At 65.7% G+C, this 55592-nt stretch carries 55 protein-coding genes and 1 pseudogene (1 of these 56 running past the window's edge); 34 read left to right on the top strand and 22 right to left on the bottom strand.

Features of this window, described 5'->3' with window-relative positions:
- Positions 1–382: the start of a response regulator gene (locus GTO19_RS14415; protein WP_291021705.1), read on the bottom strand. Its footprint begins 2117 nt before the window's first position; 382 of the gene's 2499 nt are visible here — the first part of the coding sequence; the start codon lies at positions 380–382; its stop codon lies off the left edge, out of view.
- Positions 383–431: 49 nt separating this feature from the next.
- Positions 432–1049 (bottom strand): hypothetical protein, encoded by a 618-nt coding sequence (locus GTO19_RS14410; protein WP_291021704.1) that lies wholly within the window; start codon positions 1047–1049, stop codon positions 432–434.
- Between the two features lie 166 nt (positions 1050–1215).
- Here GTO19_RS14410 and GTO19_RS14405 point away from each other — a divergent pair, with 166 nt between their 5' ends.
- On the top strand, positions 1216–3738 hold the full coding sequence (locus tag GTO19_RS14405) for a penicillin acylase family protein (RefSeq protein ID WP_291021703.1): 2523 nt from the start codon (positions 1216–1218) through the stop codon (positions 3736–3738).
- 12 nt (positions 3739–3750) lie between these two features.
- Here the strand turns inward: GTO19_RS14405 and GTO19_RS14400 are convergent, their stop codons facing one another.
- From GTO19_RS14400 to GTO19_RS14380, 5 genes are read right to left on the bottom strand one after another with little or no spacing between them, the layout of a single operon-like run.
- Positions 3751–4548 carry an ABC transporter ATP-binding protein gene (locus tag GTO19_RS14400; protein WP_291021702.1) on the bottom strand — a complete coding sequence of 266 codons (798 nt, stop codon included), beginning with the start codon at positions 4546–4548 and terminating at the stop codon, positions 3751–3753.
- A gap of 14 nt (positions 4549–4562) precedes the next feature.
- Positions 4563–5699, bottom strand: a complete 1137-nt coding sequence (locus GTO19_RS14395; RefSeq protein ID WP_291021701.1) for a succinylglutamate desuccinylase/aspartoacylase family protein — start codon at positions 5697–5699, stop codon at positions 4563–4565.
- A gap of 28 nt (positions 5700–5727) precedes the next feature.
- Positions 5728–6441 carry an ABC transporter permease subunit gene (locus tag GTO19_RS14390; RefSeq protein ID WP_291021700.1) on the bottom strand — a complete coding sequence of 238 codons (714 nt, stop codon included), beginning with the start codon at positions 6439–6441 and terminating at the stop codon, positions 5728–5730.
- 19 nt (positions 6442–6460) lie between these two features.
- Positions 6461–7144 (bottom strand): ABC transporter permease, encoded by a 684-nt coding sequence (locus GTO19_RS14385; protein WP_291021699.1) that lies wholly within the window; start codon positions 7142–7144, stop codon positions 6461–6463.
- A 12-nt stretch (positions 7145–7156) separates the two neighbouring features.
- Entirely contained in the window at positions 7157–8005 is an 849-nt protein-coding gene (locus tag GTO19_RS14380; RefSeq protein ID WP_291021698.1) for an ABC transporter substrate-binding protein, read from the bottom strand.
- 207 nt (positions 8006–8212) lie between these two features.
- Here GTO19_RS14380 and GTO19_RS14375 point away from each other — a divergent pair, with 207 nt between their 5' ends.
- Together GTO19_RS14375 and GTO19_RS14370 are read left to right on the top strand one after the other, a co-directional pair.
- Positions 8213–9166, top strand: coding sequence for an MBL fold metallo-hydrolase (locus tag GTO19_RS14375; RefSeq protein ID WP_291021738.1), 954 nt, complete (start codon positions 8213–8215; stop codon positions 9164–9166).
- Between the two features lie 45 nt (positions 9167–9211).
- A complete protein-coding gene (locus GTO19_RS14370; RefSeq protein WP_291021697.1) occupies positions 9212–9775 on the top strand; it encodes an NADPH-dependent FMN reductase in 564 nt (187 codons plus the stop codon).
- Positions 9776–9779: 4 nt separating this feature from the next.
- On the opposite strand, the gene GTO19_RS14365 is transcribed toward GTO19_RS14370, so the two are convergent.
- Together GTO19_RS14365 and GTO19_RS14360 are read right to left on the bottom strand one after the other, a co-directional pair.
- Entirely contained in the window at positions 9780–11963 is a 2184-nt protein-coding gene (locus tag GTO19_RS14365) for a cation-translocating P-type ATPase (RefSeq protein ID WP_291021696.1), read from the bottom strand.
- A gap of 232 nt (positions 11964–12195) precedes the next feature.
- Positions 12196–13011: a hypothetical protein gene (locus GTO19_RS14360; protein ID WP_291031203.1), complete on the bottom strand. Its 816-nt coding sequence runs from the start codon at positions 13009–13011 to the stop codon at positions 12196–12198.
- Positions 13012–13612: 601 nt separating this feature from the next.
- Between GTO19_RS14360 and GTO19_RS14355 the strand changes: the two genes are divergently transcribed.
- Genes GTO19_RS14355 through GTO19_RS14340 form a run of 4 tightly spaced genes read left to right on the top strand, consistent with a single transcriptional unit; the run spans position 13613 to position 18801 of the window.
- Positions 13613–14356, top strand: a complete 744-nt coding sequence (locus GTO19_RS14355; protein WP_291021694.1) for a hypothetical protein — start codon at positions 13613–13615, stop codon at positions 14354–14356.
- Positions 14353–16434 (top strand): hypothetical protein, encoded by a 2082-nt coding sequence (locus GTO19_RS14350; RefSeq protein WP_291021693.1) that lies wholly within the window; start codon positions 14353–14355, stop codon positions 16432–16434. The genes GTO19_RS14355 and GTO19_RS14350 overlap by 4 nt, the downstream gene beginning before the upstream one ends.
- The gene (locus GTO19_RS14345; protein WP_291021692.1) at positions 16431–17372 is read left to right on the top strand and encodes a hypothetical protein; all 942 of its coding nucleotides are present in this window, start codon (positions 16431–16433) and stop codon (positions 17370–17372) included. Before GTO19_RS14350 ends, GTO19_RS14345 begins: the two co-directional genes overlap by 4 nt.
- A gap of 7 nt (positions 17373–17379) precedes the next feature.
- Positions 17380–18801 (top strand): hypothetical protein, encoded by a 1422-nt coding sequence (locus tag GTO19_RS14340; RefSeq protein WP_291021691.1) that lies wholly within the window; start codon positions 17380–17382, stop codon positions 18799–18801.
- 127 nt (positions 18802–18928) lie between these two features.
- On the opposite strand, the gene GTO19_RS14335 is transcribed toward GTO19_RS14340, so the two are convergent.
- Positions 18929–19249 carry a hypothetical protein gene (locus GTO19_RS14335; RefSeq protein WP_291021690.1) on the bottom strand — a complete coding sequence of 107 codons (321 nt, stop codon included), beginning with the start codon at positions 19247–19249 and terminating at the stop codon, positions 18929–18931.
- A gap of 241 nt (positions 19250–19490) precedes the next feature.
- On the opposite strand from GTO19_RS14335, the gene GTO19_RS14330 reads away from it, so the two are divergent.
- A complete protein-coding gene (locus tag GTO19_RS14330) occupies positions 19491–20996 on the top strand; it encodes a restriction endonuclease (protein WP_291021689.1) in 1506 nt (501 codons plus the stop codon).
- Positions 20997–21281: 285 nt separating this feature from the next.
- Here GTO19_RS14330 and GTO19_RS14325 read toward each other — a convergent pair whose 3' ends face one another.
- The gene (locus tag GTO19_RS14325; protein WP_291021688.1) at positions 21282–21497 is read right to left on the bottom strand and encodes a hypothetical protein; all 216 of its coding nucleotides are present in this window, start codon (positions 21495–21497) and stop codon (positions 21282–21284) included.
- A gap of 575 nt (positions 21498–22072) precedes the next feature.
- Between GTO19_RS14325 and GTO19_RS14320 the strand changes: the two genes are divergently transcribed.
- The 9 genes from GTO19_RS14320 (at position 22073) to arsH (ending at position 30188) form a co-directional block, all read left to right on the top strand.
- Positions 22073–23119, top strand: a complete 1047-nt coding sequence (locus GTO19_RS14320) for an ArsJ-associated glyceraldehyde-3-phosphate dehydrogenase (RefSeq protein ID WP_291021687.1) — start codon at positions 22073–22075, stop codon at positions 23117–23119.
- A 13-nt stretch (positions 23120–23132) separates the two neighbouring features.
- Positions 23133–24398, top strand: coding sequence for an organoarsenical effux MFS transporter ArsJ (gene arsJ / locus GTO19_RS14315; RefSeq protein WP_291021686.1), 1266 nt, complete (start codon positions 23133–23135; stop codon positions 24396–24398).
- Positions 24399–24408: 10 nt separating this feature from the next.
- Complete coding sequence (locus tag GTO19_RS14310; protein ID WP_291021685.1) at positions 24409–24741, top strand: helix-turn-helix transcriptional regulator; 333 nt, start codon at positions 24409–24411, stop codon at positions 24739–24741.
- Between the two features lie 10 nt (positions 24742–24751).
- Positions 24752–25270 (top strand): arsenate reductase ArsC, encoded by a 519-nt coding sequence (locus GTO19_RS14305; RefSeq protein WP_291021684.1) that lies wholly within the window; start codon positions 24752–24754, stop codon positions 25268–25270.
- Entirely contained in the window at positions 25270–26304 is a 1035-nt protein-coding gene (arsB, locus tag GTO19_RS14300; protein WP_291021683.1) for an ACR3 family arsenite efflux transporter, read from the top strand. Before GTO19_RS14305 ends, arsB begins: the two co-directional genes overlap by 1 nt.
- Before the next feature lie 60 nt (positions 26305–26364).
- Entirely contained in the window at positions 26365–26691 is a 327-nt protein-coding gene (locus GTO19_RS14295) for a helix-turn-helix transcriptional regulator (protein ID WP_291021682.1), read from the top strand.
- A 62-nt stretch (positions 26692–26753) separates the two neighbouring features.
- Positions 26754–28223, top strand: coding sequence for an FAD-dependent oxidoreductase (locus GTO19_RS14290; RefSeq protein WP_363302967.1), 1470 nt, complete (start codon positions 26754–26756; stop codon positions 28221–28223).
- Positions 28216–29430 carry an MFS transporter gene (locus GTO19_RS14285; RefSeq protein WP_291021681.1) on the top strand — a complete coding sequence of 405 codons (1215 nt, stop codon included), beginning with the start codon at positions 28216–28218 and terminating at the stop codon, positions 29428–29430. Before GTO19_RS14290 ends, GTO19_RS14285 begins: the two co-directional genes overlap by 8 nt.
- Before the next feature lie 20 nt (positions 29431–29450).
- Positions 29451–30188: an arsenical resistance protein ArsH gene (gene arsH, locus GTO19_RS14280; protein WP_291021680.1), complete on the top strand. Its 738-nt coding sequence runs from the start codon at positions 29451–29453 to the stop codon at positions 30186–30188.
- A 36-nt stretch (positions 30189–30224) separates the two neighbouring features.
- Here the strand turns inward: arsH and GTO19_RS14275 are convergent, their stop codons facing one another.
- Genes GTO19_RS14275 through GTO19_RS14265 form a run of 3 tightly spaced genes read right to left on the bottom strand, consistent with a single transcriptional unit; the run spans position 30225 to position 33978 of the window.
- Positions 30225–31565 (bottom strand): sigma-54 dependent transcriptional regulator, encoded by a 1341-nt coding sequence (locus GTO19_RS14275; RefSeq protein ID WP_291021679.1) that lies wholly within the window; start codon positions 31563–31565, stop codon positions 30225–30227.
- Entirely contained in the window at positions 31555–33102 is a 1548-nt protein-coding gene (locus GTO19_RS14270) for a sensor histidine kinase (protein ID WP_291021678.1), read from the bottom strand. The genes GTO19_RS14275 and GTO19_RS14270 overlap by 11 nt, the downstream gene beginning before the upstream one ends.
- Before the next feature lie 3 nt (positions 33103–33105).
- The gene (locus GTO19_RS14265; RefSeq protein WP_291026664.1) at positions 33106–33978 is read right to left on the bottom strand and encodes a PhnD/SsuA/transferrin family substrate-binding protein; all 873 of its coding nucleotides are present in this window, start codon (positions 33976–33978) and stop codon (positions 33106–33108) included.
- 195 nt (positions 33979–34173) lie between these two features.
- Here GTO19_RS14265 and GTO19_RS14260 point away from each other — a divergent pair, with 195 nt between their 5' ends.
- Genes GTO19_RS14260 through GTO19_RS14235 form a run of 6 tightly spaced genes read left to right on the top strand, consistent with a single transcriptional unit; the run spans position 34174 to position 41252 of the window.
- Complete coding sequence (locus GTO19_RS14260) at positions 34174–35400, top strand: 4Fe-4S dicluster domain-containing protein (RefSeq protein WP_291021676.1); 1227 nt, start codon at positions 34174–34176, stop codon at positions 35398–35400.
- Positions 35401–35425: 25 nt separating this feature from the next.
- Positions 35426–37909 carry a molybdopterin-dependent oxidoreductase gene (locus tag GTO19_RS14255; protein ID WP_291021675.1) on the top strand — a complete coding sequence of 828 codons (2484 nt, stop codon included), beginning with the start codon at positions 35426–35428 and terminating at the stop codon, positions 37907–37909.
- Positions 37910–37939: 30 nt separating this feature from the next.
- On the top strand, positions 37940–38698 hold the full coding sequence (locus GTO19_RS14250) for a 4Fe-4S dicluster domain-containing protein (RefSeq protein WP_291021674.1): 759 nt from the start codon (positions 37940–37942) through the stop codon (positions 38696–38698).
- Positions 38699–38715: 17 nt separating this feature from the next.
- A complete protein-coding gene (nrfD, locus tag GTO19_RS14245) occupies positions 38716–39870 on the top strand; it encodes an NrfD/PsrC family molybdoenzyme membrane anchor subunit (RefSeq protein ID WP_291021673.1) in 1155 nt (384 codons plus the stop codon).
- A complete protein-coding gene (locus GTO19_RS14240) occupies positions 39867–40523 on the top strand; it encodes a molecular chaperone (RefSeq protein ID WP_291021672.1) in 657 nt (218 codons plus the stop codon). Before nrfD ends, GTO19_RS14240 begins: the two co-directional genes overlap by 4 nt.
- Positions 40524–40553: 30 nt before the next feature.
- On the top strand, positions 40554–41252 hold the full coding sequence (locus GTO19_RS14235) for a nitroreductase (protein ID WP_291021671.1): 699 nt from the start codon (positions 40554–40556) through the stop codon (positions 41250–41252).
- Here the strand turns inward: GTO19_RS14235 and GTO19_RS14230 are convergent.
- The 3 genes from GTO19_RS14230 to GTO19_RS14220 all read right to left on the bottom strand — a co-directional run bounded on the left by GTO19_RS14230 (position 41249) and on the right by GTO19_RS14220 (position 43198).
- Positions 41249–41953 carry a transmembrane anchor protein gene (locus GTO19_RS14230; RefSeq protein WP_291021670.1) on the bottom strand — a complete coding sequence of 235 codons (705 nt, stop codon included), beginning with the start codon at positions 41951–41953 and terminating at the stop codon, positions 41249–41251. The genes GTO19_RS14235 and GTO19_RS14230 overlap by 4 nt on opposite strands.
- A gap of 20 nt (positions 41954–41973) precedes the next feature.
- Positions 41974–42720 carry a HupE/UreJ family protein gene (locus GTO19_RS14225; protein WP_291021669.1) on the bottom strand — a complete coding sequence of 249 codons (747 nt, stop codon included), beginning with the start codon at positions 42718–42720 and terminating at the stop codon, positions 41974–41976.
- Between the two features lie 85 nt (positions 42721–42805).
- Positions 42806–43198 (bottom strand): hypothetical protein, encoded by a 393-nt coding sequence (locus tag GTO19_RS14220; RefSeq protein ID WP_291021668.1) that lies wholly within the window; start codon positions 43196–43198, stop codon positions 42806–42808.
- 60 nt (positions 43199–43258) lie between these two features.
- Between GTO19_RS14220 and GTO19_RS14215 the strand changes: the two genes are divergently transcribed.
- Both GTO19_RS14215 and GTO19_RS14210 read left to right on the top strand, forming a co-directional pair.
- Complete coding sequence (locus GTO19_RS14215) at positions 43259–43543, top strand: metal-sensing transcriptional repressor (protein ID WP_287493010.1); 285 nt, start codon at positions 43259–43261, stop codon at positions 43541–43543.
- Between the two features lie 21 nt (positions 43544–43564).
- The gene (locus tag GTO19_RS14210) at positions 43565–44887 is read left to right on the top strand and encodes an MFS transporter (RefSeq protein WP_291021667.1); all 1323 of its coding nucleotides are present in this window, start codon (positions 43565–43567) and stop codon (positions 44885–44887) included.
- A 29-nt stretch (positions 44888–44916) separates the two neighbouring features.
- On the opposite strand, the gene GTO19_RS14205 is transcribed toward GTO19_RS14210, so the two are convergent.
- From GTO19_RS14205 to GTO19_RS14190, 4 genes are read right to left on the bottom strand one after another with little or no spacing between them, the layout of a single operon-like run.
- Positions 44917–45264, bottom strand: a complete 348-nt coding sequence (locus GTO19_RS14205) for a copper-binding protein (RefSeq protein WP_291021666.1) — start codon at positions 45262–45264, stop codon at positions 44917–44919.
- A gap of 43 nt (positions 45265–45307) precedes the next feature.
- A complete protein-coding gene (locus GTO19_RS14200; protein WP_291021665.1) occupies positions 45308–45799 on the bottom strand; it encodes a cupredoxin family protein in 492 nt (163 codons plus the stop codon).
- Positions 45800–45848: 49 nt separating this feature from the next.
- Positions 45849–47228, bottom strand: coding sequence for a copper oxidase (locus GTO19_RS14195; protein ID WP_291021664.1), 1380 nt, complete (start codon positions 47226–47228; stop codon positions 45849–45851).
- 21 nt (positions 47229–47249) lie between these two features.
- Positions 47250–48359 carry a hypothetical protein gene (locus GTO19_RS14190; RefSeq protein ID WP_291021663.1) on the bottom strand — a complete coding sequence of 370 codons (1110 nt, stop codon included), beginning with the start codon at positions 48357–48359 and terminating at the stop codon, positions 47250–47252.
- 139 nt (positions 48360–48498) lie between these two features.
- Between GTO19_RS14190 and GTO19_RS14185 the strand changes: the two genes are divergently transcribed.
- Positions 48499–49179 (top strand): heavy metal response regulator transcription factor, encoded by a 681-nt coding sequence (locus tag GTO19_RS14185; RefSeq protein WP_287493018.1) that lies wholly within the window; start codon positions 48499–48501, stop codon positions 49177–49179.
- 15 nt (positions 49180–49194) lie between these two features.
- Positions 49195–50550, top strand: coding sequence for a heavy metal sensor histidine kinase (locus GTO19_RS14180; protein WP_291021662.1), 1356 nt, complete (start codon positions 49195–49197; stop codon positions 50548–50550).
- A 22-nt stretch (positions 50551–50572) separates the two neighbouring features.
- Here the strand turns inward: GTO19_RS14180 and GTO19_RS14175 are convergent, their stop codons facing one another.
- Positions 50573–50857 (bottom strand): CopK family periplasmic copper-binding protein, encoded by a 285-nt coding sequence (locus GTO19_RS14175; RefSeq protein WP_287493022.1) that lies wholly within the window; start codon positions 50855–50857, stop codon positions 50573–50575.
- Between the two features lie 194 nt (positions 50858–51051).
- Here GTO19_RS14175 and GTO19_RS14170 point away from each other — a divergent pair, with 194 nt between their 5' ends.
- The 7 genes and pseudogenes from GTO19_RS14170 to GTO19_RS14140 form a co-directional block, all read left to right on the top strand.
- On the top strand, positions 51052–51708 hold the full coding sequence (locus GTO19_RS14170; protein ID WP_291021736.1) for a cation transporter: 657 nt from the start codon (positions 51052–51054) through the stop codon (positions 51706–51708).
- Positions 51692–52069, top strand: coding sequence for a DUF3703 domain-containing protein (locus GTO19_RS14165; RefSeq protein WP_291021661.1), 378 nt, complete (start codon positions 51692–51694; stop codon positions 52067–52069). Before GTO19_RS14170 ends, GTO19_RS14165 begins: the two co-directional genes overlap by 17 nt.
- A 497-nt stretch (positions 52070–52566) precedes the next feature.
- Positions 52567–53004 (top strand): disulfide bond formation protein B, encoded by a 438-nt coding sequence (locus GTO19_RS14160; protein ID WP_291021660.1) that lies wholly within the window; start codon positions 52567–52569, stop codon positions 53002–53004.
- Positions 53001–53657: a thioredoxin domain-containing protein gene (locus GTO19_RS14155; protein ID WP_291021659.1), complete on the top strand. Its 657-nt coding sequence runs from the start codon at positions 53001–53003 to the stop codon at positions 53655–53657. Before GTO19_RS14160 ends, GTO19_RS14155 begins: the two co-directional genes overlap by 4 nt.
- A gap of 89 nt (positions 53658–53746) precedes the next feature.
- Positions 53747–54310, top strand: coding sequence for an SCO family protein (locus GTO19_RS14150; RefSeq protein WP_291021735.1), 564 nt, complete (start codon positions 53747–53749; stop codon positions 54308–54310).
- A gap of 224 nt (positions 54311–54534) precedes the next feature.
- On the top strand, positions 54535–55221 hold the full coding sequence (locus tag GTO19_RS14145; protein ID WP_291021658.1) for a heavy metal response regulator transcription factor: 687 nt from the start codon (positions 54535–54537) through the stop codon (positions 55219–55221).
- Positions 55218–55592: pseudogene (locus GTO19_RS14140) on the top strand (hypothetical protein); the annotation flags it as partial. The gene GTO19_RS14145 and the pseudogene GTO19_RS14140, both read left to right, overlap by 4 nt.

Below are 55592 nucleotides of genomic sequence, written 5' to 3'. Positions count from 1 at the left end.
AGTTGCGCCAGTCGGCCAACAACATAAGCAGGAACACCGACATGAATGTGTTGCCCACTGCCGCCGGACCGCCGCCATTCTTGAGCGACGTGAAGACGAGCGTAAACGGCAGAGCGATCGTCATCGCGATGTAGCAGGCGGGCAGGTAGCAGGCTTGCAATCGCTTGGGCCAGTAGTTCCTGGCTGCAAGAAGCAGCAGCAACGATACGACTGTCATTCGAAGCATGAAGTCGTCGTATCCAGATGAAGATCGTACATAGCGCATTCCGTACATCAAGGGATATCCGATCACTCCGAAGAAGATCATGTAGCGCAGCAGCAAAGGGCTGGGCTGGTGATAAGACTTGAAGTAGGCAAAGAGCTGTTTGAACCAGGAAACCATGGGAGACACCGCCTTCTGAAGTGATTTTTGCGTCGGCGTCGTGCCAGGCTCAAGAGCAGCGCTTCAAGGCCCTATCCACGTCATCCGCCGTCCCACGTATGAGGGAGTAGACCTTGTTCGTCCCCGGCAATGGCAGGTCTTGAGCCAATGTTGCGAAACCAAATCGGCGATACAGCCGGCTCAATGCTCGCGTGCAGGTGGCCCACAACGTCTCTACATGGGCATCGGCGAATGCGTGCAGCAGAGCTTTCTGAAGGCAGTGTCGCAAGGCGTCGACGTCGGTTCGATATTGGGGCGCCATTACCAAGCGGCCGACCTCCCAGGCCCCACACGTCAACGAAAAATCATCAGATGGAAGTTGCGGCAGGAACTCTTCCGTCAGCGTCAGTCCGTAGCCCAGCGGAACGATTCGAATCGTGCCGATTCGCTGATCCATCAAATCAAACGCAACGACGATGCCGCACGCGTCTCGTTTCTTTTCGAGCTCTTGAAAGCGAGCTCCTGCAGCGGCATGCACTGACAGATCGATCTCCTCACGCAAAGACAACACGGTGGCGATGTCACCGTCACCGTGCAAGCGATGCAGCGATATCTCCTCATTGCACCGGCGCGTTCGCATGAAGACCGCGTCGAGCGGAACAGAGGGCGTGGCGATTGAAAGGTCCATGGACGGTAGCTTCTGGGCGGGATCGTCTGCCCTGCGGAGTACCAGAAGGCAACGCGCTCGCATCGGTCTGAGTCCCGCATCGCCACTTGCGTGACAAGCGTCCATCTGCGCCATACCCATCAGGGGTATATCCTCGCGGCTCGTCATAAATCCGTGAGACAAATCCATGCGCTGGATCCGCCGCCTCGCCACCCTGATCGGCCTGTTGCTCGTGCTGGCCGCCGCCCTGGGCCTGTGGTACGCCAGACAGACGATTCCGCAGACCGATGGCCAATTGCAGGTGAGCGGGCTGGCCGCGCCGGTTCAGGTCAACCGCGACGGCAGCGATGTGACGCACATCCTGGCGCAGGGTCCGCGCGACGCCTGGATGGCGCTGGGCTACGTGCACGCGCAGGAGCGCGGCTGGCAGCTCGCCTTCAACCGCGCGGTCATGCGCGGCACCTTGTCCGAGTTCCTGGGCCCGGCCACGCTGGAGACCGACAAGCTCATGCGCACCCTGGGCATCCGCCAGGTGGCGCTGCGCCAACTGGCCACGCTGCCGCCGGATGCGAAGGCCGCCGTGGAGGCGTACAGCGCGGGCGTCAACGCCTTCTTCGCCGGCAGCGAACAGGCGCTCACGCCCGAGTTTCTGGTGCTGGGCGTGGACCCCCGTGAAGAGGCAAAGCGAGGCGCCTGGTGGGACCCGGCGGACAGCGTGGGCTGGTCGATCATGATGGCGCTGGACCTGGGCGGCAACTGGGGCAACGAGTTCGCGCGCCTGTCCGCGCTGCAGGTGCTGGACACGCCCGCGCTGTGGGAACTGTTCCCGCCGTACCCGGGCGAGGCGCCCGCAGCCACGGCCGATCTGGGCCGGCTGTACCGCGAGCTGGGCGTGTTCAAGGTCAACGGCACGGGCAGCAAGCCGGGCAACGGCACCGCGACCTCGCAGGCGCCGTCCGCAGGCGAGGTCGCCGAGGTCGCCGGCTGGCGCGAGCGCATCGCGCTGGACCTGCGCGACTGGACCGCCGGTTTCGGCTTCAACGAGAACAAGGGCTCCAACAACTGGGTGGTGGCCGGTTCGCGCACGAAGACCGGCCAGCCTCTGCTGGCCAACGACCCGCACCTGGGCCTGAGCGCGCCCGCCATCTGGTACTTCGCGCGCCTGCAGGCGCCCGACGCCGGCGGGCTCAAGGGCATGGACGTGATCGGCGCCACGCTGCCGGGCACGCCCTTCGTGGTGCTGGGCCGCACAGCCGGCGTGGCCTGGGGCTTCACCAACACCGGGCCCGACGTGCAGGACCTCTACCTCGAGCAGATCAACCCCGCCAACACCGGCGAGTACCGCGTGCCCTCGGCCGACGGCGAGCCCGCATGGGCCCCGTTCACCGTGCGCGCCGAGACCATCCGCGTGAAAGGGCAGGCCGACGTGACGCACCTGGTGCGCCACACGCGCCACGGCCCGGTGCTCAGCGACGCGCAGGCGCAGCACGGCAAGGTCATCGACACCACGCGCTTCGTGCTGGCGCTGCGCTGGACCGCGCTGGACGACGAGGACAACGTGGCCGCGACGCTGGCCTCCAACCGCGCGCAGAGCGTGGAGGAACTGCTGGCCGCGTTCTCCACCTTCCGCGCGCCGATGCAGAACATCGTGATGGCCGATCGCACCGGGCGCATCGCGTACAAGGCGGCCGGCGTTGTGCCACTGCGCTCGGCGGACAACGACATCCGCGGCGTGGCGCCGGCCCCGGGCTGGGAGCCGCGCTACGACTGGACGGGCTGGCTGCCCTACGCCGACACGCCGCAGGACGATGGCGCGCGCGGCTGGATCGCCACCGCGAACCAGCGCATCCACGCGGCCGACTACCCGCACTTCATCACCCAGGACTGGGCCCCGCCGTACCGCCAGCAGCGCATCGAGACCCTGCTGGAGGCCACGCCCAAGCACGACGTGGCCAGCATGCGGTCCCTCCAGGGCGACCAGCATGCCGAGTCCACGCTGCGGCTGATGCCACACCTGTTGAAGGCGCCTTCCACGCACCCGCTCGCGGAGGCCGCGCGCGCCGCGCTGCAGGGCTTCGACGGCGTGATGCGCGCCGATTCGGCGGTGCCGCTCATCTACACGGCCTGGATCGACGAGTTCACGCGCGGCGTGATCGGCCAGCGCCTGGGCAAGGAGCGCTTCGAGTCGCTGTACGGCAAGCGCCTGTTCCGCCAGTCGGTGGAAGCTTTCCTGGAGAGCGACAACCGCGCCTGGTGCGGCGTGCAGGGCTGCGTGCACGCCTCGGGCGAGGCCTTCTCGCGCGCGCTGGACAGGCTCTCGGCCGTGCACGGATCGGACGTGTCGACCTGGCGCTGGGGCGACGCGCACCCGGCCATCTCGGCGCACCGGCCGTTCTCGAACGTGAAGCCGCTGGCGCGCTTCTTCGAGGTGCGCGAGCCCACCGGCGGGGACCCCTTCACCGTGAACGTGGGCCAGTACCACCTGGACAAAGCCGACGCCCCGTTCGCCAACCGCCACGCGGCCAGCCTGCGCGCCATCTACGACCTGGCCGACCTCGACCGCTCGGTCTTCATCTACCAGACGGGCCAGAGCGGCAACGTGTTCTCCAGCCGCTACCGCGACATGAGCGCCACGTGGCTGGCCAACGGGCACCGCACGCTGAGCCTGAGACCACCCAAGTGGGCGAGTCAGTTGGAGCTGACGCCCTGAGCCGGGCGCGGCTTATTTCAGGTTGCCCTTGAGGAACTGGGCCAGCCGCTCGCTCCTGGGGGCGGCCAGCACCTCACGCGGCACGCCCTGTTCCTCGATGCAGCCCTTGTGCAGGAAGATGAGGTGCGAAGACACCTCGCGGGCAAAGCCCATCTCGTGCGTCACGACCACCATGGTGCGGCCTTCCTCGGCCAGCAGTCGCATGACGCGCAGCACCTCGCCCACCAACTCCGGATCGAGAGCGGAGGTGGGCTCGTCGAAGAGCATCACCGCGGGCTCCACCGCCAGGGCGCGCGCAATGGCCACGCGCTGCTGCTGGCCGCCGCTCATGTGCGAGGGGTAGCGGTCTTCCACACCGGCCAGGCCCACGCGCTCCAGGTACTTGCGCGCCGTCTGCACCGCCTGATCGCGCGGCACGCCCAGCACGTGCACGGGCGCCTCGATGATGTTCTGCAGCACCGTCATGTGCGCCCACAGGTTGAAGTGCTGGAACACCATGGCCAGGCGCGTGCGCAGGCGCTGCAGTTGCTTCGCGTCGACGGCGTGCAGCTCGCCGTGCCGGTCGGCCGCGAGCTTGAGCTCCTCGCCGCCGAGCACGATGCGCCCCGCGTTGGGTTTCTCCAGCAGGTTGATGCAACGAAGCAGGGTGCTCTTGCCCGAGCCCGAGCTGCCGATCAGGCTGATCACATCGCCCGCGCGCGCCTCGAGCGAGACGCCCTTGAGCACCTCGTTCTGGCCGAAGCGCTTGTGGATGTCGTGCACGGCCAGCAGGGGCGCGGCGGCCGCGGGGGAGGGGGCGGTCGATGTCATGGGTGGCTGGTGAATCAGGCGCCGAGCAGGTGCCCGGTGCGGAACGGTGTGGCGCCGGCGATCTTGCAGAGTTCGCCACCGGCCACGACATAACGTTCGCCGATGGCGGCGTAGAGCACGCCCGCCACGCCGGCGGTGACCCGGTGCACGCGCGAGGCGCCGGGCGCGGTGGGGTCGATGATCTCGGCCACGAGCTCGCCCGCGGCGAGCGTGTCGCCCGGGCGGGCGCTGAACACCACCACGCCCGCCACGGGGCTGTGCAGCGTCTCCGAACCCGCCAGCGGCGTGGCCTGGCACGAGGGCTCGGGAATCGCGGGTGCCGGCCCGTCGATCACGCCCAGGTGTTGCAGGTAGGTCATGAGGGCTGTGGCGTCGGCCTGCGCGTGCGCGTGCGACACGTCGCCTTCGCCGCGCAGTTCCACGGTGGCGCTGGCGCAGCCCTGCGGCAGCGGGTGGGTGATGCCTTCGTCCCGCAGTCGCTCGGCCAGGCGCCACCACAGGCCGGAGAGCGATTCGTCGAAGGGCTCGCCGCCCGAGTCGCGCGCGAGCAGCACCGCGCGGCAGCCCAGCAGCCAGGCCAGCGGCGCCAGCGGCGGCCAGCAGGCCTCTTCGGCGTACAGGTGCAGCACGGCCTCCCAGTCGCAGTGCAGGTCGAGCACCACGTCGGCGTCGTGCGCCAGCAGGAAAAGCTGGCGGCGCAGGCTGTCGAGTTCGCTCGCGGGCTGCCATGCCTGGAGCCAGTCGGTGGCGGCGCGGCGCACCAGGGCCACGTTGGCGGCCGGGTCCGCGCCGAGGCGAGCGCGCACCGCGTCGAACACGGCATCCGCCAGCTTGGGGTAGTGGCGGTTGAAGTTCTGCGCGGTGCCGAATTCGAAGCGGCCCATGGCGCGGTGGTTGAGCCGCTGCGACAGGCCGATGGGGTTGGCCGCCGGCACCAGCACCACCTGCCCGCGCAGGCGGCCGGCGCGCTCGGCGGCTTCGAGCAGGGGGCGCAGGTGGTGCGCCACCAGCATGCCCGGCAGTTCCTCGGCGTGCAGGCTGGCCTGCAGATAGACCTTGGGCCGGGCGTCGGCCGCGCCGTACCGGAAAGAGACCAGGTGCTTCTGGCTGCCCAGGCTCGGGCTCAACAGGGGGTGTTCACGCCGTTCCATGGTGGACACACGATAGCTCAGTGGGGGCTCAGTGCGCGCGCGGCGCGAGGTGCGCAAGGAAGTGCCGCTCGCTCAGCTTGAACACGCCCACCAGGGTGAAGGTGATGGTGAGGTAGATGGCGGCGGCGAAGATGTAGGCCTCGAAGGGCAGGTAGAAGTCGGAGTAGATGCGGCTGGCGGCGGCCGTCACGTCCAGCATGGCCGGCACGGCGCTGGCCAGGCTGGTGCTGTGCAGCATCATCACGACCTCGTTGCTGTAGGCGGGCAGGGTGCGGCGCATGGCGCTGGGCAGCACGATGCGCCGCAGCGCCTGCCAGCGGCCCATGCCCATGGCCTGCGCGGCCTCGATCTCGCCGGCCGCCGTCTCGCGGATGGAGCCCGCCAGCATCTCGGCCGTGTAGCCCGCCGTGTTCAGGCTGAAAGCGAGCAGGGCGCAGAAGAAGGCGTCCTTGAACAGGGTCCAGGGCCACACCGCGTCCCAGCGCGCCTGGATCCATTCGAGCTGGGCCAGGCCGTAATAGATCATGTACATCTGGATCAGCAGCGGCGTGCCGCGGATCACGTAGGTGTACCCCCCGACCAGCCAGCGCAGCGGCGCCGGGCCCTGCGTGAGCGCCAGCGCGAACACCACCGCCAGCACGCCGCCGATGGCCAGGCACGACAGCAGCAGGCTCAGGGTGGTGAGCACGCCCTCGCCGTACATGGCGAGGTGGGCGGGTTGGAAGATGATGTCCCAGCGCATGGATGATGCTCGAAACGGCTCAGGCCGTGCGCTTGACGCCCAGGCTGAAGCGCCGGTTGACCCAGCGCAGCGCCCACAGCGACACCGAGGTGTAGACGAGGAACAGCGCCGCCGCGAACAGGAAGAAGGTGAAGGGCTCGCGCGTGGCCGCGCTGGCCTGCTTGGCCAGGTAGGTCATCTCGTGCAGGCCGATCAGGCTGACCAGGGCCGTGGCCTTGATGAGCACCAGCCAGTTGTTGGTGAAGCCGGGGATGGCGTAGCGCACCATCTGCGGCGCGGTGATGCGCAGGAAGGTGCGCAGCGGCCCCATGCCGAAGGCCCAGGCCGCTTCCATCTGCCCGCGCGGAATGGCCAGGATGGCACCGCGGAAGGTTTCCGTCATGTAGGCGCCGTAGATGAAGCCGATGGTGAGCACGCCGGCCGCGAAGGGGTTGATGTCCACCGTGCGGCGGCTGCCCATGGCCTCGAGCAGGTGGTTCAAACCGATGGTGCCGCCGTAGAAGACGAGCAGCATGAGCACGAGTTCGGGCACGCCGCGCACCACCGTGGTGTATGCCGTGGCCAGCCACACCAGGGGGCGGCGGCCCGAGAGCTTGGCCACCGCGCCCACCAGGCCCAACAAAATGGCCACCCCGAGGGCGGCCAGTGAGACGCCCACCGTGAGCAGGGCGCCTTGCAGGATGGACTGGTAGTAGCCGGACAAACCGCTCGCGGCTTACTTGCCGTAGACGTCGAAGTCGAAGTACTTCTTGCTGACGGTGTCGTAGACGCCGTTGGAGCGGATGGCCTTGATGGCGGCGTTCAGCTCGTCCTTGAGCGCGGTTTCGCCCTTGCGAAGCGCCACGCCCACGCCGGTGCCGTAGTACTTGGGGTCGTCCAGCACAGGGCCGACGAAGCCGTAGTCCTTGCCCTCGGGCTTGCTCAGGAAACCGCCGTTGACTTCCACCTGGTCGGCCACGGTGCCGTCGAGGCGGCCGGACTTGATGTCCAGGTAGACCTGATCCTGCGCTTCGTAGGGAACGATGTTCGCGCCGGCGGGCTTGAGTTCGGCCATGGCGTACTTCTCTTGCGTGCTGCCCTTGAGCACGCCGAGCTTCTTGCCCTTGAGCGAGGCCGGATCGGTGTAGGCGGTGCCGTTCTTCACCACGATGCGGCTGGGGGTGAAGTAGTACTTGTCCGTGAAGTCGACGACCTGCAGGCGCTCCTCGGTGATGGACATGGAGCTGATGATCGCGTCGTACTTCTTGGCCTGCAGGCCGGGGATCATGCTGTCCCAGACCTGTTCGACGAAGACGCATTGGCGCTTGATCTCCTTGCACAGGGCTTCGGCAATGTCCACGTCGAAGCCGGTGGGCTTGCCGTCGGCGGTCTTGAAGGTGAAGGGCTCGTAGGTCGGGTCGATGGCGACCTTGAGCTCGGGCAGGGCGGCCGGTGCGGGGGCGGCCGCCGGGGCAGCGGCCGGTGCCGGGGCCGGCGCGGCGGCGGGTGCCGCTTCCTCCTTCTTGCCGCAGGCCGACAGGGCCACCGCGGCGATCAGCGCGGAATACAGGACAACGTGTTTCATGAGAGATCTCGGTTGCCGCCCAACCGGCCATCCGGCTGGTGCGAAGTAGGCGGGATTGTAGGTCTGGGCTTGTGGGGCGCTGGCTCCAAAAGGGCAGGTGTTTCCCTCGGTCAGTGGCCCCCGGTCGCGGGTGCAAGAAGCAAGCCAGCGGCCGCGCCGGCATGGCCTCGCCAGCGCGCTCACCCGCTGATACATTCGGCCTTGCTTATGTTCTGTTGTTTCTCCCGCCGCACTGTCCCGGGCCTGTTGTTGGGCCTGCTCACGCTGACCCAGGCCCTGGCACAAACGCCGCTGCGCGTGCAGCCGGTGGCGCCCGACATCTGGTTCGCGCAGGGCGCGGCGGCGCTGGGCTCGCCGGCCAACCGCAACTTCATCTCCAACGCGGCCTTCGTGGTCACGCGCGAAGGGGTGGTGGTCATCGACGCGCTGGGCTCGCCGGCACTGGCCGATGAGCTGCTGGCCGAAATCGCGCGGATCACGCCGCTGCCGGTGCGCTACGTGATCGTGACGCACTACCACGCGGACCACATCTACGGCCTGCAGCGCTTCAAGGCGGCGGGCGCCACCATCGTGGCGGGGGAGCAGGGGCGCGAGTACCTGGCGTCCGACACGGCGCGGCTGCGCCTGCAAGCCAGCCGTGAAGAGCTGGCGCCCTGGATCGACGAGCACACGCGGCTGGTGCCAGCGGACCGCTGGCTGCAGGCCGACACCGTGCTCGAACTCGGTGGCGAGCGCTTTCGCCTGCAACTGGCCGGGCCGGCCCACACGCCCGAGGACCTGGTGGTGTTGCATGAGCGCACCGGCGTGCTGTTCGCGGGCGACCTGGTGTTTCGCGGGCGCATCCCCTTCGTGGGCCTGGCCGACAGCAGCGGCTGGATCCGGTCACTCGATCGCCTGCTGGCCTTGCAGCCGCGCCTGCTGGTGCCGGGCCATGGGCCGGTGTCCGATCAGTCCGTCGCGGATCTGCAGTTGACCCGCGACTACCTCGTCCACCTGCGGCAGGCCATGGGCGAAGCCGCCAGGAACCTCGAACCCTTCGAGGACGCCTACGCGCGCACCGACTGGTCGCGCTTCGAATCCCTGCCGCTGTTCGGTGCGGCCAACCGCATCAACGCCTACAACACCTACCTGCTGATGGAGCGTGAGGGCATGGGGCGCTGATCGCGGCCGGTGTAGCCTCGAGGTTCCCACCAGGAGCCTTTTCCCATGACCACCTTGCTCGGCCTGTCCGGCAGCCTGCGCGCCGGCTCTTTCAACACCTCGCTGCTGAAGGCGGCTCAAGCCGCCGCGGGCGCGGACACCAGCTTCGACGCCGCCACCGTGCACGGCGTGCCGCTGTACGACGGCGACCTGGAGCAGGCCAGCGGCACCCCGCCGGCGGTCCGCGCCTTGAAGGAGCGCATCCTCGCCGCCGATGGCCTGCTGCTGGTTTCGCCCGAATACAACAACGGCATTCCGGGCGTGTTCAAGAACACCATCGACTGGCTGTCGCGCCCCACGCCCGGCATGCCCGATGTGTTCCGCAACCGTCCGGTGGCCGTCATCGGTGCCTCGCCCGGCGGCTTCGGAACGGTGATGGGACAGGCCCACTGGCTGCCCGTGCTGCGCACCCTGGGCGCACAGCACTGGAGCGGCGGGCGCCTGATGGTCTCGCGCGCCGGTTCGGTCTTCGGCGCGGACGGCGCCTTGCAGGACGAGGCCATCGCCCGCCAACTGGCGGACTTCGTGCAGGGCTTCGCACAGTTCGTGGCCGCCGCGCGCGGCCGCTGAGGCGTCAGCGCCGCCAGCCGCGCAACAGCAGGGCGTTGCTCACCACGCTCACGCTGCTCAGCGCCATGGCCGCGCCGGCCACCATCGGGTTGAGCAGGCCGGCCGCCGCCAGCGGGATGCCGATCACGTTGTAGGCGAAGGCCCAGAACAGGTTCTGGCGGATCTTGCGGTAGGTGCGGCGCGAAATGTCGATCGCATCGGCCACCAGCGCCGGGTCGCCTCGCATCAGCGTGATGCCGGCCGCGTGCATGGCCACGTCGGTGCCGGTGGACATGGCGATGCCCACGTCGGCCGAGGCGAGGGCAGGGGCGTCGTTGATGCCGTCGCCCACCATGGCCACCGCGTGCCCGCCCTGTTTCAGGCCGCTCACCACGGCGGCCTTGTCGGCGGGCAGCACCTCGGCCTCGATGCGCTCGATGCCCAGGCGCTGGCCCACGGCCGTGGCCGCGCCCCGGTTGTCACCCGTCAGCATCACCGTGCGCACGCCCATGCCGTGCAGACGCTCGACCGCGCGCGCGGCGCTGGCCTTGGGGGTGTCGCCGAAGGCCAGCAGGCCCACCAGTCGGGGCGCCTGCGTCACGTCGGCCAGCCAGGACACGGTGCGGCCCTCGTCCTGCAGGCGCTGCGCCTGCTTGGCCAGCACCGAGGTGTCCACGCCCAGCTCCTGCATGAAGCGTGGGCTGCCCAGGCGCAGTGCATGGCCGTCGACCTCGGCCGACATGCCGCGGCCCGGCACCGCGCTCAGCCGGGTGGCGGGCAGGGGCGTCAGGCCTGCAGCCTGGGGCGACTCGAGCACGGCGCGTGCCAGCGGGTGTTCGCTGCCGGCCTGCAGCGCGAGGCTCCAGGGGATCAGATCGGCCTCGTGTTCCGCCGCGGCCAGGCTGGCCACGAGTTGTGGCCGGCCCTCGGTCAGCGTGCCGGTCTTGTCGAAAGCCACGGTGTCCACGCGGTGCGCCACCTCCAGGGCCTCGGCGTCTTTGATCAGGATGCCATGGCGCGCAGCCACGCCGGTGCCGGCCATGATGGCCGTGGGAGTGGCCAAGCCCAACGCGCAGGGGCAGGCGATCACCATCACGGCCACGGCGTTGAGGATGGCCTGTTCCCAGTCGCCCGCGAACCAGCCCCAGCCGAGCAGCGTGAGCAGCGCCAGCCCCAGCACCACCGGCACGAACACCGCGCTCACGCGGTCCACGATGCGCTGGATGGGCGCCTTCTTCGCCTGAGCCGACTCCACCAGGCGCACGATGCGCGACAGTGTGGATTCGGCGCCGACGGCCGTCGTCTGCACCTCCAGCAGCCCATCGGCGTTGACGGCACCGCCGGTCACCTTGTCGCCGCCGTGCTTGGCGACCGGCAGGCTCTCGCCCGTGATGAGGGACTCGTCCACCTGGCTCACGCCGCTGAGCACCGTGCCGTCCACCGGCACGCGTTCGCCGGGGCGAACGATCACCACGTCACCCACTTTCACACGCGCCAGGGGCAGGTCCACGTCGCCGCCGGGCGTGCGCACCCGGGCGACCTCGGGCTTGAGCGCATTGAGCGCGGCGATGGCGGCCGTGGTCTGGCGCTTGGCGCGCGCTTCCAGCCACTTGCCCAGCAGCACCAGGGTGATGACCACTGCCGAGGCTTCGAAGTACAGGTGCGGGGTGCCGTGGTCTGCGTGCCTGAAAAGGAGGTACAGGCTCAGGCCGTAGCCCGCGCTGGTGCCCAGTGCCACCAGCAGGTCCATGTTCCCGGTGCCCGCTCGCAGCGCCTTCCAGCCGGCGCGGTAGAAGCGTGCGCCCAGCCAGAACTGCACGGGCGTGGCCAGGGCCAGTTGCACCCAACCGTTCAATGCCCAGTCGGCGCCGAACGGCATGCCCACCATGGGCAGCACCAGCGGGAGCGACAGCACGGCGGCCAAGACCACGGGCCACCACGGTTCGCCGACCTTGTGGGCGCTGTGCGCGGTCGAGGTGTGCTCCTCGTGGGGCAGGGCCGAGTAGCCAGCCTTCTCCACGGCGGCCACCAGCGCCGGCGCTGTGACGCCAGTGGCGCGCACGGTTGCGCGCTCGGTCGCCAGGTTGACCTCGGCCTCGCTGACACCGGGCACGGCCTTCAATGCCTTCTCGACGCGGCCCACGCAGGAAGCGCAGGTCATGCCTTCGATCTCGAACTCGAAGTTCAGGGACGGTGCAAGAGAACTCATGGCAGCTTGGGGATGGAGTGAGGGTGAGGCCGATGCTCAGTGACGGAGGTGGGACAACCCAGGTCCCCTAAGGTGTTGAACTCAAACGCATTTTTGACCAGTAGGCACGAATTGACCCATTTCTCCAACTAGGTCAATTTGCCCTGCTCGAATCCATCAAGGGTCAGTTTTAGAGGATCTCGCCGGATAAGGTCATTTTGCTCACTAACCTGCCGGCCCGCACCCCAGCCGATCAACGTGGGCACCACTCGAGTTCGGCGCCCGAGATCACACCGAACGGATCGGCACCCAAGTATGCGGAAAGCGCTAGCCGAAGTTCGATCACGTGGGCCGGTTGGGCCTCCTCCGGAACCTCGATGCGGCCGAAGTAAGTCGCCAAGTAGTCACAACACTCGGCCCCCAGCACTTGCAAATCAGGGTCCAGTTCCTTGCTCGATAGTCGCTCCATCGCACTCAATAGGTGCAAGTGGTACGCGCGTTCATTGCTCCATAGTTCAGCGTAGCGCATGTCAAACAGCGCTTGCGTCAAGCCCTGCCTTTTCTTTGTGGCTCCGGTCCCGATGTAGACCCATTCGTCATCCTCTGGGAACCCTGCCAGATCGGTGAGCACGACATTGATGCAGCGGGGATCCTCCCGCTCCGAATAGCGGCGCTCGCTAAGTGCTGCCAGCTCGATATGTCCGATGGGCGTCGGGTCCAGCAGTCGCCATATGGCCTCCCTCAACACATCGAGTGCTTTGGGCGCATACAGGGTTGCGTGGTAAATCCACCTGGAGGCATTTGCGGGGTCCCGAGCAAGCCGCGACAGCTTCTTCTCGAGATCCGGTTGCCCAAGATTTTTCATCCGGTCGAATGCGCTGCACCGGGGCCCCAGGGCATCTCCGTAGGCTTCGATCAGCTTGGATTCGAGGTCGTAGGGCCCCGAAGCGCCAGTCTCGTCCAACAGTGCCTGAAACAGCGCCTTCGTCTTCCAGCGCTGGATAGCTCTTTGCGCCCGATGAATCGTCGGCTTCGCCCAAGAAGGTGGCCGCGGGACCAGGTCGATCACCTGTTCGGCCGGAACAACGCGTGGGAATGAATTGCTAAACAAGTATTACTGTTGAATTGGCTGACCGTTTCAACGCTAGACGGGGTCGTTGCTCGATTCGTAACCTGCGCGACTTACCGGTAGTTGGACGAATGATGCCAAAAGTCGGCGCGGCCACTCAGACACTAGACGAAGAGGAACTCCTCGGAGGCACCGCGCTGCGCGAGGCGCTGGGCTTTCGCACGGGCGAAGCATTCCGCGCGGCGGCTCGCGGTGGCCGCCTGCCAATCATGCTGGTGAAGATCGAGGGGCGCCGCGGGTGGTTTGCGAGCGCCAGGGAAGTACGGAACTGGAGGGCCGGCATCTTGGCGAGGCTGGGACCGGTCCACGCTGTGGGCGAGACGCCCGGAAAGGACTAGCGACGAGCAAAGAACCGAAACCCCGTCCGTAGACCACCCAAAACGGAAAACGCCGCACAGCAAGCTGGGCGGCGTCGTCACTCTTTTCAGGTTGGGGAACCTTGAAACGTAGTGTCGGCGCAATGGGCTGGGCTGTCAAGCCCCACGGTCAGGCCGTGCCTTGGACGGGCGGCCTGGGATCGAGGACGCGATCCTTCAAGCGCATGGAACCGCATCAGCGGCGCCATCTGAAGAAATTCCTGTGGCAGTGGCCCGCGCATGCGGTGGCCGCTTCCATGGGTCTTCGAGACCTACCCACCATGAAAAACTTTACCCGCTGGGGCGGGCGCACTGGGCGCTACGCCGAATTTCGGGGTGCAGTCAGTCGCTGCTACGACCCGATCTCCCAACAACACGTGCAGTTTGCCTACGCCTACGAATACGAGGCGTGGTTGCACGCACGGTTTGATCCGGACACGGCCTCAATTACCGTGAAGGCGACGCCGGTCGTGGCCGAGGTGGAGGGGCGGATCTGCAAGGCCGTCGCCACCTTCGTCGTCACCAGCCGCAGCACCGGCGCAAACCGCCTCCATCTGGCTTGCAAGACCGAGGAGCGCTCGCGCTCTCGGGTCAACGCACTCAAGCGCGTTGGCCGCGCGCTGGACGCGCAGATCGTGGTGACCACTTTGGCGCAAGTACGCTCCAACGTGGACGCCTTCTGGCGCATGGAACTGCTGCGTCAGGCCGGAGCGATCCATGAAGACGAAGGGCTCGAGCTCGATGCGCGGATTGCCGCGGCTCTGGGTACCCACGGAGACACCGACCGTGGCCGCTTGGTGACGGCTCTGGGGGTGTCACCGCAACTGGTTGATGCGCGCTTGGCCTGGATGCACTGCCACGGCCTGCTGCGCCTGGACCTCTCGCAGGACAACTACGGCGTGCTGCGCACGCAGGTGGTTCTGCAATGATCGAGGCGCGCAAGGAGCTGCGAAGAGCGGCCTTCTACCTCGCGATCCCCCCGCAGTGGCGGGACATTTCCGACTGGCCGGCGGTCGATCCCAACACGGTGTCGGACCTCAAGAAGAGGGCGCGCCTCATCGCCTTGACCAGGGCAGCCACGGCGTTTCTCAATCACGCACCATTTCGCGAGGTCAAGAAGCTTGCCGGTGTAAGCGAGACGCAATTTTTCCATCTTATGGCGCGCGCGCTCGGCGCGCAGGCCGGGACCGACCAGATCTGCGGAACCCGCGCGTTCGTTAGCAATCGGGTTCAGGCGGCACGCGAACGCAAGGCGCCGGCCGGCAAGACCAGCAAGTTCGGCGGCTATACCGGCCTTTTCAAGAAGCTCATTAAGGATCGACCGGAAATCTTCCGGCGCCTGACCGAGTTCCTTAACGGCAAGGAGCGTCCCAACACGGTGACGCCCCATCACATTCACGCCAAGTTCATCGAGATCTGCAAGGACGAGGGCCTGTGCGCCTCCGACTACCCGCTCAATACCAAAAGCAAGGGCTATCAGCCGCTACAAGGCTGGTACGAGAGGGTGTACCAGTTCGAGAACCGCCGTCGCCACATCGAAAAGCAGCACGGACCGGCCGCGGCCGTGGCCGCACTCTACGAGTTGGGAGATGGAACCTCGCGCACGCCGCCCATGCCCTACACCGTATGGGTAATCGACGAGATGAAGGTCGACCTGGAGGCGGTGATCGAGCTGCCGATGGCGCGCTGGGACGTCGAGTTCGTTGCGCTCAGCCAATTTCAGGTCCTGCGCTGCCGCTCCATTGGCAACGTCGCTTGCAACATTGCATGGCACATGTGCCTGCGGCAACAGGCGAGCGGGCCCGACATCATCCAGCTGTTCCGAAACGCAGTCCTCGGTCAGCCGGCAGTCGACTGCGTGGAGCCCACCATCCAGTACGAAAAGGGCGCAGGCTTCCCGCAGAACACGTTCGAGCCGCTGCGCTATGCGGTGCCTATCCTGGTCTATTTGGACAACGCGCTGTCGCACCTGTTCAACCCGCTGCAAACCCTTTTGCAGCGGCTCTTTGGCGGGCGGGTTTTGCTCGGCATCCCGGGGCGGCCGAAGGGCCGTCCCGACATCGAAAGCTCAATCGGCCATCTGGTGCGTGCTCTGATCCACCAGTTGCCGGGGACCACGGGCACAGGTCCGCAGGATTCCGTGCGCGAGCGGGCCGCGATCCCTGTGGGAAAGCGCGTGCAAATCGGGCTCTTGGAGCAGGCGCTGGACGTCTATTTCGCCAACCAGAACGTGATGGCGAGCTCCGGAGCGGGCTACCTGGACTCCTTCACGCGCTTGGCGCGCTTGGTGCTGACCAACAAGATCAAGTGCAACTACCTGCCGGAGGTCCGTCGCAAACCGCACAACTTCTGCGAACCCTTGCCGGTCACCGTGCATTGCGATCTCAAGGACAGCCGCGGCAACTTCGTGATCTACAAAAAGCGCCGCTATGCGTCTCCATGGCTGAAGGTCCAGCCCGGCCTGGGCGGCAAGAAGCTCTTTGCCATGGTCGACTACAACGACCTGCGCACCGTGGAACTGGTGGATCAGTCGTTCGCGACTTTCAATGTCGTCACCTGCGAAGGCTCTATGGCCAACGTGCCGCACGACCAACGGATGCTGGAGATCATCAGCAAGAACCGTTCAGACGCGCGTTACCGGTCTCGACCCGGTGACTCCGCGCTCTTTGGCGTTCTGCGCCACCTGGCCGGACGCGCCAAGGCTGACAGTCAAGCCGCCTTGGAGTACGCCTACATCATGCGTTACCTCAAGCGCCAGTTGCCACCCGAGGCGATCCAGGATCAGGTCCTTGCCGTGGGAGCCGGCGACGAGTATCTGGAGATCGACGCGGTCGTGGTCCCCGATCCGTTGCCCCTGCCGCCGCCACTGCAGGTGGATGGCCCGCCGGTGTCAGAGAAACTCTACTCGAACGTGCCGTCCTTTCGGCCGGCTGCCAACCCTGCTGCTGCTCCCGAAGTGCCCACCGCGCCGGTACGGCGCTTTGTCGTGCCCAGGAGGTTGGGATGAGCGACGACCTGAACCAGTCCTCCAACGCGGAGGAAACGGGTGGCTTCTTCCCGAATCGGCCCATTTGGACGCCCGAGATCGAGCGCAAAGCCACGGTTGTGGCCGACTGGGTGGAGTGCGAACTCGAGGGTGGGCACATCTGGGGCATCCAGCGCGTGGGCAAGAGCGAATTTGCCAAATACCTCGAGCAAGGCCTGCCGTCGATGCTGCCCGCCACGGCGGTCGTCATCTTCGAGTTCCTGCTGATGAAGCCGAAAACGGCGGAGGCTGTGCTCAAGAAGTGTCTTCTTAACTTGGACAGCACCGCTGCCCCGGGTCGGGAACTGCCGATGATCTATAGCCGCGTGCTCGGGATGATTGTTGCCAAGTGCAAGGCGCTGCGCGCCAGGCGGGTGGTTCTGATCATCGACGAGCTGCAGAACATTCCGCACGAGCTGTACCCGGTGTTCATGAGTCTGGCATCGGACGTGCGCAAGGCAGGGTTCGTGCCCCACATGCTGTCCATCGGTCAGCCGGAGATGAAAACCACCATCGACCTGGCCTTCCAGAACAACTACCTGCAAATGATCGGCAGGTTCTTCCAGGGCATGGCGATCTATCACGGGCTGACTATCGAAGACATCGGGGCCCTCTTGACGAACATGGAGGGAGAAGGTCTTGAATTCACCACCCGCCACTTTCCGGAGCGGGCTCGGCAAGGCTGGTCGATCACGGAGTTGGCGCGTCCCATGGAAGAGGCCGTCACAGCTCTCTTGACGGAAGACAACCTCACAGGCACCGCGGCCAGGCTCCCCTTTGCCTACTTGCGCCCAGCGCTGAATTCAATGTTCTTTCACCTGGCTGCCGACCCGCAGAGCGTGATCGACGCGGCTATGGCGAAGGCTGCAATGAAGAAGGCCAGTCTGCACAAAGTGCTGCGTCACTATGTCGCTCGGTAATGCCATCGTGGAGCAGCTTGGCCAGCGTGGCGTCGGCGGCCTCACGCCGTCGGCGGTCATGCTTCTGACGGCGCTGGCCCATCGCCACGCATGGACCTTCTCAGACGGGCGCCGGATTCAAGGTTACGTTCGTCGCAATGACTACAACGTCTTCCACAGCAAACGCCGTCGGGAAGACCATGGGCATGCCTTCGGGTTTCCGACGCGGTTCTGGCGCGACAGCGTGGGCGCGTCGCTCCTGGGCGACCTGGAAGCCGGCCACATCCTGGTCGGCGAGTTGCGGTATTGCCCAGACTGCCTCGACCGGGGTTGGCACACGGCGATGTTCCAACACCTCTCAGTAGGCGCGTGCCCTGTACACGGATGCCGGCTGCTTGTGGGTTGCATCCAGTGCGCAAAGCCCATCCCAACCAACACCAGCTCGTTCCTAGAACACCACAACTTCTGTTGGTCGTGTGGCTATCCCTTCGTGCTGACCCAGAACTTGGAGCGCTGCTTGACCCAGGGCGTCGAGCAGCCCGAGGCGTTCCAGCGCCTGTATGAAGCGCTGTTACCACGAGCACAGCTTTGCAATCTGTTCAGGCTGAATAGCCCGGCCACCAGGTGTCGCCCGGAAGCCCTGGGCATCCATCGCGTCTCGATTGGTTTGCATCGATCCTGGCCGATCCATTGTGGAACGGCATTGCGCATGATCTCCGAGAACCTGGTCCCCCGATTCGAAGTGACGATGGAGCTCGCCGAGCGGCACGAGCTCGTCGCCAATGAACGCGCGCAGGCAGTGTGGCAACTGCAGGAGCAAATCGAAGCAGTCGGGGGTGCCTGCCTTTTACCGCCGGAGCTGATCCAAGCGCATGGCTCAGGGGCGCGGATCACCCGTCCCATGCACCTGACGGCGGTTGCGCTGGTGCGCACGGCGGTGCAGTTGGGCCAGCCCAAGGACATACGGGAGCGAGGGTTTGCGTGGCGCGGAGCCGCACTGGCCCCATTTGTGCAGTGGCTCCCTCAGGACGCGGCGGGCGCCGCCTATGCGGCGCGCTACCAGGTGTACAAGCTCTTCGCGCTCAACCTGCTGCGCATCCGATCCTTGCGCTGGATCGAGGAGGTGCCCTGGAGCGAACAATTCGAACCGGCTGCCTTCTCAGCGCCATGGCGGCATGTCGGGGGGGGCGACGAGGCGATGACGGGGTTTCGTTGTCGCACGGGACTTGCAGGCGCCGTACGGCTGATTCGGCGGTATGGGGACAGATCGTTGCAGTCCAAGGTGGAGCAGGGCGGTGGCAGTGTTCTCGATGCGCTCGATCCGACGCCGAATCTGCCCGCCAGCAGCGCTTGGCCTCCTTGCGGCCGTTCAGAGCTTCTCGCGCGACTTGCCGGCAAGGATTTCGCCCATCTCTACCGGGTCGCAGGAACCCAGGAGGGCGGCGGGTGAAATCTTGTGCGCGAGCGCCTGGCCACCTTTGGTGAAGGGCAACTCCCAGCACAGAGCCTGACGGTCCAGCCCGCAATGGCCTACCGCCAGGTCCACGAACTCCTGCGCAATTGCGCTTTGCCTGTAGTTAGCGGCGACCCAGGCGCGTGCGATCACGGGGGGAACGCATGGTGGCGTGCTCTTGCACGAGCTCCACGCCTCCCGGCCTCGCCTTGTTCCATGCGAGGTGCCAGACATAGTCGGTCTGGCCGATGAGCACCATGGCGATGCAGCGTCCGGCGTCTGCCAGCACGTACAGCTGCTGCTCGGGCAGCCCGTCGCCATAGAAGCCGGCTGGACCTCCGATCTCGTGTTGCGCCACCATCGCGATGCGTGCCAACTTTGCCGCGATCGCCTTCGGCGTTCCGGCATCGATGCGATAGGCAGCAAAGCCTTTGGATCGAACCAAGCTGGGACAGCCGCTTTAAACCCGGGGCGCGGGGCCCTTGGGCGAACTCGGCATGCTCGCACCGATGCCAGGCTTCATCCTCCGGCAATCCCTCGACGTAGCCGGCTCCACAGACGCAGTGCATGCGGTTGTCCTTGGCCGATCGCGTCGATGCTAGCCCGATTCCGCTGGCCCTATGCAAGCGGTCCCAGCAAGGCGAGTGATGTAGATTCGTTGCCCAACTCTGGAGGGCAGCGGACCCATGGCAAAACCCCACGTCACACGAACACTCGGACCGATCCATTTTGAGGACCTGGATCCCCATCGCTTCGAAGATCTGGTTCGCCAGCTCGCGTACGACTTCCGGGCGTGGAAGTCCATCGAATCGACTGGGCGTGGCGGCGCCGACGATGGTTTCGACGTCCGAGCCTTCGAAGAGGCAAGGGCCGCATCGCCAGGCGTCGAAGACGAGACCGATCCCGAGGACGCAGCCCATCCGATGGAGGGCAATCTCTGGATGATCCAGTGCAAGCGTGAGAAGGCGGTCGGGCCTAAGAAAGTGGCCACCATCGTTGCCGACGCGGTGAAACCGGAGGCGCCGCCCTATGGCTACATCCTGGCCGCGCCTATGCACTTCTCCAAGCTCGCCCATGACCGATTTCGTGAAGAACTGCGCTCGCGCGGCGTGATGGAGTTCTACCTGTGGGGCGCAGGAGAACTCGAGGACATGCTCTTCCAGCCCAAGAACGACAACATCCTCTTCGCCTTTTTCGGCATTTCGCTGGTGACCAAACGCCGTTCCAGAACGTCCGCGGTCCGCTCCACTGTGCTGGCCAAGAACAAGCTGATGCGCGTACTGGGCGATCGGCCCAGCGGCAGTGTGCTCCTGCGCGATCTGAATGACGAGCACTACCCGTCCGACGACGAGTACCCCGACTTCGACAAGAACCCGAGGTGGAAGGAACTCTCGGTGCACGCTTTGCACGCGCTTGGACTGATCGTCGTCGTGTCCAGGCATTACGCCTACCTCGACCGCCAAGGCAAGACGTGGGACTGCACCAAGGCGGTGGACGGCGATCGCCTGATGATCGGGGGAGGGAACGACGAGGACAAACAGGCGAAGGCGAGGCGCTTGGCGGTGCAAGGCTTCTGGGAGCTGCTGCCTCGGGCCAACCGCGCCGTGCTGGTTCGGCACGGATTGATCCGCTTCGACAAGATCGAGTACATCGACGACAAGGGAGATGAGGGCTTCAAGATGCCGCACATCTACGTGACGTATGACGCGAAGCGCGGCCCTTTCGTGGGATTTCACGAGTATTTGGAGATCAACGAACACTCCAGCGCGTCGATGGCGGGACTCACCCGCACCAGCGTCTTTCCTGACCACTTCCCCATGCCGAGCTTTGGAACCATCTATCGAGACCCTCCTCTGGTGATCGACCCGGCGCTGCGCTCCTGGCTACAGCATGGAAGCCGGGAAGCCACTCTGTACGGGGTCGGACCCCAATATGACCACTTGAATCCGACGGACGTGGTCCTTGTGGATGGGCAAGGCGCGCGCTCGGACGAGAAGCTCTTCCTCAAGGTGACCCACGTCAAAGTGATTAAGGGCGGCACGTTGCTGAAGATGTCCGAAGAGAACCCGCCCCTGCAGCGCGAAGTCGAGCGTCAAGTCGGGCGGTCTCTGAAGCCTTCGGACAAGGTCCGCGTAATCGAGGTCAGCTCTATCTCCGAGTGGCAGATCGACCAGAATCGGCCTGTGGCTTAGGGTCGGCGATTGCACGCCGGTTCTGCGCCTATCTTTCGTCGCACCGCGAACCCCGCCGCGCCGCTCACTGCGGGGACCGCGATCAGTCGATGCGCCTGTAACTCGGCTCGGTGTAAAAGCGCGTGGCCGTGTCCCCAAATGCACTCTGTCTATCTATGCTGTCTCGAGTGCTTTCCACGATTCGGGTTTGCCTCTACGCAAAGCAGGCCAATGTGTTGCGACCCTCGCTGGCTGCGAAGCGGTCGCACCGCGCCGTCCTGAGCGCAGGCTTGCTATCCGAGTCGCTCATCGGCGCATCACCAATTCTTTGGCCAGCGTCTCGGCATCAGTCGAAGAGGCAAGTTTTGTGATGCGTGTGACGATTTCGCGCTCAAGGCCGATCTGATAAACCTGCAGGGCGCGAAAGAGCGCGGTTTCCGACAACTGCAATTCGTATTCCGTCCCCGACCGCCCTGGATGCTCGCTCAGCAGATTCATCACCACGTAGATGGCTGCGGCCATCGAGAACCTGTCCTCCTCCGTTGCGCCCCCATCGGGGTTTAAGCCTGCTTCGACATTCCTAAAATCCCGGGCGAGACGCAAAAGCACTGTGTCGGGAAGTGAGGAGGGCAGCGCGGATTGCCACCCCTGCCATCCAAAAGATCTCGGGGTGGACGAGGGTAGTGCCTCGCTTTGGGCGCAGGGCCTGCAGTTGCATTGGATCCTCCGGGGTGACCGCGTTGTCTCGCTTCCTTGGAAGGCGCAGGCTAAGAGTGCCGACGCGCTTGACGGCCACTTAGAGGGGCCGTTGTCCTTTCTGAGAAAAGCGGCAACGCATCCTCGGATCACATCGCTGAGAGGATCCGACTGCGTAGGCACCAGGCCCGGTACAGCGGCCCAATGCACTGGAACAGATCTCAGCGAACGTCGTTAGCGAGTCACAGTCGCTCGAATGGTCTTCAGAACTGGCTCGGCCCGAGAAGCCTTCTGAAGTTCCTGACTTCGTGCCCCTGCCGAGCAGGCTCCTGTCACGCTCTTGTCATTTCAAATTCAATAATTCGAGTATTATTGAAATATTGACGTGGAGAGAAGCTGCAATGAGAGTAGGCATTAATGGGATGGGACGCATCGGTCGCCTCGCACTGCGGGCCGCGCTGGGCGCGGCCGAGCGGCAGCACGACGACCCCCGAGCGGGCAACCGGCTGGAAGTGGTGCACCTCAACGAGATCAAGGGCGGTGCAGCCGCCACAGCCCACCTGCTGGCCTTCGACACGGTGCAGGGCCGCTGGCGCGAGGACATCGCGGCCGAGGGCGAGGACGTGGTTCGCATCGGCCAGCGTCGCCTGGGGTTCACGAGCCATGTCGCGAGCGCCGAGATTGCCTGGGGTGATCTGGGCGTGGACCTGGTGCTGGAGTGCACCGGCAAGTTCCTCACGCCCGAGACGCTGCAAGGCCACCTGGACCGCGGCGCCAAGCGCGTCATCGTGGCCGCGCCCGTGAAGGTGGGCGATGTGCTCAACATCGTCGTCGGCGTGAACCACCACCTCTACGACCCCGCGAGGCACCGCATCGTGACCGCCGCGAGCTGCACCACCAACTGCCTGGCACCCGTGGTGAAAGTGGTGCACGAGGCCATCGGCATCCGCCACGGCCAGATCACCACCATTCACGACCCGACCAACACCAACGTGGTGGTGGACGCGCCGCACAAGGACCTGCGCCGCGCGCGCAGCGCCATGGCGAGTCTGGCGCCCACCACCACCGGCAGCGCCACCGCCATCGCGCTGATCTACCCCGAACTCAAGGGCAAGCTCAATGGCCACGCCGTGCGCGCGCCGGTGCTCAATGCCTCGCTCACCGACTGTGTGTTCGAGCTGCAGCGCGCCACCACGCCCGAAGAGGTGAACGGCTTGTTCGAAGCCGCCGCGAAGAGCGGTCCACTGCAGGGCATCCTGGGCTACGAGACGCGCCCGCTGGTGAGCGCGGATTACGCACGCGACACGCGCTCGAGCATCGTGGACGCGCCCTCGACCATGGTGACCGACGGCACCTTGCTCAAGGTCTACGCCTGGTACGACAACGAGATGGGCTATGCCTGCCGCATGGTCGACCTGGCCTGCCACCTCGAGAGCCTTGGTCTCTGATCCCATCCTCGACATGCAAAGCGCCGTTCGCCATTACGCCATCGTCACGGCCGCCTACTGGGGCTTCACGCTCACCGACGGCGCGCTGCGCATGCTGGTGCTGCTGCACTTCCACGGCCTGGGCTACTCGCCGTTCACGCTGGCCTTCCTGTTCTTGCTGTACGAAGCCGCGGGCGTCCTGGCCAACCTCATCGGCGGCTGGCTGGCTACACGCTACGGCATCACCCGCATGCTCACCGTGGGGCTGAGCACGCAGATCATCGGCTTCACGCTCTTGTCGTTTCTCAATCCCGGGTGGACAGCCGCGGCGTCCGTGGCCTGGGTGGTTCTGGCACAGGGCATCTGCGGCGTGGCCAAGGACCTGACCAAGACCGCCAGCAAGTCGGCCATCAAGGTCACGAGCGCGCAGGCGAAGGAGGGCGGTGGTAGCAACAGCCAGCTCTTCAAATGGGTGGCCTGGTTCACCGGCAGCAAGAACGCCATGAAGGGCGTGGGCTTCTTCCTGGGCGGGCTGCTTCTGCAGGCCCTGGGGTTTCGCCATGCTCTGTGGCTCATGGCCGCCGCGCTGGCGCTGGTGCTGATCGGCGTGATCGCTTCGCTGCCCACCCTGATGGGCAAGAGCAAGGCCTCGAAGTCCGCGAAGGAACTCTTCGCCAAGAATCCCGGTATCAATGCGCTCGCCGCCGCGCGCGTGGCCCTGTTCGGTGCGCGCGACGTGTGGTTCGTGGTCGGCGTGCCGGTGTTCCTCTACTCGCAGGGCTGGACCTTCACCATGGTGGGCGGTTTTCTTGCGGCGTGGACCATCGGCTACGGTTTGGTGCAGGCGCTGGCACCGCAGATCGTGCGCCGCAGTGCGGATGGGCTGAGCCGCGAGGTGCCGGCCGCACGCACCTGGTCGGCGGTGCTGACACTGATTCCTGCCGCCTTGGTCGTGGCAGTTGTCGCGGACGTGCCCCAACTGCAATGGGTGGTGGTGGCCGGCCTGGCCGCTTTCGGCTTCGCCTTCGCCGTCAACTCGTCCGTGCACTCGTATCTGGTGCTGGCCTATGCGGGCAGCGAGAAGGCGGCGGAGGACGTGGGCTTCTACTACGCGGCCAATGCCCTGGGCCGCTTCTTCGGCACGTTGATGTCGGGGCTGCTCTACCAGTGGGGCGGCTTGGGCTGGACGCTTGCCGGCTCCGCCCTGATGTTGGCCACCTGCTGGTTCGTCACCCTGCGCCTGCCCATCACCCGTCTTCCCGAGACGGCCACATCGCCCGCGCCGCGCGCAGGCACCTGAGGAGATCCCCATGGACGAAACCGATGCCGTTCAAGCGCTCGCGGCCCTGGCCCAGGTCACCCGCTTGCGCACCTTTCGCGCGCTGGTCCAGGCAGGCCCCGGTGGCCTGACGCCCACCGATCTCGCCGAACAACTCGAGGCGAGCGCGACCACCCTGTCATTTCACCTCAAGGAGTTGCACCGCAGCGAGCTGATCTCGCAGGAGCGCGACGGGCGCCACCTCATCTACCGCGCCAACTTCTCGCACATGAATGCCTTGCTGGGCTACCTCACCGAGCACTGCTGCGAAGGCCAGGCATGCGAGCTCACCGCCAACACCACCGTCAACTGCACCACGTGCTGAAAGGAGCACCATGGAAACCAAACCCTACAACGTCCTGTTCATCTGTACGGCCAACTCCGCCCGCAGCCTCATGGCCGAGGCCGTGCTCAATCAGCTCGGGGGCCGGCGCTTTCGCGCCTTCAGCGCGGGCAGCCAGCCCGCGGGGCAACCGAACCCGATGGCGCTTGACCTGCTCCAGCGCAACCGCTACGACACGTCCACACTTCGCAGCAAGAGCTGGGAGGAGTTCGCCGCGCCAGGCGCACCCGAGATGGATTTCGTGCTGACCGTGTGCGACAAGGCCGCGGGCGAAGTCTGTCCCATCTGGCCCGGTCAACCGATGTCCGCGCATTGGGGCGTTGAGGACCCGGCGGCGGTGACCGGCACCGAGGAAAAGCGCCGGCAGGCCTTCAACGACGCGCTGCTCGTCTTGAGCCGTCGCATCGCCATCTTCCTCGCGCTGCCCCTGGACAAGCTCGATCGCCTGTCGCTGCAGAAGGAACTCGGCCGTATCGGTCTCACGGGCAAGCCGGTGGGAGAGGCCGTCTGATGGGCTTGTTCGAGCGCTGGCTCAGCCTGTGGGTGGCGTTGGCGATCGTCGCCGGCGTGGCGCTGGGCAGTGCCGCGCCTGCGGTGTTCGCCCAGGTGGCGGCGCTGGAGGTCGCGCACGTCAACCTGGTGGTCGCCGTGCTCATCTGGGTGATGATTTACCCCATGATGGTCCAGGTCGACTGGGGCGCCGTGCGCGAGGTCGGCCAACGGCCGCAGGGCCTGCTGCTCACCATCGTGATCAACTGGCTGGTCAAGCCATTCACCATGGCCGCCTTGGCCGTGCTGTTCTTCCAGTACCTCTTCGCTCCCTGGGTAGATCCGCGCTCGGCGAGCGAGTACATCGCCGGCATGATCCTGCTGGGTGTGGCCCCTTGCACCGCCATGGTGTTTGTCTGGAGCCAGCTGGTGCGCGGCGACGCGAGCTACACCCTGGTGCAGGTGTCGGTGAACGACCTCATCATGGTCGTGGCCTTCGCGCCGATCGCCGCCTTCCTGCTGGGGGTCACCGAACTCTCGGTGCCCTGGTCCACCTTGCTGCTGTCGACGGTGTTGTATGTGGTGCTGCCCCTGGTGGCGGGCGTGCTCACGCGCTCGTGGCTGCTCAGGCGCGGGCCCGGGGCGTTGTCTAAGCTGGTCGCCCGGCTCAAGCCCTGGTCCGTGCTGGGTCTGCTGGGCACCGTGGTGCTGTTGTTCGGGTTCCAGGCGGACACCCTCCTGAGTCAGCCGCTCATCATCGTCTTGATCGCGATTCCCCTGGTGATCCAGACCTACGGCATCTTTCTCCTGACGTGGTGGGGCGCGCGCTGGCTGAAGCTGCCGCACAACGTGGCAGGGCCGGCGTGCCTGATCGGCACATCGAACTTCTTCGAGCTGGCGGTCGCCGTGGCGATTTCGTTGTTCGGCCTGAACTCGGGTGCCGCCTTGGCCACCGTGGTGGGGGTGCTCGTGGAGGTGCCGGTGATGCTTTCGCTGGTGGGCGTGGTCAACCGCTGGAAGCCCATGCGTACCGCGGCGGTGCAGCAGGGTACTTGACGGGCGTTCGTTGTTCGTTAAACTACGAACAACGAATTTTTGCCTCCCCAGGCTCGTTCAATGGCCAAAACCTCCGACGCCACGTGCGGCACTTGCGCCGACGTGGCCCCCGACGACGAACTGCAAGCCGAGGAGCTGGCGGTGCTGTGCAAGGCGCTGGCCCACCCGGCCCGCGTTCAGTTGCTGCAGTACCTGGCGCAGCAAGGCACCTGCTACTTCGGCAGCCTCGCCGACGTGGTGGGCCTCGCCCCATCGACCACCTCGCAGCACGTGAAGGTGCTCAAGGAGGCGGGCCTCCTGCTGGGGTCGTCCGAGGAGCAGCGCACCTGCTACTGCGTCAACCCCGATCGCCTGGCGGTCCTCAAGCGACTGGTGAAGGCGCTCTGAGCAGAGCGCCTCTCTTTTTTGTCCATTCATTCGTAAAACGACGAATCACGAAGGAGCCCATCATGTCCATGCCCATCGACACCACAGCCGGCACCGGTCTGCCGATCGCCGTGCTCGGCGCAGGGCCCGTTGGCCTAGCCGCTGCCGCCCACCTGCATCGGCATGGCCTGCCGTTCGTGATCTTCGAAGGGGCCGAGCGCGTTGCAGAGCACGTCGCGCGTGTGCAGCATGTCCGCCTGTTCTCGCCCTGGCGGTTCAACGTCGACCCAGTGGCTCGCGCACTGCTCGAGCAAGCGGGAATCGACGTGCCGTCGAACGAGCAACTGCCCAGCGCGGGTGAGCTCATCGAGCGCTACCTGCGCCCCTTGAGTGAGCTCCCCGCGATCGCTGAGCGGCTTCGTCTGTCGCATCGCGTGATCGCGATTGCCCGACGCGGTCATGACAAGGTCCTGGGGCGTGGTCGTGAGGCAGCACCGTTTCTGTTGCGCGTGGACACGCCCTCCGGTGAACGGGAGTGGCAAGTGCGGGCCATCGTGGATGCGACAGGTACCTGGGGGCAGCCCAACGCCTTGGCGGCGCATGGCTTGCCGGCCCTGGGAGAAGCCCTGGCGCAACAACGCATCGCCTACGGCATGCCGGATGTCTTGGGTACCGAGCGCAACCGCTACGCAGGGCGGCGCACCCTCGTGGTCGGTGCTGGCCACTCGGCGGCCGGCAATCTGCTGGCGCTGGTGACCCTGGCCCGGGAGGCCCCCGGCACCCAGGTGGTGTGGGCGGTGCGTGGCACGGATCTGCGCCGTCTCTTCGGCGGTGTCCGTGAGGACGGCCTGAGCGCGAGGGGCGCGCTGGGTCAGGGGCTGCGTGAGCAGGTGGAGCAGGGCGCCATCGAGCTGCACACGGGCTTTGGCATCGCCGAGCTCGTGCAGGTCGGCGAAGGACTGCGTGTGCAGGCGCTCGACGCGACGCGTGCGCCGATCGAAGCCGTCGACCAGGTGATCGCCGCCACCGGTTCGCGGCCGGATCTCACGCTCACGCGGGAGCTGCGCGTGCGCCTGGACCCCTGGCTCGAGAGTACCGATGCGCTCGCGCCGCTGATCGATCCCAACGAGCACAGTTGCGGAACGGTGCGTCCCCATGGCCATCGGGAACTGGCCCACGCTCATGAGCCCGGTTACTACGCGATCGGTGCCAAGAGCTATGGGCGGGCGCCCAATTTCCTGTTGGCCACCGGCTATGAGCAGGCGCGCTCGGTCGCCGCGGCCTTGGCCGGGGACTTCGCGGCCGCCGATGATGTGCAACTCGAGCTTCCGCAGACCGGGGTGTGCTCCACCGATCTGAGGCCACAAGGCCCTGATTCATCCGCGCCGTCTGCCTCATCTGCCGGCTGCTGCGGCGGCCCCCCCGTTGTCGATGCAACGGCCTGCTGCGTCCGCGATGAGCACGCCAAGCGGACCTCGGGCCAGGGCTGCGGGTGCGGCACCGCTGCGAAGAGCCCCATGCCTGCGCGCACAGAGGCGAACCACCGTGCCTGAAGCCCCCGGCCTCGCGCCCGAGACCTTGCGCCTGGGCGTCAGCCAGACCCTGGCGTGGGCTTCCAGCTACTACCTGCCGGCCACCCTGGCGGAGCCGATGGCCCGCTCGCTCGGCATTGGCGTTCCTTCGGTGTTCGCCGCCTTCTCGGGTGCACTGCTCGTGGCAGCACTGGTCGGGCCAGCGGCGGGCAGGGCCATCGACCGGCGCGGTGGCCGGCAGGTCCTCATGCTGTCCAACGGTGTCTTTGCGCTGGGCCTCGTGACCCTGGCACTGGCCCAAGGGGCCGCGAGCCTGATAGTTGCGTGGGCGCTGGTCGGTACAGCGATGGGCATGGGCTTGTACGAGGCAGCGTTTGCCAGCCTCGTTCGCTCCCGAGGACCGGGCGCCCGCGCCGCCATCACCCAGGTCACGCTCATCGCCGGCTTTGCCAGCACCATCGGTTGGCCGCTCACGAGCTGGCTCGCCAGCGAATGGGACTGGCGCACGGCCGTCCTGGTCTGGGCCGCCTTGCACCTGTTGCTCGGACTGCCCCTCAACGCCGGCTTGCGTGGGCCCTCGCCGCCGGGCGCGCCCTCCGCTTCTGAACCGGCGGTGGCCTCGCGCGCGACACCCGATGCGCCGGTGGCGAGGCACGTGGCGATCACCCTGGCCCTGGCCTTTGCGATCTCCGCCTTCATCGGCACATCCATGGCGGCCCACCTGCCGGCCTTGCTCAAGGCCGCAGGAGCGGACACCGGCCTGGCCGTCCTGGCGGCCGCCATGCTGGGCCCCGCCCAGGTGGCGGCGCGCCTGATGGAAGCGGTGTTGCAGCGCCACGGGTCGGCGATCACGGTGGCACGCGTGGCAGTGGCCCTGCACCCGTTGGGCGCACTGGCGCTGATGGCGCTGGGGCCGGTGGCCGCGATTCCCTTCGCACTGTTGCATGGCGCGGGCAATGGCCTGATGACCATCGTCATGGGCGCCTTGCCGCTGGCGGTGTTCGGGTCCCAGGGCTATGGTGAACGGCAAGGCTGGCTCATGGCACCCGCTCGCATGGCACAGGCCGTGGCGCCGTGGGCGTTCGCCGGCCTGATGGCCCCCTGGGGCCTGAACGCCCTGGTGGTCACCGCGGTGGGCGGTCTCGTGATGCTGGCCATGTTCAGCTCGATGCCCGTTCCCAAGCCAACTGGATCCGAATCCGCCCCACAGCCTCAACGAAGCACTTGAATCACCGGCATCATCGAGCCATGACTTTCGACCCTCCAACCCATCTTGCTGATATCCCCCAGCTGCACGACGCCAGCTTCCAGCCCTTCGAACCCGCGCGACTGTTTCCCGGCGAGCACTCGACCCATCCTCCCCGCATCCTCTTGCTTTACGGCTCCGCGCGCCTGCGCTCGTTCAGCCGCTTGCTGACCCTGGAAGCCGAACGCATCCTGAACGCGCTGGGTGCCCAGACACGCGTCTTTCATCCCCATGGCTTGCCCTTGCCCGACGACGCGCCCGATTCGCACCCCAAGGTGCAGGAGCTTCGCGAAGCGGTGCAGTGGGCCGAGGGCATGGTCTGGTGCTCGCCCGAGCGCCACGGTGCCATGACCGCGATCATGAAGGCCCAGATCGACTGGATCCCGCTCGCCCTGGGCGCGGTCCGGCCCACGCAGGGCAAGACGCTGGCGGTCATGCAGGTGAGCGGAGGCTCCCAGTCCTTCAACGCCGTCAATCAGATGCGGGTGCTCGGTCGCTGGATGCGCATGCTCACCATCCCCAACCAGTCCTCCGTGGCCAAGGCCTACCAGGAGTTCGGTGACGACGACCGCATGAAGCCCTCCGCGTACCACGACCGGGTGGTGGATGTGATGGAGGAGTTGGTCAAGTTCACCTGGCTCACGAGGGACGTTTCGCCGTACCTGGTGGACCGCTACAGCGAGCGCAAGGAGTCGGCCGAGGCCTTGGCCAAGCGCATGGATCTGGCGCGAAGCGTCTAGACCTGTGGCACCCCCCGGCGGGGCCTGGCCGCGCGATCACTGGATCTGCAGCCGCTTCATGCGCTCCCACAGATTTTTGCGGCTGATGCCCAAGGCGTCGGCGGTGATGCCGATCTGCCAGTCGTGGCGCGCGAGCGCCTGCTCGATGAAGCTGCGCTCCTGGCTGCGCAGGAATTGCTCGAGCGGCTGGACGGGCACATCCGATGGCGTCTCGGGACTTCTTGGGCCCAGGGCGATCGGCGCGTCCATGGGCTGCCCCAGGTCGGCGATGTCCAGCACGCTGGCCGGTGCCAGCAGGCAGGCGCGCTCCATGCAGTTGCGCAGCTCGCGCACATTGCCTTCCCAGCGCTGCTGCGTCAGCCATTGCTCCACCGCCGGCGTGAGCTGGCGCCTCGCCTTGGGGTGCGTGGCGTTCCAGTGCTCCACGAAGCGATGGGCGAGCCAGGGAATGTCCTCCGGCCGCTCGCGCAGGGGAGGCACCCTCAGGTGCACGACGTTGATGCGGTAGTACAGGTCTTCCCGAAAGCCCCCCGCGCGCACCTCCTCGTTGAGCCGCTTGTGCGTGGCAAAGATCAGCCGGACCTGCACCTTCATGGGCTTCTCGCTGCCCAGGCGCGTGATGACGCGGTCCTGCAGCACGCGCAACAGCTTGGCTTGCAGGGCCACAGGCATGTCGCCGATCTCATCGAGAAAGAGCGTGCCGCCATCGGCCTGCTCGAACATGCCCTTGTGCAGGCGGCTGGCGCCCGTGAACGCGCCTTTCTCGTAGCCGAACAGCTCGGCTTCGATCAGGGATTCGGGCAAGGAGGTCGCGTTGACCGCCACGAAAGGGGCACCCTCGCCCAGGGTCTCGCGGTGCAGGCAGCGCGCGAGTTCTTCCTTGCCCGCGCCGGAGTCGCCGGTGATCAGGACGGTGTCCCAATGGTCGCCCAGGCGCTGGATGACGCTGTGCAGGCGGCGCATTTCGCCGGAGACGCCCAGCACCGGCGCACTGCCCTGGGTTGCCGCGGGCACCGCGCTGGGTTGCAACCCATGCAGGCGCTGCATCAGCCGGTCCATGTCCAGCGGCTTGGTGAAGAAATCCAGCGCGCCGCGGGCCAACAGCTCGTGGCGCTGAGCGGCCGTGCCATAGCCGGTGATGAAGATCCAGGCCGCAGCTCGCCAGCTCGCCGGCAGGCGGTCTTTCAGGTCCGGACCTTCCAGGTCGGGCAGCCGAATATCGCTCACGACGACATCGGGGACCCGTTCGTTGGCGCGCGCCGCGGCCAGTGCTTCCTCGCCATTGCGCCACCAGCGGCAGTCAAAGCCCTCGATCTGCAAGCGTTCGGTGAGGGCTTCGCCCATGTAGGGGTCGTCTTCGATCAGGTCAATGTGCATACAGGTCGTCGAGCGCGCCGCTGGCTCCCTGGGGGGTGGGCACGCGTTTCAGGAGGAGGGCGTCTGGAGAGGGAAAGCGGGCGCACAGCACCGTGGCGAGCCCGGCAGGCGGCTCGGTCGCCAGCATGAGTTCGCCACCGAGCGTGTGCAGGATGCGAGCGGTGATCCACAGCCCGAGGCCCAGGCGCCCATCGCTGGAACGCTGGGCGCCACTGGTGAGGGCGTGCAGCCGTTCGGCATCGAGCGCGTGCCCCGAGTTGCCCACGCACACGCGCCATCCCTGGGCGTCCTGAACGCTCCAGACCCGGACCTCGCCGCGCCGACCCGCGGCGGCGATCGCGTTGAGGCTCAGGTTGAGCACGACCTGGCGCACGGCCACGGCGGGCAGCGCCATGAGCTCGGGCAGGCCCGGTGCCCATTGCAGCCGGCACCCCAGGTGGTCGGCTTCAGGGCGCAGCAGCAGCTCCAGGTCGTGCAGGTCGTCGGCTCGCAAGGGGCGCTGTTCGCTGCGGGCCTCGTTGAGCAGGGCCTGCACGGTCTCGTGCACCTGGTGCAAGCCCCGCTCGAGCACGTCGAGCGTGCGCGCGGTCGCCTCGTCGAAGGCGCCGCGCAAGCGGCGGTTCTGGATCGAGGCCAGCATGCCACCCAGCGGGTTGTTGACCTCGTGGGCGATGCCGGCCGAGAGCTGACCGATGCTGGCCAGCCGCTCGGCCTCGAGCATGTGGCGCTCCAGTTCCTGGTTCGCGGCGATCTGGCGCAGCATGCCCGAAAACGTCCGTGCGAGTTCGCCGACCTCATCGCCGCGCAGCGCCATGTGGGCCAGTTCTTCGGACTCGAGTTGTTCTCGCACCGTGGCACGTCGAGGCGTGTCGCGCATCACCTCGCGCAGGCGGGCCAAAGGGCGGGTCAGGTGGATGCCGAGCAGGCCCCCTGCCAGGCCAACGAGTGCGATGGCCACCATGCCCAGCACGCCCAGGCGCCCGATCACGCTGGCGCGCTGTGTGGCCGAGATGCCAGGCGGGTGCGTCGCGAGTACCACGCCAATCAGTTCGTCCTCATCGCCCAGGATAGGCGAGGCCAGCACCAGGCTGGGCGGATCGTCTTGCACCACACGCGCCGCGGTCGGCGGGCTGCCGGTCATCACGGCGCGCGCGGCCTCGTGCATGCCACGCGGCAAACCGCTCGCGTGAAGACCGATGGGAAACGCCCGGGGCGTGGGAGAGACGAACACCTGCTGTTCGTTGTCGAGCACAACGATCTGCACCGCGGCGTCGCTGGCAGCGGGCGCCACCTCGGTGGAGGCGCGAACGAGCTGGTAGGCCTGCCACACGTCGTTGCGCAGCACAGGTTGCACCAGGGCGCGGGCCATGGTGTTGGCGAGCCGGTGGGTCTCGGCTTCGGCGTTGGACTCCACGTGCCGGTCCACGAGCACGAAGGTGGTGAGCGCCACCGCGATGCCGGCCACCAAGGCAACGATCGTCATCGCCAGCGGAACGATGACGCGGTAGCGAAGCGGCCGATGCCAGGCGCTGCGCATGCTTCAGGCCTGTTGGCCGCGCACCATGGCCGCGATGGAGTCGAACAGGGCCGGCTCGCCGGCCACGAAACCGTCCAGCCGAAGCTCCTGCAGCACGGCCTGGCCCTCGGGATGGGTGCCCATGGCCTGCAGCGCGCGCAGGAATGCCTGCGACAGGGCAGCCGATCCTTGGGCCGGGGCCACGATCGGCGGAAAGCCGAAGTCGGGCGAGCGCAGGATCACCCGGGTGCGGGCGGTGACCTGAGGCGTGATCTCGGCCAGCGTTTCCCAGACATAGCCATCGACGGCGCCGGCGTGCGCCAGCCCCTGCGCCACCGCCTCCACGACATGGCGGTGCGAGTAGGTGAAGAAGCTGCGCCCGAAGTGGCGCGCCGGATCGCGCCGCTGCTGGCGCAGCAGGTGTTGCGGGTACAGGAAGCCCGAGTTCGACAGCGGGTCCGAGTACGCGAAGGTCTTGCCCTGCAGATCGTCCAGGCGGCTCACGCGCGCGTCGGCGTCGGCTATCAGGTAGCTCTGGTAGAGCGGGCGCCCGCGCCACTGCGGCACTGCCACCAGGCGCATGTCCCGCCGGTGCAGCACGAAGGGATAGCCACACAGCCAGGCGAACTCCAACTGGCCTGCGCGCAAGGCGTCGACCACCTGGTTGTAGGCGCTGAACTGCACGAACTGCACGCTGTGGCCCAACGTGCCCTCGAACACCTTGCCCCAGCGGCGCAGCAGCCGCACGCGATCGTCAAGGAAGACCGGCGTCAGCCCGAAGCGCACGCCGGCGGCGCGCGACCACGCGGGTCGTGCCACGACCGCCGTCAGGCCCGCAAGCATCACCTCGCGGCGCCGCCGGGGGCGCTGGATCGACTGGGTTGAAGGCACTGGCATCGTTACCCAAAGGTAACCCCATAGGGCATCCACCGCGTCAGGTGTTACCCCAAGGTAACCGTAACGACACACGCCTGTCATGGCCAAAAGAGCCAAAGCGTATTGATTCAACAGCAGAAATCGGTGATCAGGCGGCTTGGCACGGGGCTTGCGCAATGAGGGGACGAACACCACGGCCACCCACGGGCCGGAGCCATGACAAAAGACGGAGACAAGCCCCGCCGCGGCGCCTTGCGCGCCGATCGCGCTCTCATGCACGAGGAGGGCGCCTGCCTGCCGCTGCGCAGCAAGCATGGGCAGTGCCGTGCCTGCGCGCAGGCTTGTCCCACCCAGGCGCTGCAGGTGAACCTGGCGGTGGTTGAACTAAGCGAGGCCTGCATCGGTTGTGGCCAATGCGTGGCCGCCTGCCCGACCGAGGCCTTGATGCTGCCGGGCTTGCAGTCGGTCTTCGATGTCCGCGCCCATCGCGATCCGTCTCTACCGGACGAGCCGCCTGCTGAGCGCCCCATCCGCGTGGAGTGCCGCAAGGTGCCTCCCGATCGGCTCGCGCCGGGCACCTTGGTCCTGCCTTGCACGGGCGCGCTCACCACTGGGGTGGTGCTCGCCCATGAAGCGCAAGGGCAGGGGTTGCAACTGGTGGATCGCGGCTGGTGCCAAGGATGCGAGGCCAACGGGCGAAGTGATGCCGCAGGGCATCCTGCCCAGGCAGCGCTGGAGACCGCGCGGCTGTGGCTCTCGGCCATGGACGTCCCGAGCCACTCGGCCATCGCGATCGAGCCACTGCCGCTCGCGCTGCGCCCCACGACCATTCCCGAGCCCGAGGCGGTCGAACCCGGCATAGGGCGGCGCTCGTTCTTTCGAGCGGCACTCGAGCGACCCGCCGGGCGCGACAGGGCCAAACCCATTCCCATGGGAGGAGATGGCCGCGCCGCCTACCCCGCGTCGGAGCGACGCGCCGCGCCCGAGAGAACCCGCGTGCTGCAAGCCATGCGCCGGCTGGCCGAGCAAGCCGAGCGTGAGGTGCCCGCCGAAGTGTTTGCCACGATCCACGTGAGCGGCGATTGCTGCGACCGGCGCATGTGCGTGGCCTTGTGCCCGACGGCGGCTCTGACCGTGGCCGACAACGGCATCGGCGCGCACCTGCAGTTCGATGCCCAGCGCTGCATCAGTTGCGGCGTGTGCGAACGCGCCTGCCCCGAGGGGGCATTGCAGCTCACGCCGCATCGTGGTCGATCGGGTGTTCACACCTTGATCTCGCACCACCGACGCAGCTGCCGATCTTGTGGCGAGCGCTACACGCCACACCAGCTTGCGGACCCGAGCGACGGCAGCAGCGAAGCCCCGTCCTTGTGCCCGAGCTGCAAGAAATCCCAGAGCTTCATGGACGACGCACGGCGTCAGTTGTTTGGCAGCCTGAACTGAAGACCACCACCGAAGGAGACACACGATGGGGATCATGGAACGCATCTTTCAGCCCGCGCTCTCGCGCCGTCGATTCCTGCAGGCCAGTGCGGCCAGCGGCGCAACGGCCGTGGTGGTGGGTGGCCAGACCCTGCGCGAAACCCAGGCCCAGGCGGCACCGGCTGCCAAGCCCGAGACCAAGATCACCAAGAACATCTGCCACCAGTGCCCCGCGCGCTGCGGCATCGACGTCTACACCACCAACGGCAAGGTGCACGCCATCTACGGCAACACCGATCACCCGATCGCCAACGGCAAGCTCTGTCCCAAGGGGCCGTTGGGCACCTACATCCTCTACGACCCCGACCGCTTCAAGGGGCCGATGAAGCGCACCAACCCCAAGAAGGGCCGCGGCGAGGACCCCAAGTTCGTGCCCATCACCTGGGACGAGGCGCTGCAAACCGTCGCCGACCGGCTCAACACGCTGCGGGACAAGGGGGAAAGTCACCGTTTCGCGCTCATCTACGGCCGCGGCTGGGGCGCCTCGTGCGCCGGCCTGCAGGGCGATTTCGGCGCGCTCTACGGTTCGCCCAACGTGGCCATCGGCCACTCCTCGATGTGCTCGGACGGCAGCATCAAATCCAAGCAGGCCACCGACGGCAACGGCTCCTACAACGCCCACGACTTCCGCAACACCAACTACCTGCTGATGTTTGGCTGCGGCTTTCTGGAAGCCTTCCGGCCCTACAACTATTTGATGCAGATGTGGGGCCACATGCGCTCCAAGTCGCCCAAGACGCGCGTGACGGCGGTGGACGTGCACATGAACACGACCCTGGCCGCCAGCGACCGTGCCCTGCTGATCAAGCCGGGCACGGATGGCGCACTGGCCCTGGCGATCGCGCACGTGATCCTCACAGAAGGCCTGTGGGAAAAGAGCTTTGTCGGCGACTTTGCCGACGGCGTGAACCGTTTCAAGGCCGGTCAGGCCGTGGACCCGGCCAGCTTCAACGAGAAGTGGGTGCGCGGCCTGATCGAGTGGTGGAACATCGAACTCAAGGACCGCACGCCCAAGTGGGCCGAAGGGGTCACCACCATCTTCGAGCGCGACATCCTGGCCACCGCGCGCGAGTTCGGCTCCACGCGCCCGGCCATGGCGATCTTCGAGCGCGGCGTGCACGCGCACAGCAACGGCATCTACAACGGCATGGCCGTGCACTCGCTCAATGCGCTGGTGGGCTCGCTCTACGCCAAGGGCGGGATGATGTACCAGATGGGCCCCTCCTACGGGCCCATGCCGGTCAAGGCCGGCGACTTCATGGACGACTACGCCAGGAACGGTGCCTGGAAAAGCCAGCCCCGCATCGACCTCAAGGGACACGAGGACGGCTACTTGATGGCCAACAACATGCTCCAGGAGGTCGGGCCCAACACGCTCGCGGGCAAGCCCTACAAGCTCGACACCATCATGTTCTACCTGTCCAACCCCGTGTGGACGGCGCCGAACGGGCAGGTGTGGGAGAAAGCGCTGGAGGAGCTGTTCGTGATCGACACCTCGCCATTCCCCGGCGAGACGGCGATGATGGCCGACCTGATCCTGCCCGATCACACCTTCCTGGAGCGCCTGCAGGATGCGCCCACCTATCCCTTCGAGGGCTGGCCGCTGGCGCAACTGCGTGTCCCCGCGATCAAGCCGCTGTACGACACCAAGTACTACGGCGACACGCTGATCGAGATCGGCAAGCGCATCAAGGGCCCGATGGGCGAGTACTACAACGCGCTCAAGGACAGCGAGAACGTCATTCGGCACCTGGCCAAGGGCTTCGAGAGCGACCCGGGCGACAACGGCGTCAACAGCTTCGAGAGCTGGGTGGAGAAGGGCGTCTGGTACAAGAAGCGCTACCCCTGGCAGCAGCGCAACGGCGAGTTCTACGAGTGGGACGGCAAGGCCTATGCGCGCGAGATGACGCCCGAGCAGGTCAAGGCCCAGTTGCTCAAGACCCCGTCGGGCAAGTTCGAGTTCCGCTCGGGCTGGCTGGAGTCCAAGGCCGACTGGATCGCCGCCAAGACCGGTCGCGACAAGGCCAATCTGATGTTCCCGCACTGGGAAGAGCCCAAGCACCCCGGGGGCGGCGACATGTACATGGTCACCCCCAAGGTGGCCCTGCACGCCGAGGGGCGCGGCGGCAACATCCCCCAGGCCATCAGCCTGCTGCAGCCGGTGCTCGGTGGCCGCGATCAGGTCTACATCGAGATCAATCCGCAGACCGCGCAGCGCAAAGGCATCGCCGATGGCGACCGGGTGCGCATCAAGTCCAGCGTGGGTGAGATCGAAGGCCATGTGCGGCTCTACGAGGGCGTTCGCCCCGACACCCTGGTGTTTCCGATGGAGCACGGTCACTGGGCCCAGGGACGCTGGGCGCAGGGGCGCGGCCCCGGGCACTGCGGCGAGATCACGGTCAACCAGAGCGACCGCATCACCGGCCAGTGCAACTACTACTCCACCAAGGTCAGCATCGAAAAGGCCTGAGGCCGCAGCCCACCCACCAAGGAGACACACATGGCGAAATGGGGAATGGTCATCGATCTGGACAAGTGCACCGGCTGCCAGGCCTGCACCACCGCCTGTTCGATGGAGAACAACCGGCTGCCCGGTGAGAACTGGCAGGACGTGCTCTTCTATCACGAGGGCAGCTACCCGAACGTGAACCTTCAGTGGTTCCCGCGGCCCTGCATGCACTGCGAGAACCCCTCTTGCGTGGACGTGTGCCCGACCGGCGCCACGTTCAAGGAGAAAGAGGGCGGCTTCGTGCTCGTGGACTGGGACAAGTGCATCGGCTGCAAGGCCTGCATGGTGGCCTGTCCCTACGGCGTGCGCTTCTATACCGACGAGAAAGCGGTCGTGCAGCCGGACATCCGCAGCGTGTTCCCCGGAGAAGGCGCTCGCCAGTGGAAGCCGCCCTACGAAGCGCCGCACAACGATCCCAAGCACGGTGTGGGCATCCAGCCCAGCGGCGTGGTGTCCAAGTGCACCTTCTGCCACCACAAGACCAGCACCGCACCGCAGGGCGTGGCCGACCTGGACGAGGACAACCCGGCGACGAAGGAACACACGCCAGCCTGTGTGCGCGTGTGCCCACCCAAGGCCCGCTACTTCGGTGACCTGGACAACCCAGCGTCCAACGTCAACAAGCTCATCGCCGACAAGCGAGGCGTACGGCTGCTCGACCACACCGGCAACAAGCCGCAGGTTTACTACCTCTCCGGTGGCGCCGGCGCGGCGGTGCCCAGTTCGCGCGCCGACGAACCCTCTGCCTGAACGACGGGAGACCACGCATGAACACACTTGCACAGCGACACCCCGCCGCCGGTGGCCCCATGGGCCTGGTACTGATCGTCGCCGCGGTCGGCTTGCTGGCCGCCGCAGGCTACGTGATCTCGCAGCTCGCCACCGTGGGCCACACGGCCTACAACGGCGACAGCCGCGGCATCTTCTGGGGCCTGCCCATCGTCACCTACGACTTCTTCCTGCTCGCGTCGACCGGCTTGGCCATGTTGGCGTCGACCTGGACGGTGTTTCGCCTGCCGGCGTTCGAGCCCATCGCGCGACGGGCCACCTGGCTGGCGATCGCGGCCTTGCTCGGCGGGGTTGCGGCGCTATTCATGGAGCTGGGCTACCCGCTGCGCGCCATGCTCCTGATCCCGTTCAGCTTCAGCACCTCGGCGCCACTGTTCTGGAAAGTCTGGGGCGTCATCTTCTACACGGTGGCACTCGCCGTGCTGGTGTGGACCTGGTTGCTGCCATCGGCCCAACAGCCGCCCAGGGCCGCAGCCGTGGTGGCGCTGATCGCGGCGCTGGGCATCACCTTCGTGGCCGGCGGTGTCTACGGCTGGATGTCGATGCGCCCCTTCTGGTTCGGTGGCGAGATGTCGTTGGCCTTCTTCGTCGAGGCGCTGCTGGGGGCGGTCACTTTCGTGATCATCTTCACCCACCTGGCCCATGGCTTCGACAGCGCCCGCTTCGACGAGCGAACGCGCGCGCTGTTCGCAGGCCCTCTGGGCGCCTTGTTCGCGGTGCTGCTCGTCGCACACGCATTCTTCGTGGTGTCGCGCCTGGTGGCCGGGCTGTGGAGCAACGCCGATGGCCTGCAGGTGTGGCAGCACTACTGGCGCCAACCGCTCTTTCAGATCGAACTGTGGCTGGGTCTGGGCCTGCCCATCCTGCTCACTGCGGTGGGCTCGCTGCGGCGCTCCCTGCGGTTGCAACTGCTCGCGGCCCTGGTCGCGGTGATCGCGCTCTTCCTGGCCCGCTACCACTTCGTGATCGGCGGACAGATGGTGGCCCTGTTTAAGGGTTCGTGGGCCCACGGCCTGCTCGACTACAGCCCCTCGATCACCGAGTGGGCCGTGCTTGCCACGGCGGTGTTCCTGGCCAATGTCGTCAATGCCGCAGGCGAGAAGGTGATGCGCCTCGGTGGTGAGCCGCGATGAGCCCGGCGCTGGCGACAACCGCAGGCGCTGTCACGCCGGATGCCGACGCCCTGGTGCACCGTGCCGACCTGATGCTGTGCCTGGCGCAGGCATTTTTGCCGCCACCCGCCGAGTGGAGCGTGTGCGACTGGGGGCAGCCCCTCGTGGAGGATCTCCGCGAACTCGGCCAGGCGTTGGCGCTTGACGTCTCATCCGTATGCACAGCGGTGGTCGATGCCTACCGGCTTTGGGTGGAGCATGCCACTCCGGAGAGCACAGCCGATGTTTGGCTGGTCGAGTACGCGCGGCTGTTCCTTGTGCCACCTGTGCCCGTTGCGCTCAACACCAGTGCTTACCTCGAAGGGGCGCTGGCCGGCAGCAGCACGCAGATGATCGCCTCCTGCTATGGCGTGGCCGGCTTCGAGCCCAGCGGGCACTTGCACGATCTGCCCGACCACGTGGCGATGCAGTTGGAGTTTCTGGGCAAGCTCTACGAGCGCGCGGCCCGAGGTGATGCGGACGCCTTGGGCATGGCAGAGGAGTTCATTGAAGAGTTCCTCGTCGCCTGGATCGGCCCGCTGTGCCAGGCATGCCAGGTGGCGGCAGGGCGAGCCCCTTCCGCGCAGGTGTACTACGAGTTGGCCGTGCTGCTGAAGCATGCCGTCGGCCGCTGAACAGCAGGCGCCCCACAGCGCGGAGGCCTCATGGGTTTTCACACTTCTGATCCGTTTTCGAACGCAGGCCGCGAAGGTGCGGTGCCCGTGGGCTCCACTCCCGCTTGGCTCAAGGACGCGGACCATCGGCAGGCGCTGGCTGGACTGCTGTCCCGCTACTCGACGGGGCCGCGCTGGTTGACCGAACCGGCGCCGGATCACCAGGCACTGCAGCAGGCCCTCGCTTGCGCGCTGCGGGCTCCTGATCATGGCCAATTGGTGCCCTGGCGGGCGGTGCTGATCGAGAGCGATCAGCGCGAGGCGCTCGGAGAGTGCTTTGCGCGGTTCGCGCGGGATGTAGGCAAATCCGAAGACGAGGTGGATCGCGAACGAGAACGCGCTCACAAGGGCCCTGTGCTCGTGGCATGGGTTGCGCGCATCACCCCCGGCATTGCCGAGGTGCCCGAGCACGAGCAGTGGATCACGGTCGGGGGCGCCTTGACCAATTTCCTCAACGCCTTGCACCTCATGGGCTATGGCGCCAAGACGCTCAGCGGACGCAAATGCACGCATCCGGCGGTGAGTGAAGCGTTCTGCAGCCCAGGGGAACGCCTGGTGGCTTTCGTGGGCATCGGCACAGCATCTCGAAGGGCCGCGCCTCGCTCAATGGACCAGGTCGACAACGTGCTCTCTCCCTGGGCGCGCGCTCCCATGACCGGATCGCCTGGCGAGGCGCATGCCTTTCCTTAGGGTCGTTTGATCGCGCTGTATTGCCCACCCGTACGCAGTACCAGCTTCACGTCTTCCTTTCCACGGTTGCGCCAGAACCAGCCATGGTTGCCGGTGAAAGCAGCCACGAGCTCACCCTCGTCGGCGGGCACGCCGCGTCCTTTGACGTAGCTGATGGAGCGCCCCGGACCATCACCGTGGGTGTCGTAGTTGACGACGCCGCCTTCGACCGTCCAGGCGAACGAGGCCTTCTCGCCTTCCTTCATCACCAGCTTGATCTCGATGCCCTCGCCGGGCTTGAGCGACGCCGTCAGCTCGTCGCGCCAGCCCGATGGCGCGGCGGTGCCCATTGCCGGCGTGGTGGCCAAGGGCGCGGTGGCTGGCGGCGTGGCGCCCTCGGCCCGAGGCACTGGCGCGGAGGGTGCCGACTCCTCGTGTCCATGTGCTTGGCCGCTCGCGTGCTGACGTGTGTGTTCGTCTTCGCGCTGCCGGGCCGCCGCCGCCGCGTCCGCCGCGGCTTCTCTGGCCAGATCGGCCTTGATCTCGCCCATCTCGGTCAGGCCCAGCACGCGGCCAATGCCGGTCCAGTCCTTACCGTACTCGGCGGGGAACACGACGGTCACGAGCAAAACGATGGCGACGATGGCCGCGATGACGGTGGAGCGCAGCAGCTGTTGCGAAGAAGGCAGCTCGGCGCGGGAAGGAACGTTGCTGTTGTACATAGTGATCGGTGAAATGAGGTTCAGACGTGGAAGACGACGTAGCCCGCCAGTTGCATGCCCACCAGCACAAAGCCGGCGCACATCATGGCAACGTTGGCGGTGTAGGCGTGGCGCACGAAGCCGGCGGTGCGGCGCCAGTAGCCCATGCCGACCAGGATGACGGCGAGCGCCAGCAACTGGCCGAGCTCCACGCCCACGTTGAAGGCCAGCAGGTTGGGCACCAGGCCATCTGAGGAGATTTCGTATTCGAGGATCTTGGTCGCGAGGCCGAAACCGTGGAACAGACCGAAGACCAGGGTCGCCACCCGGGTGTTCGGCTGCACACCGAACCAGCGCTGGAAGGCGCCGAGGTTGTCGAGCGCCTTGTAGACCACCGAGAGCCCGATGACCGCGTCGATCAGGAAGGCGTTGATCCCGACGTTGAAGTACACGCCCAGGACCATGGTGGTGGAGTGGCCGATGGCGAACAGGCTCACGTAGAGCCCGATGTCCTTCAGCCGGTAGAGAAAGAAGATGACGCCGAACAGGAACAGGATGTGGTCGTAGCCGGTCACCATGTGCTTGGCGCCCAGGTAGACAAAGGGCAGCAACTTGACACCCGAGATCTCCTGGATGTAGCCCTTGTCGCCCAGGGTGACCCCGTGGGCCAGGGCGTCGGTGGCGCCCAGCAGCAATGTCACAAGCAATGCAATGGGAAGCCAGAAGGCGATGCGCCAGCGCGATGCCCAGGGGACATGCGCCAGCTGCGACTCGAAGAGGCTGAGCATGGAAACTCCAAAACGGGATATGAGAGACGCGCCGTTGCCTGAAGGCATCCAGGCGTGTTGGGAGCGGCGCAAACGGCGGAAGTGTTCAGGCCGTTTTGGGTGGACGGTCCAGCCGATGTGTCATCAGCCGGTCGATCCAGGCACGGGTCCGGGGCCTCCAAGGGGGCGCCGCAGACATTCCCAGGCCCGACATGGCCGGCAGGGCATGGGCCTTGTCGTGAGAATGGTCCGAGCCCAGGTGGGTGTGGGATGCACCCTCGTAAGCGGCGAGCGGGTCGCCCTCATGCGGATGACCGTGCGAATCGTCTTGTTCCGCTTGGGCAATCTGGATGGCGTCCAGCGGGGCCAGCGCATGCGTCTGCAGTACCCCCAGCGACGACAGGAGGGTGCCAAACAGGATGATCAGCAGGACACAAGCGCGCATGCTGCGGCCCAGCCATGGCGGGCGCGGAGCGTCGGGTTGCGCAGAGGATTTCACGGTTGGTCGGTGCGGAGACGGCCTGCGTATAGTAACCTGGGGGGGAGGATAGGAGTCAACATGAAACACGCCCACACACATGAGACGCATCCGGCCGTGGTCAAGCGCCTTCGCCGCGCGCACGGCCACCTCAACAGCGTGATCGAAATGATCGAGCAGGGGCGCGAATGCCTGGACATCGCGCAGCAGTTGCAGGCCGTTGAGAAAGCCATCACCCAGGCCAAAAAGACACTGGTGCAGGATCACATCGACCATTGCCTCGCGCACGCGCTCGATGGGGCGAGGCGTTCGGGCCCGTCCATGGCCTCGCTGGACGAATTCAAGCAGATCACCCGCTACCTCTGAGCCGTCAATGGGGCAAGCGCCATGCTGGACATCCTTCGGCACCGCACCTACCGTCACCTGTTCGCAGCCCAGGTGATCGCGCTGCTGGGCACGGGCCTGGCCACCGTGGCGCTGGGGTTGCTGGCCTTCGATCTGGCCGGCCAGAACGCGGGCGTGGTGCTGGGCACGGCGTTGGCCATCAAGATGGTCGCCTACGTGGGGGTAGCGCCCGTGGCGGCCGCGCTGGCCCAGAGCCTGCCGCGGCGTGCGGTGCTGGTCTGCCTGGATCTGGTGCGCGCTGCCGTGGCCCTGGCCTTGCCCTTCGTGAGCCAGGTCTGGCAGATCTACGTTCTGATTTTTGTTCTGCAGGCCGCGTCGGCGGCGTTCACACCCACTTTCCAGGCCGCTATCCCTGACGTGCTGCCCGACGAGCACGACTACACCAAGGCGCTCTCGCTGTCACGCCTCGCGTACGACATGGAGAGTCTGCTGAGTCCCATGCTGGCAGCGGCGCTGCTCACGGTGGTCGGCTATCACGATCTGTTCGCCGGCACGGTGCTGGGCTTCATGGCCTCGGCACTGCTGGTCGTCTCTGTCGTTCTGCCTGCGCAGCCGACCGCCGAGCGACGTGGCATCTACGACCGCACCACACGCGGGCTGCGCATCTACCTGGCCACGCCGCGTTTGCGCGGCCTGCTCGCCCTGAGCGCCGCGGTGGCCGCGGCCGGCTCCATGGTGTTTGTCAACACCGTGGTGCTGGTGCAGGCCCAATGGGGTCTACCGCAGAACGCGCTGGCGCTGGCCCTGGCCGCGTTCGGGGCGGGCTCAATGGTGGCGGCGCTCGGACTCCCTCGCTTGCTCGATCGTTGGCCCGATCGAGCGGTGATGCTGTGGGCAGTGGTGCTGCTCAGCTGTGTCCTGCTGCTGGGCAGCCAGGTCGCCGGGTATGCCGGCTTGCTGCCGTTGTGGTTCGTGACCGGCCTGGCGTACTCGATGGCCCAGACGCCCTCAGGCCGGTTGTTGCGCCGGTCCTCCCACCCCGCGGATCGCCCCGCGCTGTTTGCCGCGCAGTTCGCCTTGTCGCATGCCTGCTGGCTGGTGTTTTATCCCCTGGCAGGATGGGCGGGCTCGCATTGGGGCACCTCGGCCACCTTTGTCCTGCTGGGCGTGGCCGCAGCCCTGGCGTGTCTGGTCGCGCTGCGCGTATGGCCTCGCGAAGACCCTGCCACCCTCGAACACGAGCACGCCGAACTGCCGCCTGACCATCCCCATCTGCGCCATGGCCACCGGGCCGGCGAAGCACGCCACGCCCACCCCTTCTGGATCGATGACCAGCACAGGCGCTGGCCAAGGTCCGGTCATTGAGAGGCGTTGGTGGGCGCTGCCACCACGGCTTACTTCACCACCTTGAGGCTGGTGATCAGCATCTGGCCTTTTTCGTTCTTGACAGTGAACTGGACCTTGTCGCCCGCATTGACATTGCTCAGTAGCGACTTGTCGGTCGCCGTAAAAACCATCGTCATGGGCGGCATGTCCAGGTTCTTGATTTCGCCATGCTTGATGGTGATCTTGCCGGTCTCCTGGTCGACCCGACGAACCTCACCATCGGTCATGGGCATCTCTTGTTGAGACGCCGGCTTTCCATGGTCCATCGGCTTGGAATGATCCATCTGAGCGATGGCTGGTGAAAGCATCGCCAGCGACAGCCCAGCGGCCGTGATCAGTTGAATGATCTTCTTCATGTGAGGCTCCTTTTAGACAGTGTTCAGTGGGTCGCGCAGGCGCTCACTTGGAGACAACCTTGATCTTGCCGACCATGCCCGCTTCATAGTGACCAGGCAGCAGGCACGCGAAATCGAACTCGCCAACCCTGTTGAAGGTCCACACGATCTCGCCGCGCTTTCCTGGTGCGACGTGTGCCATGTACGGCTCATCGTGCTCCATGCCCGGGAACTTCTTCATGAGTGCAGCGTGTTCATCGAGCTCGGGCTTGGTGCCGAGAACGAACTCATGCATGACCTTGCCGTTGTTCATGTGGACAAAGCGGACCGTTTCCCCTTGACGGATCTCGAGGCGATCCGGGGTGAAGCGCATGGCATCGGTCATCCCGATCTCGATGGTGCGCGTGACCTTCTTCTGGTCTCCGGCGATACCCCATGACTTTTGCTCGAGCTTGACCGGGCCGGCGGGTTTGCCGTGGGTTTCGTTCCCGTGCGCGGCGGCGAGGGAAGCGGTGGCGACCAACAAGCCGGTTGCAATGGTGTTTCGAATTTTCAAGTGAATGCTCCTTGGTGGATGGGCAAAGGCTGACGTACGGACGCGAATATCAGTGATGGCCCTTGTGTCCATTGGGCTTGACGGCGGTGGCGTCGGCCGGGGTGGTCGACGAGGCTGGCGATGCCCGCGACGGCGCGGGCGCTGCTCCCGACCATTCGTAGGCGACCGTGCCTTGCGGGAACTTGTAGGGGCCAGGGTCCTTGTAGTCGCCGGGCTTCTGGTCCTTGCGCACCTTGAACACGCTGAACATGCCGCCCATCTCGATGGGGCCGAACTGCCCGGTGCCGGTCATCATGGGTGCGGTGTTGTCGGGAATGGGCATCTGCATCTCGCCCATGTCGGCCATGCCGCGCTCGCCCATCACCATGTAGTCGGGCGCCACGCGCTGCAGCTTGTTCACCAGCCCGCGGTGGTCCACGCCGATCATGGTGGGCACGTCGTGGCCCATGGCGTTCATGGTGTGGTGGCTCTTGTGGCAGTGGAAGGCCCAGTCGCCTTCCTCGTCAGCGACGAGCTCGATCTGGCGCATCTGGCCGACGGCCACGTCGGTGGTCACCTCGTACCAGCGGGTGGCGGGCGGGGTGGGACCGCCATCGGTGCCGGTCACCAGGAACTCGTGCCCGTGCAGGTGGATGGGGTGGTTGGTCATGGTGAGGTTGCCCACGCGGATGCGCACGCGGTCGTTGAGGCGCACGTTCAGGGTGTCGATGCCCGGGAAGATGCGGCTGTTCCAGGCCCAGATGTTGAAGTCGGTCATGGTGGCAACCTTGGGCGTCTTGCTGCCGGGCTCGACGTCGAAGGCGTTGAGCAGGAAACAGAAGTCGCGGTCGACCTCGCTGATGTGCGGGTGCTTGCCCTTGGGGTGCGTGACCCAGAAACCCATCATGCCCATGGCCATCTGCACCATTTCGTCGGCGTGCGGGTGGTACATGAAGGTGCCGGGGCGGCGCGCCTCGAACTCGTAGACGAAGGTCTTGCCCGCTGGAATGGCCGGCTGGTTGAGGCCGCCCACGCCGTCCATGCCACTGGGCAGGCGCTGGCCGTGCCAGTGGATGGTGGTGTGCTCGGGCAGCTTGTTCGTGACGAAGATGCGCACGCGATCGCCTTCGACGACCTCGATAGTAGGCCCCGGGCTCTGGCCGTTGTAGCCCCACATGTTCACCTTGAAGCCGGGCGACATCTCGCGCACCACGGGCTCGGCGACCAGGTGGAATTCCTTGACGCCGTTGTTCATGCGCCAGGGCAGGCTCCAGCCATTGAGCGTTACCACGGGGTTGTAGGGGCGGCCGGAGTTCGGCACCAGCGGCGGCGCGGTATCGACAGAGTTCTGAATGACAGGCTCAGGGAGTGCGGCCATGGCCACACGAGAAACGGCCAGACCGGCCACGGCGCTGGCGGCACCTGCAAAGAATTGGCGACGATTGCTCATGTTGTGTACGGATGGAGTTGTTCAATGACCTGCCGCGCTGGCGTCAGCGCCGGAAGGGCTTCCCGGAGTAACAAACGATTGGGGCTCGCCGCCCTGGAGTACCCACAACAGGTCTGTTTCCGCCACCCAGTAGTCGCGAATGGCGTCGATGGTCTCGCGCTGTGCCTGGGCGCGGCCCTGCACTTCGGTCAGCAGCTCCCACACGCTCTTGAGCATGCCGTTGTACTGAAGCACGCTCTCGTCGACGATGAGGTTGCGCTGGGCCATGACATCGTTGCGATAACTCTGGGCCACATCCAGTGCCGTGAGGTAAGCGCCTCGTGCCAGATCGAAGTTGATGCGCGTCTTGGTCTGATTGAACACGGGCAACTGCGCGGTGATCTCTTGCAGCTCGGCCGTCAGGCGGTCACTCGCAATGGATTCATTGGGCAGATCAGGCAGGGAGTCCGGGAGCTGCAGGCTCTGGTGGATGCCGTTGAAACCCAGCAGCTTGATCAGCGCCTGCTCGGCTTGTGCCGCTGCGAGGCGGGCTTGTTGATAAGCCCGCTTTTCGCTGGACAGCCCCAGCTCGACCCGACTTTGTTGGTAGCGGCTCCAGTTGCCGACCTTGACCATGCGGCGCCCCAGCTCCGTGGCAGCTTCCGCGGCCTCGAGGGATTCCTGCTGCAGGCGCACCGCCTGCTTGGCCGCGACAGCCATCAGCCAGGCTTTGCGTGCATCCGCGGCGACCTCGAAAAGCTCGTCCAAGCCCTCGATGCGCCTTTGCTGGCGGGCCTCGACATCCATCCATTGGCCGTTCGCCACCCGATCGACATTGCCCTGACCGAGGCGAGCCATGATTTTCTGCAGTTCCAGGTGCGGTTTCCAGGCAGCGCGAACCGCGCTCTCCAACGTAGGTAGGGCAAAGCCCGTGGGCACCCTCTGTTCCGGGGTTGCAGATTTGAGGTTTTGCGCCTCCCATTTCAGAATGTCGGCATGGCCACGTTTGAACTGGCCGACAGCGTCGTTTGCCTCGCGCCAGTTGGCAGGCTGTTCATCACTGGCACCCTGCGCCAACGCCATGTTGCCTGTGGCGGCAGCCATCGCCGCCAGCAGGACCATGCTCTGCGCTTTCCATCGAACTTTCTTCACCCATGGCTCCTTGTTTAAGTAGTGGGGGGATTGTTCGGATCAGGCCCGCACAGGCATCTGTCCAGTTCATTACAGATTTGTCATGTTGGGATCCGGCGCTTGCGGCATGGCAAACTGCATTCATGCAGAGAGTTGCCGCGTGAAGATCCTCATCGTCGAAGACGAAGCCCACACGGGTGAGTACTTGAAGCAGGGGCTGCGGGAGGCGGGCTACTTCGCCGAGTTGGCTCGCAACGGCGTCGATGGCCTGCATGAAGCCACCGAAGTCGAGTACGACCTTGTCATCCTGGATGTCATGCTTCCTGGCATCGACGGATGGTCCCTGCTGAGTTCTCTCAAGCGCAAGAAGCGCCAGCTTCCGGTGCTGTTTCTCACCGCCCGCGACAGCGTCGAGGATCGGGTCAAGGGATTGGAGTTGGGCGCGGACGACTACCTGATCAAGCCCTTCTCATTCTCCGAACTGCTAGCCCGCATCAAGACCATCCTTCGGCGCGGCAACCAGATTCAGGAGGCGACCTCGCTGCAGGTTGCCGACCTTACCCTCGATCTGGTTCGCCGTCGGGCCACCCGAGCGGGACGCCGAGTAGACCTGACTGCCAAAGAGTTCGGACTGCTTGAACTCTTTATCCGTCGCCGCGGTGAAGTGTTGCCCCGCACGCTGATTGCCTCTCTCGTGTGGGACATCAACTTCGACAGCGACAGCAATGTGATCGACGTGGCCATTCGACGGCTGCGGGCCAAGATCGATGACGGCTTTGATGCCAAGCTGCTGCAGACGGTGCGTGGCATGGGCTACGTGCTGGACGAGCCCGAGCATTGAAGGAGGTGCTCGGCGATGTCTCTCACCGCCCGGTTGACGGTTCTTTTCGCTGGCGTCGTGGCGCTCATCCTGACTGGCTTTTCGGCACTCATGTTCCGGGAGACCAGTGCTCACTTCGTCGAACTTGACCAGTCTCTTCTGACCGACAAGGTTCATCTCGTTGAGGAGGTGATCCGGGCAAGCCCATCGGAAGACGAGTTGCGCAGGCGGCTCGGCACCAGCACGCACGGGCACCAGGGCTTGTACATCAGGGTCACCGGTGCTTCGGGCGTCCTCTTCGAACAAGGCGACATCCAACTGCCTGCTGGCTTGTTGTCGGCGCTCGACGCCAAGCCGCAGGGCCTGGTTTGGCAAGACGCGTCAAACAACCTGTATGCCCAGCGCTTCTCTCTCGAGCTGAGCAACGAAAAGGGAAGGGTGTCGGTGGTTGCAGCCGTCGATACGAGCCATCACCGGCATTTTCTGGATGCCTTGACGGTCAAGATCGCCGCTTACATGCTCTTCTCCGTGATCGTCGGCACGCTGCTGGGGTGGGTGGCCAGCCGTGGAGGCCTCAAGCCGCTGACGGCGATGAAGGCGAGGGCGGAGCGCCTGAGCGCGCACCGGCTGGACGAGCGCATGCCCGTGGAAAGTGTCCCCACGGAAATGCGTGAACTGGCCCAATCGCTCAACGGCATGCTCGACCGCCTTCAGCGCGACTTTGACCGGCTCAGCGCCTTTTCGTCGGACCTCGCGCACGAGATGCGAACGCCCGTGAGCAACCTCCTGACCGCGGCCCAGGTCACCTTGGCCCAGCCGCGCTCCTCGGCCGACTATCGCAACAGCCTGGCCATCCTGTCGGAGGAGTTGCAGCGTCTGGCACGCACCATCTCCGACATGCTCTTTCTGGCCAAGACCGAAAATCTGCACGCGTTGCCGTCCCGGGATCAGGTGGACCTGGTCAGGGAGTCGAATTCTCTGGTGGAGTTCTATGAAGCCGTCGCCAGCGAAAAGGGCTTGACCATCGAGGTGAGCGGGGAAGGCGCGGTTTCAGGCGATCGTCTGATGATTCGCCGCGCGATCAGCAACCTCTTGTCCAACGCCGTTCGACACGCCCATCCGCAGACCACGGTAAGCATCACTGTCGAAGCAAGCGACGGGTTAGTGCGCCTGGCGTTGTCCAACTCGGGGGAGGAAATTGCAGGCGCCGCCCAGGCGGCGCTTTTCGACCGCTTTGTTCGCATGAGCCCAGGAAGGAGCCGGGGCGAGGAGGAGGGCGTGGGACTGGGCCTTCCAATCACCAAGGCCATCATGCGGGCACACAGCGGGGAGGTGAAGGTGCGCTCCAGCGCGGGAGTCAACACCTTCTCGCTCGAATTTTCGCGCCGATGACGCGATCACCAGAGGCTCGACTTTACTTGTCGCCGTGTCCTTTCTTCAGCAGGTAGTTCAGGCGCGCCACCTCATTGCTGGAGGCGGTGATCTGCTTGCCGTCCACGGTTTGCAGGGTGTCGCCGCTGCGCAGGTATTGGGCTCGCCCGTACCGATCCTCCTTGGCCATCTTGCCGTCCTTGAACATGTAGAGGATGCCGCCGTCCTTGAGCGGAATGGTTTGCGCAGCCGTCTGGCGTGCCGCATCGCTCGCGAAGGCTGAAGACGCCCCCAGGGAGAGGGCCAGAATGGCGATGTTGAGTTTCATGCTTGCTCCTTGGTGGATGCCCAACGAGCTGGCGCGCGTCGGGGTACTTGCGTACGCGCTGAAGGTACGGCTCCGCGGATGACGAGATGGAGGCAAGCGCATTACAGCTTTTTCAGGTCCGCGTGCCCGATGGCAAAGGCCTTGACTCTGTACTGACTCCAGGGTTTCCAATCCTGACCAGTCGAGGAGAAAACATGTCGGCACATTGCTGCAACCACGAAACACCCAGCCCGTCCAAGATCGTCAATCTCGTTCGCTACCGCCGCATCCTTTGGGTGGCGCTGCTGGCCAACGCGGCCATGTTCTTGGTCGAGATAGGTGCAGGCCTGCAGGCCGGCTCGCTGTCTCTGCTGGCGGACGCGATCGATTTCGCCGGAGATGCGGCGAACTATGCGGTGTCGCTCGCGGTACTGGCCTCGGCATTGGCGTGGCGGGCCCGCGCCGCTGTGCTCAAGGCCGTCAGCATGATGGGCTTTGGCATGTACGTGCTGGGACACGCCTTGTGGTCGCTCTGGAGTGGGGCGACGCCCGAGCCGCTGACGATGGGTGTGGTGGCCATGCTCGCGCTGGCGGTCAACGTCGGCGTCGCCTGGACGCTCTACGCTTTCCGTGAAGGTGACGCCAACATGCGCAGCGTGTGGCTGTGCTCGCGTAACGACGCCGTGGGGAACATTGCCGTGATGCTGGCCGCGCTGGGCGTGTTCGGCACTGGAAGCGCATGGCCTGACCTGCTGGTGGCCAGCCTGATGGCCGCGCTGGCCCTTCACGGCGGGCTGAGCGTGTTGCGCCAGGCGCGTAGAGAACTCAAGGATGGATCAGAGGAGGACAACAGCCATGGCCACGCCCACTGACACCGAGCGGCCAGGCGACCCTCGGCTGGACCGCAGGACCTACACAACGCTCATCGCACATGCCATGGAGAGCCCCTCGGCAGGTCAAACCTGGCTGTGGCTGGAGGCTGCGCACGTGGTGGGGCAGCGTCACCTGGTGCCGCACCTCCAAACCCATTGGTTGATGTTGCGGCTGGCACTGCGCACCCGCGACTGGCCGGAGGCGGCGGGCCAAGCGTTTCGCCTGGCACTTGTGCCGCTGGGACATCTCTCCGGCCGATTGCCCCTGGGTAACCCCGGACGGTCCACCGCGAGTGCCTTCGCGCCCATGCCCGTGCGCCCCGAGCTGCTGGAGCTCATTCGCCAGGCGCGTGGTGCTTGAATCCGTACCGAGCCTAAAATTCCGCCGGTGCGCACTTGGTTGGTCATGCTTCTGTTGATGTTGCTGCCGCTGCAGTTTTCTGCGGCGGCCGAGACTGTCTATTGCCAGCACGAGTCACAGACCTGCACAGTCCACCCGGGGCATCACACGCACCGGCATGCGGTTGACGCGGACAAGGGCGCCAAGGGCTCCGCCCAGGCAGCAGGGGACCTTGACTGCGGCACGTGCCATAGCGCATGCACTGCCATGTCGGCCGAGGCGCCCGCCAGGTTGCCGATCTCGCACGACGCTGCTTTCGAGCTTTCTGCTCAAGCAGAACGTGCGCCCCCTTGGCAAGAACGCCCCTACCGCCCGCAGTGGAAGCCCCCGGCCGGTCCGGGGTTGACGCGCAGCGCCTGATCGTCATCGGGGCGCGAGCGTCCCTCCCGAACCGGTTCCGCTTTCGACCCGCGCATCACGGCGGGTTGACCAAGACCGTTTCTGGAAGGAATCTCGCAATGAATGTTCGCTGGACGCAGCGAAACCCACAGTGGACCTGGCTTCTTCTGGCCTGGGTGGTGGCGCTCCTGGCCACATTGAGCGCGCTGTTCCTGGGCGAAGTCATGGGCATGACGCCTTGTCTGCTCTGCTGGTACCAGCGCATCCTGATGTTCCCGCTCGCCCTCATCCTGGGCATGGCGAGCTTCAGCGAAGACCGCCGCGGGGCGATCTATGCCTTGCCGCTGGCGCTCGCAGGCGTGGGTGCATCGGCCTACCACACGGCCCTGATTGCCGGTTGGGTCCCTCAGTGGTGGATCCCTTGCGGAGCCGGTCCGTCCTGCAGCGACCAGAGCCTTGAAATCTTCTTCGGCATACAGATCCCCTGGCTGTCGCTGCTGGCCTTCGCGGCCGTGGCCACATTCCTGATTGTTTTTTTGAGGAAGACCCCTGCATGAACGCCAAAAAATTTACCGTTGTCGGCGTGTTGGCCATCGTGGCCGCCTTCTTCTTTTTCGGCATGGACGCCTACAAGAGCCGTGTTCAGACCGCGCAGGACGAACAGGTCAGGGCCGAGCAAGTGCGGCTTGTCCGCATGCACTCGCCCGTCTTCGGTTCGCAGAACGCGCCGGTCACCATCGTGGAGTTTTTCGACCCGGCGTGTGAAACCTGCCGCGCTTTCTATCCCATCGTCAAGGACCTGATGGCGAAGTACCCAAGCGACGTGAAGCTGGTTATTCGATACGCCCCGTTCCATCAGGGCTCGGACCAGGTGGTCAAGCTGCTGGAGGCGGCCAGGCGGCAAGGCAAGTACCAGCCGGTGCTGGAGGCTGTGCTCGAGGCGCAACCCACGTGGGCGGACCACGGCCAACCCAACCCCAGCCTGGCCTTCAAGATTGCCGAGCGGGCCGGCCTTGACCTTCCGCGCGCCATTGAAGACGCCCAGAAGCCGGAGGTTCAGGCCGTTCTTCAGCAGGACATCGAAGATCTGACTGCTCTGCAAGTCACCAAGACGCCCACCTTCTTCGTCAATGGGCGCAGCCTCCCCAGCTTCGGGCCTGATCAGCTGGCGTCGCTGATTGCCGAGGAAGTGGCGAAGGCACGGAAATGAAGCTTCCCTTCGTGAAGCATTCCGTCAGCGCCTCATCGAAGCCCGGACTTCAGCGGCGCCGATGCCTTGTTGCGGGTGCCCTCGTTCTCATGAGCAGTCTCGCCGTGTCGGCGTGCTCGCCCCCCGCCCCCACATTCCACAGCACGGACATCACTGGCGCCGAGTTCGCCAAGCAGTTGAACTTGACTGATCACAACGGCATCGTTCGCTCGTTGGCGGATTTCAGGGGCAAGGTGACCGTCGTGTTCTTCGGCTTTACGCAGTGCCCTGACGTGTGCCCTACGTCCATGAGCACCTTGACGGAGGTGAAGCGCCTGATGGGCGCGCAGGGTGATCGTTTGCAGGTTCTTTTCATCACGATCGACCCCGAGCGCGACACCCAAGCTCTGCTCCAAGCGTACATGGCCAGCTTCGATCCGGCATTTCTCGCGCTCAGGCCGGAGCCCTCCGAGCTTCAGGCCGTGGCCGAGAGCTTCAAGGCGTACTACAAAAAAGTGGATGGCGCCACGCCAACGTCCTACTCCATGGACCATTCCGCGGGGAAGTACATCTTCGACACGGAGGGCCGGGTACGGCTCTTTTCATCCTACGGCACCGAGGCTCAGGTGATTGCCCAGGATCTGCTCACCTTGCTCAAGGCCTCTAGCGGCTGAACTTCGCGCCTGCTGCGGCCGAGCCGAGCTCGACAACGGGAGGTTGCATTGAGCCGCTTGCTCCCTGGCCTAGTCATGATGTCTCGACACGGCCCGCGCACGGGGTCAATGCTCAGCACTGTCACACAGGTCATTTTCTGGCGGCGCGCGTGAACGTTTTTGGTGCTTTAGGTTCTTGTTAAGGGCCGTGGTCCACTTCGGGCCGTCAATGGAATTGGGTGCTCATGAAGCTGCTGGTGATAGAAGACGAGATCAAGCTTGCCGACTACGTTCGCAAGGGCTTGCAAGAAGAAGGTTATGCGGTCGATATCGCCTACAACGGCATCGACGGACTGTATCTAGCAATGGAAGTTGACTACGACTTGATCGTTCTGGATGGCATGCTCCCTGGCATCGATGGCCTGGGCTTGCTGGCGGCCTTGCGGCAGAGTAAGCGAACGCCGGTCGTCATGTTGACTGCCCGCGTGAAGGTTGAAGACCGCGTGCGAGGCCTGCAAAGCGGTGCTGACGACTACATTGTGAAACCATTCGCGTTCTCGGAGTTCTCCGCACGCATCCAGGCATTGCTCAGGCGCACCCGTTCATCAATGAAACAGGAGCAGGAAGCTGTTCTTCAGGTGGATGACCTGGAAGTCGATCTTCTGGGACGCAATGCGACACGTCAAGGCCGGAAGATTCTGCTCACGGCGCAGGAGTTCGGGCTCCTGTCCCTGCTATTACGTCGCCAGGGCCAGGTGTTGTCCCGATCAGAGATCGCCGCACAGGTGTGGGACATGAATTTCGACAGTAACACCAACGTGATCGATGCAGCGGTGCGACGTTTGCGCACCAAGGTGGACGCGCCGTTTCCCAAGCCTCTGATCCACACGGTACGGGGGATGGGCTATGTATTGGAAGCGCGGGATGCATGAGCCGGTCCCGCGTTAGAACCCTAGGACGGCGCCTTTCCTATTGGCTGGCGTTGCAAAGCCTTTTCGGGCTTTTGATTGTGTGTGGTGCGATCTACGCAGCGACGTCCTACGCATTCAAGAACCATCAAATCGAAGAACTGAACAAGAAAAAGGCCCTGATTGGACATTTCGCTTCTGAAGCGCGGAACAGCAGCGACGAAGCCATGCTCCGGCACAAACTGAGCGACTTCATGGTGGGGCACTCCGACTTCGGCCTGTCTGTGCGAAGCTCAGAAGGAGCAGCGTTCTTCGAGGTGTTGCTGCCAACGACGAGCCTGTCAGTAATTTTGTGTGCGAGGCATAGCATGACGATCAGGAGCATCTATGCCAAG

The sequence above is a fragment of the Hydrogenophaga sp. genome (genome assembly GCF_011772445.1).
Lineage (GTDB): Bacteria > Pseudomonadota > Gammaproteobacteria > Burkholderiales > Burkholderiaceae_C > Hydrogenophaga.
The sequence above is the reverse complement of the archived record's forward strand: the minus strand, read 5'-3'. Positions and strand labels throughout refer to the sequence as shown.

Bases quoted from the DNA above. Each gene is read 5' to 3' on its own strand.
- GTO19_RS14210 (WP_291021667.1), top strand. From the start codon at position 43,565: ATGCTGGACATCCTTCGGCACCGCACCTACCGTCACCTGTTCGCAGCC.
- GTO19_RS14175 (WP_287493022.1), bottom strand. From the start codon at position 50,857: ATGAAACTCAACATCGCCATTCTGGCCCTCTCCCTGGGGGCGTCTTCA.
- GTO19_RS14240 (WP_291021672.1), top strand. From the start codon at position 39,867: ATGAGCCCGGCGCTGGCGACAACCGCAGGCGCTGTCACGCCGGATGCC.
- GTO19_RS14330 (WP_291021689.1), top strand. From the start codon at position 19,491: ATGGCAAAACCCCACGTCACACGAACACTCGGACCGATCCATTTTGAG.
- GTO19_RS14225 (WP_291021669.1), bottom strand. From the start codon at position 42,720: ATGCTCAGCCTCTTCGAGTCGCAGCTGGCGCATGTCCCCTGGGCATCG.
- GTO19_RS14265 (WP_291026664.1), bottom strand. From the start codon at position 33,978: ATGCCAGTGCCTTCAACCCAGTCGATCCAGCGCCCCCGGCGGCGCCGC.
- GTO19_RS14165 (WP_291021661.1), top strand. From the start codon at position 51,692: ATGGCCACGCCCACTGACACCGAGCGGCCAGGCGACCCTCGGCTGGAC.
- GTO19_RS14310 (WP_291021685.1), top strand. From the start codon at position 24,409: ATGGACGAAACCGATGCCGTTCAAGCGCTCGCGGCCCTGGCCCAGGTC.
- GTO19_RS14295 (WP_291021682.1), top strand. From the start codon at position 26,365: ATGGCCAAAACCTCCGACGCCACGTGCGGCACTTGCGCCGACGTGGCC.
- GTO19_RS14390 (WP_291021700.1), bottom strand. From the start codon at position 6,441: ATGCGCTGGGACATCATCTTCCAACCCGCCCACCTCGCCATGTACGGC.
- GTO19_RS14410 (WP_291021704.1), bottom strand. From the start codon at position 1,049: ATGGACCTTTCAATCGCCACGCCCTCTGTTCCGCTCGACGCGGTCTTC.
- GTO19_RS14160 (WP_291021660.1), top strand. From the start codon at position 52,567: ATGAATGTTCGCTGGACGCAGCGAAACCCACAGTGGACCTGGCTTCTT.
- GTO19_RS14155 (WP_291021659.1), top strand. From the start codon at position 53,001: ATGAACGCCAAAAAATTTACCGTTGTCGGCGTGTTGGCCATCGTGGCC.
- GTO19_RS14290 (WP_363302967.1), top strand. From the start codon at position 26,754: ATGTCCATGCCCATCGACACCACAGCCGGCACCGGTCTGCCGATCGCC.
- GTO19_RS14345 (WP_291021692.1), top strand. From the start codon at position 16,431: ATGAGCGACGACCTGAACCAGTCCTCCAACGCGGAGGAAACGGGTGGC.
- GTO19_RS14400 (WP_291021702.1), bottom strand. From the start codon at position 4,548: ATGACATCGACCGCCCCCTCCCCCGCGGCCGCCGCGCCCCTGCTGGCC.
- GTO19_RS14325 (WP_291021688.1), bottom strand. From the start codon at position 21,497: ATGGCCGCAGCCATCTACGTGGTGATGAATCTGCTGAGCGAGCATCCA.
- GTO19_RS14195 (WP_291021664.1), bottom strand. From the start codon at position 47,228: ATGAGCAATCGTCGCCAATTCTTTGCAGGTGCCGCCAGCGCCGTGGCC.
- GTO19_RS14320 (WP_291021687.1), top strand. From the start codon at position 22,073: ATGAGAGTAGGCATTAATGGGATGGGACGCATCGGTCGCCTCGCACTG.
- arsH (WP_291021680.1), top strand. From the start codon at position 29,451: ATGACTTTCGACCCTCCAACCCATCTTGCTGATATCCCCCAGCTGCAC.
- GTO19_RS14350 (WP_291021693.1), top strand. From the start codon at position 14,353: ATGATCGAGGCGCGCAAGGAGCTGCGAAGAGCGGCCTTCTACCTCGCG.
- GTO19_RS14405 (WP_291021703.1), top strand. From the start codon at position 1,216: ATGCGCTGGATCCGCCGCCTCGCCACCCTGATCGGCCTGTTGCTCGTG.
- GTO19_RS14305 (WP_291021684.1), top strand. From the start codon at position 24,752: ATGGAAACCAAACCCTACAACGTCCTGTTCATCTGTACGGCCAACTCC.
- GTO19_RS14205 (WP_291021666.1), bottom strand. From the start codon at position 45,264: ATGAAGAAGATCATTCAACTGATCACGGCCGCTGGGCTGTCGCTGGCG.
- GTO19_RS14275 (WP_291021679.1), bottom strand. From the start codon at position 31,565: ATGCACATTGACCTGATCGAAGACGACCCCTACATGGGCGAAGCCCTC.
- GTO19_RS14375 (WP_291021738.1), top strand. From the start codon at position 8,213: ATGTTCTGTTGTTTCTCCCGCCGCACTGTCCCGGGCCTGTTGTTGGGC.
- GTO19_RS14380 (WP_291021698.1), bottom strand. From the start codon at position 8,005: ATGAAACACGTTGTCCTGTATTCCGCGCTGATCGCCGCGGTGGCCCTG.
- GTO19_RS14170 (WP_291021736.1), top strand. From the start codon at position 51,052: ATGTCGGCACATTGCTGCAACCACGAAACACCCAGCCCGTCCAAGATC.
- GTO19_RS14395 (WP_291021701.1), bottom strand. From the start codon at position 5,699: ATGGAACGGCGTGAACACCCCCTGTTGAGCCCGAGCCTGGGCAGCCAG.
- GTO19_RS14365 (WP_291021696.1), bottom strand. From the start codon at position 11,963: ATGAGTTCTCTTGCACCGTCCCTGAACTTCGAGTTCGAGATCGAAGGC.
- GTO19_RS14180 (WP_291021662.1), top strand. From the start codon at position 49,195: ATGTCTCTCACCGCCCGGTTGACGGTTCTTTTCGCTGGCGTCGTGGCG.
- GTO19_RS14270 (WP_291021678.1), bottom strand. From the start codon at position 33,102: ATGCGCAGCGCCTGGCATCGGCCGCTTCGCTACCGCGTCATCGTTCCG.
- arsB (WP_291021683.1), top strand. From the start codon at position 25,270: ATGGGCTTGTTCGAGCGCTGGCTCAGCCTGTGGGTGGCGTTGGCGATC.
- arsJ (WP_291021686.1), top strand. From the start codon at position 23,133: ATGCAAAGCGCCGTTCGCCATTACGCCATCGTCACGGCCGCCTACTGG.
- GTO19_RS14255 (WP_291021675.1), top strand. From the start codon at position 35,426: ATGGGGATCATGGAACGCATCTTTCAGCCCGCGCTCTCGCGCCGTCGA.
- GTO19_RS14145 (WP_291021658.1), top strand. From the start codon at position 54,535: ATGAAGCTGCTGGTGATAGAAGACGAGATCAAGCTTGCCGACTACGTT.
- nrfD (WP_291021673.1), top strand. From the start codon at position 38,716: ATGAACACACTTGCACAGCGACACCCCGCCGCCGGTGGCCCCATGGGC.
- GTO19_RS14150 (WP_291021735.1), top strand. From the start codon at position 53,747: ATGAGCAGTCTCGCCGTGTCGGCGTGCTCGCCCCCCGCCCCCACATTC.
- GTO19_RS14250 (WP_291021674.1), top strand. From the start codon at position 37,940: ATGGCGAAATGGGGAATGGTCATCGATCTGGACAAGTGCACCGGCTGC.
- GTO19_RS14260 (WP_291021676.1), top strand. From the start codon at position 34,174: ATGACAAAAGACGGAGACAAGCCCCGCCGCGGCGCCTTGCGCGCCGAT.
- GTO19_RS14370 (WP_291021697.1), top strand. From the start codon at position 9,212: ATGACCACCTTGCTCGGCCTGTCCGGCAGCCTGCGCGCCGGCTCTTTC.
- GTO19_RS14355 (WP_291021694.1), top strand. From the start codon at position 13,613: ATGGAACCGCATCAGCGGCGCCATCTGAAGAAATTCCTGTGGCAGTGG.
- GTO19_RS14235 (WP_291021671.1), top strand. From the start codon at position 40,554: ATGGGTTTTCACACTTCTGATCCGTTTTCGAACGCAGGCCGCGAAGGT.
- GTO19_RS14230 (WP_291021670.1), bottom strand. From the start codon at position 41,953: ATGTACAACAGCAACGTTCCTTCCCGCGCCGAGCTGCCTTCTTCGCAA.
- GTO19_RS14215 (WP_287493010.1), top strand. From the start codon at position 43,259: ATGAAACACGCCCACACACATGAGACGCATCCGGCCGTGGTCAAGCGC.